This is a genomic window from Ochrobactrum sp. C6C9 (assembly GCF_022627935.1).
Taxonomy (GTDB): domain Bacteria; phylum Pseudomonadota; class Alphaproteobacteria; order Rhizobiales; family Rhizobiaceae; genus Brucella; species Brucella teleogrylli.
Genome location: NZ_JABXGB010000008.1, coordinates 115,344 through 173,014 on the forward strand (window position 1 = coordinate 115,344; position 57,671 = coordinate 173,014).

Here is a 57,671-nt window from a genome sequence, read left to right on the forward strand (position 1 = left end):
TTACGCTCGACATGCTCGGCCGCGCCAAGAAGGTGTCGATCTCCAAGGAAAACACCACGATCGTTGACGGTGCAGGCCAGAAGGCCGAAATCGATGCGCGCGTTGGCCAGATCAAGCAGCAGATCGACGAAACCTCTTCGGACTACGACCGTGAAAAGCTTCAGGAACGCCTTGCCAAGCTCGCTGGCGGCGTTGCCGTCATCCGCGTCGGCGGTGCAACGGAAGTTGAAGTGAAGGAAAAGAAGGACCGCGTTGACGACGCCCTGAACGCAACCCGCGCTGCGGTTGAAGAAGGTATCGTTGCTGGCGGCGGCACCGCTCTGCTCCGCGCTTCGGTTCAGATCAAGGCCAAGGGCATCAATGCTGACCAGGAAGCTGGCATCAACATCGTTCGTCGTGCGATCCAGGCTCCGGCCCGTCAGATCACGACCAACGCTGGTGAAGAAGCTTCGGTCATCGTCGGCAAGATCCTCGAAAACGGCTCCGACACCTTTGGCTACAACACTGCCAACGGCGAATATGGCGATCTGATCGCTCTCGGCATCGTTGACCCGGTCAAGGTTGTCCGTACGGCTCTGCAGAATGCAGCTTCGGTTGCTGGCCTGCTGATCACCACGGAAGCCATGATCGCTGAACTGCCGAAGAAGGATGCAGCTCCGGCTGGCATGCCTGGCGGCATGGGCGGCATGGGTGGTATGGATTTCTAAGAAATCCATAAAGCACTACTTTAAAGAGAACCTCCGGTTTCGACCGGAGGTTTTTTTATGCCTAAAGGACTGATGCAACGCCCAATTATGCACCCGCTCCGATGCGGGATCGCGACCACTGAGCGCCTTTCTGTTACGCAGCGTAACCATCTGTGATTTATAAAAAATTTACCCTTCGCCCCCTTTGCCCAAGATAAAATTCTATTTTAGAAAGTTCTCATTGACTTGAGGCAACCATTCGTGGTCAATCCGGTTGAAATGAGATGGACTTCCAGTTTGCCCCCGCACCCCGGAAGTCCTGTCTCAGGCGACAGGAAAGGCAGGCTTCGGCCTGCCTTTCCACTTTCATACGCTTCTTTCAAAAATTTCCGGCGACCACATTATTGTGCGTATTTGCGAATGCAGGCCCGTCCGTGCTCTTGCCCGACGCGCTTCAACTTGCCTCCCGCCGATTTTGCCCTATCGTTATCGCAACGGAAAGAGGACGGAAAATCTCATGCGCAAAGAATTGCCTATCGACACTGCACCCAAGGATGGTCGCAAGATTACGGTCGTCTGGACCGACGAAGACGACCAGCGCAATGAATCCATCGCGCAATATCGTTCGCTGGCGCAATTGAACGCTGGCGGGGGGCAGTGGGACGAGACCGACACCGGCTGGTGGACCTTCACGGACAGCAAGACCCAGCGCAAGATCGAACCGACCGCGTGGATCTCCGAAACCGAGGGCGGCGACGACGATAATGAAGACAACTGAAGAACGCGGAAATTTTCCGCTCAAATAAAGTTGAATTTCATAATCATATTTTGTCAAATAGCGACGTAAGGGAAATACGGAGCTACCAATCCCTCGGTAGTGCTATATTCATTGCCATGACGCCCGGTTGCGGGCTGAAAGCTAGCCGGAGACATGAAATGACCGCCACGCGTACCGAAACAGATACTTTCGGACCGATCGATGTTCCCGCCGACCGCTATTGGGGCGCGCAGACGCAGCGCTCCTTGCAGAATTTCAAGATCGGCGGCGAGCGCATGCCCCTGCCGCTCGTCCATGCTCTGGGCGTTGTGAAACGCGCCGCAGCGGAAACCAATATTGCGCTCGGCAAGCTTGATCCGGTTCTCGGTCAGGTCATCGCGGTTGCAGCTTCCGAAGTGATTGAAGGCAAGCTTGACGATCATTTTCCGCTCGTCGTCTGGCAGACCGGTTCCGGCACGCAGTCGAACATGAACGCCAATGAAGTGATCTCCAATCGCGCCATCGAACTGCTTGGCGGCGAAAAAGGTTCCAAGAAGCCGGTTCATCCGAACGACCACGTCAATATGAGCCAGTCGTCCAATGACAGCTTCCCGACAGCGATCCACATCGCCACGGCGGTTGAAGCCGTCAATCGCCTTTACCCGGCGCTGGAGCATCTGACCAAGGCGCTCAAGGTCAAGGAAGACGCCTTCCGGGACATCATCAAAATCGGACGCACCCATACGCAGGATGCAACGCCCGTCACGCTTGGGCAGGAATTTTCCGGCTATCGCGCAGCGCTTGAATATGCGCGTCATCGTATCGAGCAATCGCTGGCCGATGTTTTCCTGCTTGCGCAGGGCGGTACGGCGGTGGGCACCGGTCTCAATGCGCCGATTGGCTTCGACACCGGTTTTGCCGATGCGGTCAGCGAAATCACCGGCCTCTCCTTCAAGACCGCGCCGAACAAGTTTGAAGCGCTGGCGAGCCATGGCGCGGTTCTCAACTTCCATGGCAGCCTGAACGCGCTGGCGGCTGATCTGTTCAAGATCGCCAATGATATCCGCTTCCTGGGTTCCGGCCCGCGCTCCGGCCTTGGCGAATTGTCCTTGCCGGAAAACGAGCCGGGCTCGTCCATCATGCCCGGCAAGGTGAACCCGACACAGGCGGAGGCCATGACCATGGTGGCAACGCAGGTCTTTGGCAACCAGACCGCCGTGACTGTCGCCGCGAGCCAGGGCCATTTCGAACTGAACGTCTTCAAGCCGGTCATCGCCTATAACGTCCTGCAATCGATCCGCCTGCTCAGCGATGCGATGGTCTCTTTCGCCGATCATTGCGTGGACGGCATCGAAGCCAATGAAACCCGCATCAAGGAATTGCTGGACCGGTCGCTGATGCTGGTGACCGCGCTGGCGCCCGCCATCGGCTATGACGGTGCAGCGAAGATCGCCAAAACCGCACACAAGAACGGCACGACCCTGCGCGAGGAAGCGCTGGCGAGTGGGCTTGTGAGCGCCGAAGACTACGACCGGCTCGTCCGGGCGGAGCGCATGATTGCGCCTGAATAATCAGGGGCAAATGATCGTCTACATGCAGTGAACGAACTGTCGAGAATTATACGTCTTTTCTTGACAGTAGTTAGTCGATAATTGGTGGCTTAGTTCAACAGGAGATAGCTCCCCCATGTCCTCGATTACCCCACAGTCCAACGGCGCTGTAACACTCATCGCCCGCGTGTTTCTTTCGATCCTCTTCATCATTGCCGGTTTCGGCAAGCTGACGGCTATTTCCGGCACGGCTGGTTATTTCTCCAGCATCGGCCTCCCGCTTCCAACGGTTACGGCTGTGGTCGTCGGCCTCGTTGAGTTCGTGGGCGGCATCGCCATTCTCGTTGGCTTCCAGACCCGTATCGCAGCCGCCATCGTCGGCCTGTTCACCATTGGTGCAACGCTCGTTGCGCACATGGACTTTTCTCAAGGCATGAACGCCCTGATGGCGCAGAAGAACCTTGCCATCGCTGGCGGTCTCTTCCTGCTCGCTCTGCATGGCGCAGGCTCGCTGTCGATCGACGCCAAGCGCGGCTGATCAAAGCCTGAATCACAACGCACCGCCTTCGATACTATTGGGCGGTGCGCATGAAATGAATAAAGCCGCGTCCGCATGAAACATCGGGCGCGGCTTTTTTGTTCTGCTCTCGACCGCTTTCGCACCGCCAGCGCGAACACGCAATTTTTATCGAAACAACCTTTTCAGAATCTTCTTCCGATATAGTTTGTGCGGGCAGAGCACCCCGATAATTAAGCCTCCCATTTCAGCATTTAATGACCACCGCTCCGCAAACGATCCATTGCATGCCCAAATTCCTCCCCAAGCATAGATTGTAGAGAAAAATGTCTGTTTCCACCGCAACCCGCAGTCAGTCTCCCACTGGCTCAACCCCTGTTGGAAATTTCGGTTTCGCGCTGACCAGCCTGACCGTTCTGTTCTTCATGTGGGGCTTCATCACCAGCCTCAACGACATTCTGATCCCGCATCTGAAGAACGTCTTCCAGCTCAACTATACCCAGTCGATGCTGATCCAGTTCTGCTTCTTCGGCGCATACTTCATCGTATCCCTGCCCGCCGGAGCATTGGTCAAACGCATCTCCTATAAACGCGCCATCGTCGTCGGCCTTGTGGTCGCTGCGATTGGCTGCGCGCTGTTCATCCCGGCGGCGTCATACCGGGTCTATGGGCTGTTTCTCGGTGCGCTTTTCGTGCTGGCTTCCGGCGTGACGATCCTGCAAGTATCGGCAAACCCCTATGTGACGATCCTCGGCAAGCCGGAAACAGCCGCCAGCCGCCTGACGCTGACACAGGCGTTCAACTCGCTCGGCACTACGATTGCACCGCTTTTCGGCGCATTGCTGATCCTGTCTGCTGCAACCACCGACGCTACCGTCGCGTCCGAAGCGGATGCAGTCAAATTTCCCTATCTCCTGCTGGCACTGGCCTTCGTCGTCCTCGCCATCGTCTTCGCCATCCTGAAACTGCCGGATGTGGAAGCGGAAGAAAGCGCGGTCGCGGACGAAGGTTCTGCCTGGCAGTACCGGCATCTGGTGCTGGGCGCCATCGGCATTTTCGTCTATGTGGGCGCGGAAGTCAGCGTCGGCAGCTTCCTCGTCAATTTCCTGAGTGACCCGAGCGTGGTCGGACTGTCCGAAACCGAAGCTGCGCATCACGTCGCCTATTTCTGGGGTGGCGCCATGGTTGGCCGCTTCATCGGTTCGGCAGCCATGCGCTATATCGATGACGGCAAGGCGCTGGCCTTTAATGCCGTCGTGGCCATTCTGTTGCTGCTCCTCACGGTCGCGACAATCGGCAATGTCTCCATGTGGGCGGTTCTGGCCATTGGCCTGTTCAACTCGATCATGTTCCCGACCATCTTCAGCCTGGCGCTGCATGGACTTGGCAAACATACCAGCCAGGGTTCAGCAATTCTCAATCTCGCCATTGTCGGCGGCGCGATCATTCCGCTGATCCAGGGCGCGCTGGCGGATACGGTCGGCCTTCATTACGCCTTCCTGATGCCTATCATCTGCTATGTCTATATCGCCTTTTATGGCCTCGTTGGCAGCAGACCGAAACGCTAATCCAAAACACAAAAGCCGGTCTGAACTCAGACCGGCTTTTCATTGAACGTCATAGCATAACGAAAGCGTCAGGCCACGAGACCCTTGCGGATACGCTCGGCAATTTCCGCGACACGGGCATTGCCATGGCTGCGGCGCGCCGAGACGAGGCAGGCCTGCGAGCGCAGGATGATGCCATCTTCCAACACCTTGAGACGATTGGCGCGCAAGGTGGAGCCGGTGGACGTAATATCGACAATCATGTCGGCGGACCCTGCCGCCGGAGCGCCTTCGGTCGCGCCGAGGCTTTCCACGATGCGATAGACCTGAATGCCATGCTTTTGCGAGAAGAACTGCTGCGTCAGACGCCAATATTTAGTGGCGATGCGCAAACGGCGACCATGACGCTGGCGAAAATCGGCAGCCACGTCATCAAGGTCGGCCATGCTGGTCACATCGCGCCAGACTTCGGGCACGGCGACAACAACATCGGCGTGACCGAAACCCAGTTCCGCCTCGATGGCCACGCGCTCATCGGCATGGGCCAGTGTTTCGCGCACGAGGTCTTCGCCTGTCACGCCCATATCAACGCTGCCATAACCCAGCTCGCGGGCAATCTCGGAAGCCGACAGGAACAGGATATCGAGATCGTCTTCGCCTTCGACGCGCGCACGATAATTACGGTCGTCATCCGGCAGGATCACCTTGTAACCGGCCTTTTCGAGAACGGCGAGCGTCTGTTCCTTCAGCCGCCCCTTGGACGGCAATGCCAATGTGACGCTCATTTCGTTGCTCCCGCCAGCACTTGCAGCCGGTCCAGCCAGATCGAGAAGCCGACGCCGGGAATGTTTTCGGAAGCGCCGAGCATGGTCAAAAGCCGGTCGTAACGACCGCCGCCCGCCAGAACCGCATCCTTTTCTACGGCCGCGGCGCGGATTTCGTAAACGAGGCCGGTATAATAATCGAGCGGACGCCCGAACGACGCGTCATAGACGATATCGCTGGTCTTGATGCCAGCCGCGGCAATCGCTTCGGCACGGGCTTCGAATTTCTGAAGCACAGCGCCAAGATCGAGCGCATTTTCGGATGCGAAGGCCCGCAATGTCACCGCCGCGGAATCGAGCGTGACATGGGTTTCCAGAAACTGCTTGAGCAGATCGAGCGCCGAAGCGGGGAACCGCGTGGCGGCCAGATCTTCCTTTTCGATCAGGCGGCGGGCGATTTCCGCAGGCGAACGGCCAGCGCCCGGCGAAATGCCAGCTTCCAGCATTTCTGCTTCCAGCGTGCGCGCAAGGCCGGTTTCGTCACCTTCTGCAACGAGAACGGCCAGCGTTTCCGGCAGCGAATCGCGCAGCTTGTCGCCCGTCAGTTCGGCCAGAGCCAGTTGCATGGAATGCGCATCACCGAAGGAACGCAGCAGCTTCTTGCGCCAGCCCTGCGGCAAACCAAGCGCTTTCAGCATGCCTGCGAAAACCGACTGGTCACCCAGCACGATTTCGAGCTTGGCTTGAGGGACAACGGAACGCACACAGGACAGCGCATCGGCAATCGAGCGCGCATCCGAAGCCGCTTCATCGGCAGCACCCAGATCCTCGATGCCTGCCTGAAGAAACTCAGCCGCGCCGTCACGGCGCTGGCGAAACACTTCGCCGAGATAAGCGTAACGCTTCGGCGTTGCGGCATTGAGCGCAATATGGTTGCGGCAGACCGGAATGGTGAATTCCGGCCGCAGGCACAGGCTGTCGCCATTCTCGTTTTCGGTGAGGAAAATGCGACGGCGCAGATCCTCGCCCGCCATATCCAGAAATGGATCGGCAGGCTGGATCAGCGGTATTTCCACCAGATCGGCATCGCGCGCATCAAGCTCAGTGCGAAGCGCGTTGAAAACCGGCGATGTGCGCGTTGCAACCATGATTCCGATCACTTTGCGGCTTGAGCGCGGTCCTGCGCCTGACTGCTGAGAATTTCCCGAACCGCTTCGACCAGTCCGTCTTCCTTGACGGTGATCTGCGCCGGACGGCTCTCGCGCCAGGTCACATTGTCCTCAATCTCGGCGGAAAGGCGCTTGCCCTCGACCAGATCCTTGATCTGCACTTCACCGGCTTCGCGCTCCTGCGAGCCCTGAATGATCACGCATGGCGCATCGCGACGGTCGGCATATTTCATCTGCGCCTTCATGCCGGAACCGCCGACATACATTTCAGCGCGGATGCCCTGCTGCCGCAGATCGGAGACCATCTTCTGATAACGACCGAGGCTTTCCGTGTCCTTGTCCATCACCAGCACGACGACCGGGCCGACGACATCCGACACATCCAGCTTGCCGAGGTTTTTCAGCGCCGTCATCAGGCGCGAAACGCCGATGGAGAAGCCCGTCGCCGGAACCGGCTCGCCACGGAAACGCGACACGAGGCCGTCATAACGACCACCGCCGCCAACCGAACCGAACACGACCTTCTGGCCGTCTTCATTGGTCACGTCGAACAGAAGTTCGGCTTCGAAAACCGGGCCGGTGTAATATTCAAGACCGCGCACCACGGACGGGTCGATCTTCACGCGGCCATCATAGCCGCCTGCCGAGAACAGCGCCTGCATGTCGGAGAGTTCGGTGACACCTTCTTCGCCCTTGGCATTGCCTGCAACGACGGCGCGCAGATTGGCAATCGTATCGGCTCCGGTCGTACCACCGGCGGCGGTAAAGGCCAGCACCTTTTCAATTGCAGCAGGGCTAAGTTCAGCACCCTTGGTAAAATCGCCGCTTTCGTCGAGGCGACCCTTGCCGAGCAGAAGGCGCACGCCCTCCGGGCCGAACTTGTCGAGCTTGTCTATGGCGCGCAGCACGTTCAGGCGCTTGGCAGCATTGCCCTCGCCTTCAAGGCCGATGGCATCCAGCACACCGTCCAGAACCTTGCGGTTGTTGACGCGGATCGCATAGTCGCCACGACGAATGCCAAGGCGCTCCAGTGTGTCGGCCATCATCATGCACATTTCGGCATCGGCAGAGACGTTCGGCGCGCCAACCGTGTCGGCGTCGAACTGCATGAACTGACGGAAGCGGCCCGGGCCCGGCTTCTCATTGCGGAACACCCAGCCATTGCGATAGCTGCGATAAGGCTTCGGCAGCTGCTCGAAATTTTCGGCGACATAGCGCGCCAGCGGCGCGGTCAGATCGTAGCGCAGCGACAGCCACTGCTCATCGTCATCCTGAAAGGAAAACACACCTTCATTCGGACGGTCCTGATCCGGTAGGAACTTTCCGAGCGCGTCGGTATATTCCACCAGCGGCGTTTCCACCGGCTCAAAGCCATAGAGGTCATAGACTTCGCGGATCGTCGCCATCATCTTTTCGGCGGCGCGCAAGTCGTCCGGAACCCGATCGACAAACCCGCGCGGCAGCCGCGCCTTCATCTTGTCCGCTTTATCGGCCATTTTTCCTGCCTGATCGCTAAATATATACAATACATGCCGGAAAAACCGGCAGCAAACCCGTTGCCGGTTTCCTAACCGATCAAGTCCGTTGCGGCAAGTGCGGGAAGCGTGTTCAGCGTGCGGCAATGGCGACGGCAGCGCCCGCCATCACGCCAGCGCTGGTTCTATTGGCAATGCGCATCATGCGCGGGCTGCGCAAAACGCGCCGGGCCTGCGCGGCCAGCACCACCCATGCGGTGTCTACTGCCGCCAGCACGACAAACATGACAGCCAGCAGTTCTGCCCAGCCGACAAGCGAAACGTGGTTGATATTCACGACCGTCGGCAGAATGGCGATGTAAAAGACCATGATCTTCGGATTGCCGAGCGTGACGGCAAGTGCACTGAGAAAAAGCTTGCGCCCTTCACCCTCGCGCGGAATGGCGTTTTCATCCGCTTCTTCATTGACCGGGGCGGTCCACATTTTCCACGACAGATAGATCAGATAGGCCACGCCCGCATATTTCAGCACCAGAAACGCGGTGTGGAAGCTGTTGGCGAGAGCGGACAGGCCCCAGACGGCAAGCGACAGCCACACGGCATCGCCGAGCCAGAGGCCAAACATGAATGGAAAGACGCCCTTATGCCCACGGCTGATGACACGCGCAACCAATGCGCCGACATTCGGCCCCGGCGTGCCCGCAGCAACGACCAGAATACCCGCGAAAGCAATGAGCGATGTCAAATCCATAGCCAATCTCCGAACAAGCGCGTTTTTCTGGCAGAAAGACTGCTCCTTAGCAATCCCTGTTTCTTGGCGCGTAGCTTATTGGGGCCGCTTGAATGCCTGCCGCAGTTTTTCTATTTGGGCACGGCAGTGGCAGCCTTCGATGTGGTCGTTGACCAGACCCATGGCCTGCATGAAGGCATAAACCGTTGTCGGCCCGACGAAGGACCAGCCGCGCTTTTTCAAATCCTTGGAGATGCGGATGGATGTATCGGTTTTCGGATTGGCCACCAGCGTCGGATAATCGACCACGGCGGGGCGGTCCGCCGCACCCGGCTCGAACGACCAGAAATAGGCCGCTAGCGAGCCCTTTTCCGCGACCAGTTCAATGGCGCGGTTTGCATTGTTGATGGTCGATTCGATCTTGCCGCGATGGCGCACGATACCCTTGTCGGCGAGCAGGCGTTCCACGTCTTTTTCGTCATATTGTGCAACGCGGTGGAAATCGAAGCCGTCGAATGCCGTGCGGAAATTTTCGCGCTTGCGCAAAATCGTCAGCCACGACAGCCCCGACTGGAAACCTTCAAGGCATATCTTCTCGAACAACCGGAAATCGTCGGAGACCGGCACGCCCCATTCATTATCATGATAGGCGAGATAATCCGGCAAGACGCCCGGCCAGAAGCAGCGGGTCTTGCCATCCTCGCTGACGATCAAACCTGTCTTGACCTCGGCAACATCACTCATTTTCCCGCCTCCATTTTCTTAGCTCACGACACTATCCGAAAACTGTTTCCCACTTTTCGGGGACATGCGCACAGCTTCATCGATCATTAAACATGTGACGCAACCCGACGCTAACCACAACTCTACTTAGAGCTTCAGGCAGGCAGAACACGCGACCGAAATTTACCTTTACGATTCCATTGGGGCGCACAATCCCGTCATGAAATTGAACGTTGTTCTCCTGACAGGGCATGTCAGGAGGTGCAGCCAGGCAACCGCGCCAATGAACCCAGACAGGTGAAGAAACCCGGATGATGGCGCAAAGAGGGACGGATCTGGACCATGAAACCACGTCATCTTCTTTTGATCGGATCGCTCGCGGCGATTGCCGTTTCCGTCGTCAGCACCGGCATGGCCTTCGCCAGTGAACGTTATGCAACCCTGCCGCCGGTCGCAGTCAGTCCCGATCTGTCCGCGCCTTGGGTAGCGCAGCTGCACGGCCAGCCTGCTCGCGTGCGCCAGATGCCAGACGGCACCGTCCAGCAGCCCGTGCGCCGCACAACGGTCAAGCAACGCCAGAAGCAGAAATCGAGCTATCGTCAGGTTTCGTACCAGCGCCCGGCGCAAAACCCGGCCACGGCACCGGCCAAGCGCCAGATCGACCCGGCCTATCTGCCGCAGAGCGTTTCCTATTCCGGCAAGGAAAAGCCCGGCACCATCGTCATCGATACAGGCAAGCGCTTTCTCTATCTGGTCGAATCCGGCGGCACGGCGATGCGTTATGGCGTCGGCGTCGGCAAGCAGGGCTTTAGCTGGAAAGGTTCGCAGCGCATCAGCCGCAAGGCCGAATGGCCAAGCTGGACGCCGCCGAAGGAAATGATCGCCCGCGAGCGCAAGAAGGGCCGCATCCTGCCTGCGCGCATGGATGGCGGTGTCAACAATCCGCTTGGCGCACGCGCCCTTTATCTCGGTTCCACGCTTTACCGTATTCACGGCACCAACCAGCCATGGACCATCGGCAAGGCCATGTCTTCCGGCTGCATCCGCATGCGCAACGAGGATGTGACCGATCTCTACGAACGGGTTCCCATCGGCGCCCGCGTCGTGGTTCGCTGACCCGTTGCGGAACAGTTTTACAGTTGAACAAAGCCGCCCTGTCCGCAGGGCGGCTTTTTCCATTCATAATTCTGAAACGTTGGATTATTTGAGGAAAAGAGCCTGCAACAAGTCGCAAAACGACCTGAAAAGGCTTTTGCTTTTCCCGCGAACACCCATATGCTGCCAGTGATGATTTGAGAAAATATGGACGGAGCCGCCAGAGGGCGGCCAGAAATGCGGTTGTACCGGATATGAGCCGGTGCCGTATTTTGATGGAGGGAAAGGATAGTTCATGACCGTACCGACCGTAAAACTGAATGACGGCAACCATATTCCGCAGCTCGGTTACGGTGTCTGGCAGGTGGGCAATGATGAAGCGGTTACAGCGGTCAGCGAAGCACTGAAAGCGGGCTACCGGCACATCGACACTGCCGCGATCTATGGCAATGAAGAAGGCGTTGGCAAAGCCATCAACACTTCGGGCATTGCACGCGGCGACATCTTCCTGACGACCAAACTCTGGAACAGCGAGCAGGGCTATGAGTCGACGCTGAAAGCGTTTGCGACCAGCCTGAAAAAGCTCGGCACCGATTATGTGGATCTCTATCTGATCCATTGGCCGATGCCTTCCAAAGACCTGTTCATGGAAACATGGCGCGCCTTCATCAAGCTGAAGGAAGAGGGCCTCGTGAAGTCCATTGGCGTGTCGAACTTCCGCACCGCCGATCTTGAACGCATTCTCAAGGAAAGCGGCGTCACGCCGGTTCTCAACCAGATCGAGCTGCATCCGCAGTTCCAGCAGGACGAGCTGCGCCTGTTCCATGGCAAGCACAACATCGCCACGGAAGCCTGGAGCCCGCTTGGGCAGGGCAAGATTCTGGAGGACGAAAAGCTGAAGGCGATTGCCGCGAAACACGGCAAGTCTGTCGCGCAGGTTATCCTGCGCTGGCATATCGAGACCGGCAATATCGTCATTCCGAAGTCGGTCACGCCCGCGCGCATCAAGGAAAATTTCGAGGTCTTCGATTTCAGCCTCAATGGCACCGATCACGATGCCATCACCAAGCTGGACAAGACCGATGGCCGTATCGGCCCGAACCCGGCCACGTTCTCTGCGGGCTGATCCAAAGCATTCGAACAAAAAGCCGGGCACCTGCCCGGCTTTTTCTATCGCAATAATTTCAGACTACCGGTCAGTGAGCGGACCCATTTGGCGGGACCGGCGATCCCCACCCCATCAATGACCTCGGCGGCAAGATCGCGGTTCGGAAACGTGGTTTCATATTCTGCATAGACATGCATTGCCCGCGCGAAGGCTGGAAAGGCCACAACCGCTTCCCTGTCTTCATGTGCAGCCGCTTTCAACAGGATCGACCGGATCGTTTCCGCGTCCGCTTGCAGGATCGGCACAGGACGGTCGGAGCTGATGTCGATGGCGACGCCTGAGCGATCAACCAGTTGCCGCGCCGCAACTTGCGGCAGCTGCGCACCAAGTCCGATTGAGATGGCCGCGACCGTATTTGCTAAAAGGCCCTGCGCCAGATCAGGGTTGACGATAACGGCGAGACGCAGATCTTCCTGCATGATGGCTCCAGAATTTTGGTGTTTCTGTCTGAGAAATACACCGCATCTCCGGGGCGATCCTGCCTTTCTTACCTGATTATGATCATGATAAGGTAGCTTCTACCCAAACTTACTATAATTCAGGTAGATTTTATGAGCATGCTGGAACCGTCCGATATTCGCATTCTCGAAGCTTTGCAGGAAGACGGTCGCCTGACCAATCAGGCGCTGGCCGATCAGGTCGGCATGTCCACCTCCCCCAGTTGGCGCAAGATGCGCAAGCTGGAAGACGATGGCGTGATCGACGGCTATCGCGCCAATCTCAATCGCAAGGCAATCGGTCTTGGCGTCATGGCCTTCGTGCGGATCAAGATCGACAGTCACAGCGAGTTGGAGGCGGAACAGTTCGCCGCCGAGCTGATGGACCTCGACGACGTGATCACCTGCTACAGCATCGCTGGCGATGCCGACTTTCTGCTGCAGGTGGTCTCACGCGATCTCGACACCTATGCCGATTTCGCCATGTCCACACTCCGCCGCCTGCCGCGTATCAAGGAAATGCAGACGACCTTCGTTCTGAAAGAAACGAAAAGCTTCAAGGGCTTTCCGTTGCACTATGCCGCGTCAGTGAAGACGGGAGCCTGAGAGAGCGACCGGCTTCGGCCCGCCATAGGCCCAGTCGATCAGCTCCACCGTGTGGACAATCGGCAACTTGCTGCCGGTGGCGATCTGGGTCATGCAGCCGATATTGCCGGTTGCGATCAGAGCCGCACCCGTTGCCTCGATATTCTTCACCTTGCGGTCGCGCAGCTTGGCGGCAATCTCCGGCTGCATGATGTTGTAGGTGCCAGCCGATCCGCAGCACAGATGCCCTTCCAGCGGTTCCTTCACCGTAAAGCCCGCTTTTGAGAGCAGGTCTTTAGGCTGCCGCACAATTTTCTGCCCATGCTGCATCGAGCAGGCCGAGTGATAGGCGACCGTCAGTGGCTGCGGCGCATCGGGTTCCGGCAGGTCGATGACGGTCAGATATTCGGTGATATCCTTTGCCAGCGCCGAAACCCGCGCAGCCTTGTCCTGATAGGCCGGATCGAGCCGCAACATGTACCCATAATCCTTGATCGTCGTGCCGCAGCCGGACGCCGTGACGATGATCGCGTCGAGACCGCCCGCCTCGATCTCGCGCATCCAGACATCGACATTGTGCCGCGCCTGTTCCAGCGCCTGCTCCTCGCGGCCCATATGGTGAACCAGCGAACCGCAGCACCCTTCGCCCTTCGGTGTCACCACTTCGATGCCGAAGCGGTTGAGAAGTCGCAAGGTGGCGGCATTGATACCCGGATTGAGCACAGGCTGCGCACAGCCGTTGAGAATTGCCACCCGACCGCGCTTTTCGCCCTTGGCGGCGCTGATGGTTTCGACGGGAACCGCCGCTGGCAGGCTTTGCGGCGCGAGATCAAGCATCGCCGCCATGGGTTTCAGGGCGTCGCTCTTGCGCAAAAGCGGCGCAAACGGCTTGCCGAGCTTTGCCAGTTTCAGCGCTGCGCGGAACCGGCCCGGATAAGGCAGAACCTGCGCCAGAACACCACGCAGAAAGCGGTTCATGAACGGGCGCTTGAAGGTTTTCTCGATATGCGCGCGGGCATGATCGACCAGATGCATATAATTGACGCCTGAAGGACAGGTCGTCATGCAGGAAAGGCACGACAGGCAGCGGTCGACATGGCGCACGACTTCCTCATCCGCAGGACGCCCGTTTTCCAGCATGTCCTTGATCAGATAAATGCGCCCTCGTGGGCTGTCGAGTTCATTGCCCAGCGTCACATAGGTCGGGCATGTGGCCGTGCAGAAGCCGCAATGCACGCATTTGCGCAGGATTTTTTCCGATTCCTGAACGCTCGCGTCGAGCAGCTGGTCGGGGCTGAAATGGGTTTGCATCGTGTCACGCTCCAACCTGATGAGAATGCATGCGGCCCGGATTGAGAATATTTTCCGGATCGAATTGCTGCTTCAACCGCTGCGACAAGGCCGCAAGTGCTGTTGGCTGCGGTTCGAAAACGTCAACACCGGCGCGGATCGCCTCCGGCGCGCGCACCAGCGTCGCATGCCCGCCGCCATGTCTGGCGATCAGCTTGCGCAAGATCTGCGCTTCCGGGTCGGCCTCCATCCGCATCCAGATCAAGCCGCCTTGCCAGTCATAATAGGCATCGACGCCTGCATGACGACGGAACTCGTCCACCATCTGCCAGCCCTGCATCGGCGTCATCGAAACACGCCATACAGCACGATTGTCGCCCGCATTGGCATAAGGCAGGACATCGCGCACTTCGCGCCAGAGCTGCTGCGATTGCGCCCCGTCGAGCGCTTCCACCATGCCGGACTGGCGGAGCAATGCCTGCAATTGGCGGCTGCGATGCTCGACCGAAGGCGCAAAGCCCTCAAGCCGCAACACGGTCGCCGCTTCCCAGCCGAGCTTTCCATCAAGGAAGCGATTGGCAACCGTCGGCGGCAAATGTGCTGCCGAAGCGACCTCCTCGCGCGATCCCATAGCCATGGCCATGACACGCGCCGCCTGTTCGTCGGTCAGCCCGCGCACGACAAGCGTGGCCGCCGTTTCCGGCTTCGGCAGAACCTTGAACGTCACCTCGGTGGCGACGCCCAGCGTGCCCCAGGAATTGGCCATGCCCTTGGACAGATCATAACCCGTCACATTCTTGACCACGCGACCGCCGGACTTGAACAATTCGCCCCGTCCCGACACAACGCGCACGCCAAGCACATGATCGCGCGCAGCACCCGCCTTGAGACGGCGCGGACCAGACAGATTGGCAGCCAGCGCGCCGCCGATCGTGCCGCGACCGCGCTCGCCCGACAGCAAAGGACCGTAATCCATCGGTTCAAAATGGAAGCACTGATTGTTGTCGGCCAGAAGCTTTTCAATCTCGACCATCGGCGTTCCGGCCTTTGCCGAGAGCACCAGTTCGTCCGGCTCGTACAGGGTCACGCCCGTAAGCTGCGACACGTCGAGCACGCGGCCCGCATCGACCCTGTGTCCAATGCCGCGCTTGGAGCCATGGCCGATAATTTCCAGCGGGGTGGAGCTGGCCAGCGCGTCCTGCACCGCATCCAGAACGCCCGCCTCATCCTGCGGCTTTAGAATATTTGCATCGCTCATGATCAAAACCACAACTCAGAATCGGGGAACATCCGGGAAGGCCAGCTCGCCGCGATGCACATGCATGCGACCAAGCTCGGCGCAGCGGCGCAATTGCGGAAACACCTTGCCCGGATTGAGCAGATGCTTGGCGTCGAAAGCACATTTGACGCGCATCTGCTGGTCGAGATCGATGTCATTGAACATTTCCGGCATCAGATCGCGTTTTTCAATGCCGACGCCATGTTCGCCGGTGAGAACACCGCCAACTTTCACGCAGAGCCGCAAAATATCTGCGCCGAAATTTTCGGCTGCTTCCAGTTCACCGGGGATATTCGCATCATAGAGGATCAGCGGATGCAGATTGCCGTCGCCTGCGTGGAACACATTGGCCACCCGCAATCCGTATTTCTCGGACAAGTCGCGCATGCCCGACAGGACACGCGGCAGTTCCTTGCGCGGAATGGTTCCATCCATGCATAGATAGTCGGGCGAAATGCGCCCCACCGCCGGGAAAGCTGCCTTGCGCCCGGCCCAGAAAGCCAGACGCTGCTCTTCCGACTGCGACAGAATGCAGGTCGTGGAACCATTGCGCAGTGCGAGCGCCTCAACCCGTCCGATCAGGTGATCGACCTCGACCGGCGGGCCGTCGAGTTCGACGATCAACAGCGCTTCCACGTCGAGCGGATAGCCAACGCGCACAAAATCCTCCGCCGCCTTGATGGCGGGTCGGTCCATCATTTCCATGCCGCCGGGAATTATGCCTGCGCCGATAATATCGGCCACACACTGGCCGGCCTGCTCGCTGGATGGAAAGCCGACCATGACGGCGCGCGCCGTTTCCGGCTTTTGCAGGATACGCACGGTGATTTCCGTCACCACGCCCAGCAGTCCTTCCGAGCCGGTCATCAGACCCAAAAGATCATAGCCCTCGCTGTCGAGATGCTTGCCGCCGAGGCGCAACACCTCGCCGGTGATCAGCACCATCTCGATGCCCAGAACATTATTCGCTGTCAGGCCATATTTCAGGCAATGCACGCCACCGGCGTTTTCCGCCACGTTGCCGCCAATCGAGCAGGCAATCTGCGACGACGGATCGGGCGCATAATAAAAGCCCTCATGCTCAACGGCTTTGGTAATGCCGAGATTGGTCACGCCCGGCTGCACCACGGCGACACGGTTGGGATAATCGATTTCGAGAATGCGGTTGAAGCGCGACATGCCGAGCAGCACCGCATCCTGCAAGGGCATGGAACCGCCCGACAGCGATGTGCCCGCACCGCGCGGCACGACGCGAATGCCATTCTCGTGGCAATAACGCAGAACTTGTGAGACCTGATCGACCGTTTCCGGCAGCACAACCACCAGCGGCAGCGAACGATGCGCCGTCAGGCCGTCGCTCTCGAACACACGCATCGCATTGACCGTATCGACCACGCCCTCGCCCGGTACGATATCGCGCAGATCATCCACGATCTGCCCGCGCCGCTGCATGACGGACGCATCCGGCTCCGGCATAATCAATCCGCTCATTTGCTCCTCCGCCGCTGGGCAGACCCTCTTCGTCAAGGTGCCGCCAGCCTTCAAATGCCGCCCCGGTTTTCATCCTCGCTTGAGAACCGGAACGGTCGTAACGCGCTGTTTTAACGCCACGCCAACCGAGATGGACAGACCCGATCTTTTCTGGAATAGCTCTAACATGCACAGTGCACCCTGCGCCGCATTCGTCAAGTGGTAAATCATTTTTACCACTTGCACCTTTCGCATAACAGTTTTCACGCTGTGGCATAATTGCTTGCGGAGCCTTGCAACGCTGGGCTAGATGCAATTGAAGCGCAGGGCAATTCGGGGGATCAGACGATCATGATGAGCAGCAGTCTGGCCGATATGGAAATCTTTGCCCGCGTGGTCGCAACCGGCAGCATGTCGGCGGCGGCTCGCGATCTCGGCCTGTCGCCTGCCGTGGTTTCCAAGCGTCTCGGTCGTCTGGAAGAGCGCCTCGGCACCCGGCTCCTGCAACGCACCACGCGGCAAATCGCGCTGACCGAGGCTGGTCAGGGCTATCATGAGCGCGTGCTGGCCATTCTTTCCAATATCGAGGAAGCGGAAGCTTTCGTCGCGCGCCGCTCGGCGGATGCGCGCGGCACGCTGAAAATCTCGGCTCCCACGACCTTCGGGCGCATGCATATCGCCCCCTATCTGGTGCCTTTCATGCGCGCCAATGCCGACCTGACCGTCAATATGCAATTGACCGACGAAATGGTCGATATTGTCGGCGACGGTTATGATCTCGCCATCCGCATCGGTGAATTGTCGGATTCGACCCTTGTGGCCCGCAGGCTGGCGCCGGTCCGCCGATTGCTTGTCGCATCGCCCGGTTATATCGCGGAACGCGGCACGCCTGAGACCATCGAAGATTTGCAGGCCCATATCTGCCTTGCGCCGCACAACAATGATCCTTGGCGGCTGGAAGGGCCGAAAGGCCCGATTGTCATTCGCCCGGTCGGACCACTCCAGACCAATTCCAGCGAAATGGTGCGCGAGGCCGTGCTGGCCGGTCTCGGCATTGCCCAGCGCTCCACCTGGGATATCGGCCCTGAACTGGCCGCGGGCAAGCTTGTGCAGGTGCTGCCCGACTATACCGCATCGCGCAACGTGGCCATTCACGCGGTCTATCCGTCGAAACAGTTCCTGCCTGCCAAGGTGCGCCTGTTCATCGACTATCTTGCCGACCTTTACGGGCCCGTTCCCTATTGGGAGAGCGGCAGTTCTCCACAGGGCGCATCTCAAAAATAGACATCAAGTCTTTTGCCGACTATGAAACGCTGCGCATTAGAAAGCGTGCATATAAATACGGTGCGGCATGAACTCCCATCATGCTGGCCGTATCGTTCCGACTTTTGAGGAAAGATAATGAACACTCCGATCCGCTTCATTCTCGCTATCATCGTTGCCGTTGTCGTCGGCTGCGGCTTCATGTTCTACGACAAGTCCCGCGGTGCGGAATGGGTCGTGTCCCCGCAACAGATCGAACAGGCCAAGGCCGAAGGTAAATCCGGCGTCGAAAGCCGCCCCGGCACTGTGACCGTGCTGCCGATCCGCAGCGAAACGGCTGATGCGTTGCCGTTCAAATGGGCGATGTATGGCGTTGTCGCCGGTCTGTTTGTGCTGGTTGCGACGCGCAAGCGCAAAAAGGCTTAAAACCCCTTTTTTCCAGCATCATAAAGCCCGGCTGGATCACCAGTCGGGCTTTATTTTCAATAGAGCGGTTCCTGTTTTGACGGAATCGTCGGAACCGCTCTAAGTATTTATTTTTACGCATTTCCAGACGCAAACCGCTTCGCACTTTTGCTGGAAAAGCTCTATATTCCGTTGCCGGGTCCGTCCCTTGCGGCTACCTTGCCGCCGATACGCAGAGGGCTTGAACGGCATGGCCGAAACGATTTTTTCCCGCATACAGGCGAGCCGCACAGCGGACGACGTCGTATACCAGATCGAGACGCTCATTCTGGAGGGCGTTCTGCGCGGCGGCGACCGTCTGCCAGGCGAACGCGAACTGGCACGCCAGTTCGACATTTCCCGGCCCATCCTGCGCGATGCCTTGAAGCGCCTTGAAACGGCTGGCCTTTTGACCTCCCGCCATGGTGGCGGAACATTTGTCGCCGATGTGATCGGGCAGGTCTTCAGCGCGCCCGTAGTCAAGCTTTTTGCCGACCACCGCAAGGCGACCGCAGACTATCTCGAATATCGCCGCGAGATCGAAAGCATCGCCGCCGAATATGCGGCGTTGCGTGCCACACCCGCCGACAAGGCGCTTTTGACGGAAATCATGCATGCGATGGAGACGGCCCATGGCGCGAGCGATTTCGACACCGAAGCGCGGCTTGATGTCGAGCTGCACAATGCGGTCGGCGAAGCCGCGCACAACATCGTGCTGTTGCACACTTTGCGCTCCTGCTACCAGCTGTTGAAGGATGGCGTGTTTTACAACCGCAGCCTCATCTACAGCTATCCGGGCGTCGCCGACATGTTCCTTTCGCAGCATCGCGCTATCTATGACGCGGTGATGGCTGGCAACCCGCAGGCCGCCCGTGAAGCGGTGCAGAAGCATATCCGCTTCGTCGAGCAGGCCACCCATGACCGCGAACTGAACGAAGAACGCGAGCGCGTGTCGCAGCTGCGCTTCCGCCAGCGGGCGGGCACCAATGCGGTGAAGGAAGTGAAGGACGACGGCGAATGACTGGTGTGGTTTTCAAGGATGCATGCGGCCCGCAGAACATTCGCCTTTATGCCATTGGCGACGTGCATGGGCGCTTCGATCTGTTGCAGGATATGCACGGATTAATCCGCGCCGATCTCGACCATCGCCCCGTCCATGACTGGCGCATCATCCATCTCGGCGATTACATCGACCGGGGACCGCAATCCAAGGAAGTGCTCGATTTTCTCATCGAGGCGGCTGCGCACGATCCGCGCATCCTGTCTCTTCTCGGCAATCACGACGAAGGCTTTCTCAATTATCTCGCCACCGGCGACACGGCAGGCATCTTCGCTCTGCATGGCGGCGTGGAGACCGGGCGCTCCTATGGCGTGGAACTCGATTTTTCCGATCCGGACAAAGCCCGGCGCGGACACGAGGCTCTGGTGAAAGCCGTACCGCAAGCGCATGTCGATTTCATACGCTCGATGCCGCGCTGGCTGTCGTTCGGGGACTTCTTTTTCTGCCACGCAGGCGTCAACCCCGTTGTCCCGCTTGAAGAGCAGGACCCGGACGACCTCATCTGGATACGCACTTTGTTTTTGAAATGGACCGGTCCCCTCGCAAAGGTGATCATCCATGGGCATACGCCGCAAGGCGCGGTCGATGTTCAGCCCAACCGCGTCAATCTCGACACCTATGCCTGGAAGAGCGGCCTGCTCTCGGCAATCGCAATCGATGGCGCGGAAAAGCGCTTCATCGAAGCGAATTAATGAGCGCTGGAAATTCCGTAACCATCGCTCGAAACCATGGTGTTACCGGCATCGACGGTGAAGATGCCGACAGCCATGAACACGATCGCGGAGACCATCAGGACGGTAAGAAGGGCGGCATGCTTGGCGGTCATATTCGGGAACTCTTTCGACGGTTGCCGGATGAAATTCGATAAAACGAGCCGCCGTTGCGAGCATGGCGTGAAGCCCTGCCCGACCGATCATTGCCCGGGAGACGGCGTTCAGTTACACCCGATAAAAGTTACCTGCAACTGAACGGCGGCGTCGTTCACCGCGCTTTTTTCACAAAACAACGCATTGCTCACAGCATGTGGCAAAGCAGCAACGCGAAGTCTATCCGCAAGGTTAATGTTGGGTTTAAATCTGGTCGATCCAGGCTTTGGCGAGTGCCGCGCCCGCTCTGTCTGAGGAGCGGCCAACGCTCTCGGCAAGTTGCGCAAACGCCTTGTCCCAGCCCGGCGCAAAATCTTCGATTTCGTGGGCGAGTTGGGCATTCCACTGTTTGACGAGCGCGGTATCGGCTTCGAAATGGAACTGGGTTCCATAGACCGCCCGTCCGATCCGGTAGGCCTGATTCTGCGTCATGTCGCTTTGCGCCATATGCACGGCACCTTTTGGCAGCGTGAACGTATCGCGGTGCCAATGGAAGATCGGAAACGCTCTGCCTGCCGTCGATAAGACCTCATCGTTCAGGCCCTCTTCGGTCAGGCGCACTTCCTGCCAGCCGAACTCCATCGGACGGTCGAGGATATTGTCGCCGCCATAGGCGCGCGCCACAAGCTGGCTGCCGAGGCAGATGCCAAGCACCGCCTTGTCCCTGTCACCAAAGCCACGAATGAGATCGAGCAGATGCGGGAAATAGGCAAATTCGGCATCGGCCAGCGCATTCTGCTCGCCGCCCAGCACAATAAGCGCCTTGTGGTCGGTATCATCAGCGGGCAGCGCATCGCCATTGTAGGGAAGGCGCAAATCAATCGCATAACCGGCTTCTTTCAGGACGGGCTCAATCTGTCCGAGCCCCGCACCATCATAATTCTGGACGACCAATACCCGCATAACCAAGCCTCGAAAATTCTTTGCCATTGGCTAACACGAAAAAGGCCCGGACAACAGCCGGGCCTTTGATCGATTGGACGTCGATTATTCGACGACCGACACGCTGACGGTCCGGCCCGCCACGAGGTGCACGCCATCCGGCACGTCCTCAAGCTTGACGCGCACCGGCACACGCTGCGCAAGACGCACCCAGTTGAAAGTCGGCGTGACATTGGCAAGCAGGCTTGTCGTTGCGGTGCGCTCGCGATCCTCGATGCCACCGGCAATGCCTTCGACCTTGCCCTTGAGCTGCACGTGGCTGCCCATGATATCGACCACCACCGGATCGCCGAGCTTGATACGCTCAAGCTTGTTTTCTTCGAAATAGCCCGAGACATAATAGGAATCCGTATCCACCAGCGCCGTTACGGCAGAACCTGCGGTGACATAGTCGCCCGGCTGCAGCGAAAAGTTGGTGATGACGCCATTGACCGTCGCCTTGACCGAAGACCGATCCAGATTGAGCGCGGCCAGATCACGGTCCAGACCGGCCTGACGGTAAGCCGCCTCGGCCTGCATGGCTGTCGTTTCAACCTGTTCCAGCTTCTGGCGGGTCACAGTCGTGTCGTTGAGCTGGCGATAACGGACGAGATCGCGATTGGCCATGTCGAGCGCAGCCTTGCTGCTGTCGACCTTGGCCTCCGCCGTTTGCAGCGCCAGCTTGTAACGCGCCTGATCGATGCGGAAAATCACATCGCCTTTTTTGACGGTCTGGTTGTCGCGAACGAGAACTTCGCTCACCAGACCCGACACGTCCGGTGCAACGCGCACCACATCGGCAAGGATCTTGCCATCGCGTGTCCACGGCGCATTCATGTAATAATCCCAGAGATGCCAGCCCAGCAGCCCCGCCATTGTGACCATGACGAGGGTGAGAAAAACCCGGCCAGTATGTGCGAAGAGCTTTTTCATCAGTCTATTCCGTTCAAGATAATGGCGGCAGCGCCAAGAATGCAGAAATACATGGCGGCATCGAACAAGGGCCGGTGCCACACAAAACGGTAGAAACGCACGCGCGCCAAAAGGCGTTGCATGATCGTATTGAGGACATAGGCGCCAAGCGCCAGCACGCCCAGGGTCGGGATATAAATCCCGTATATATCGAGTTCAGGTCTCATGATCGTTCACATTCAGTCTTCAAGCTGCTGTTGGTCAGGCGGCTTGCGGCAGCTCCAATTGCGGGCGCGGTGGCAAAGCAAAAGGCGGCGCCTTGGGAAACAGGTTGAAACGCAGCGCCACCAGTGCGAGCCGCGGACGGCGGGCAACGGCTGGCGAGCCGCTTTCGATGATCACCGCTATCGCCTTGTCGATGGCGGTGAGCAATTGTTCGTCGATGCCCTGACGCGACAGGCCGTTCGGCCCGCCTTTGGACAAAGCCCGATAATGCGCGCCGACACCGTCCAGCACCGCATCCACCGCCTCGCGGCAGGGCTCGGGCAACTTGGCGCGATATTGTTGCAGGTCGATGGTATTCATCCCGTTGCGCAGGTCGCGCAGCAGATCGACCTTGGCGACATCCGCCGATGGGATCAGCGCCAGACGCGGCGTCATCATGCCGATGCGGTCAATCATGCGCAGCAACAGGCGGTTCATATGCTGGCGGCGATGACGGCTTGGTCCGCGTTCGGTTGCCGCCACAATATCGCGCCAGCCAGCCTCGACCAGACGCCGCACGCTCCATTCGGCACCGACCGAGCGCACGATAGACGTGATCACCGCAGCAATGACGATACCGACAACCGTTGCCAGATTGGCATTGGCAAAAGTGACGAAATCCGACGTGGCGTGGCTTTGCAGCATGAGCATGTTGGGCAGGTTCACACAGAGCACCATGCCCAGCAGAAACTGCGACGGAATTGCCAGAAGCACACCGGCAGGCACCAGAAACAGACCCAGCACCAAAGCCAGCGGGAAGAAACCGTCCACCAGCGGCAGCAGCGCGAATTCGAAGATGAAAGCGGCTGCGATCACGATCATCAACAGCCAGTTGAACTTTCGCATCACCGGCACGGGGTCGTCCATCGTCGCAAAGATACAGCAGAAGATGCCTGCCATCATTGCGGCTGCACTGCCCTGTGACCAGCCGGTGGCGATCCAGAAAGCCGTTGCAACACTGGTTGCGAGAAAGGCCGAGAAGCCCGACAGAAACGCCATGCCATAATCGCGGTGCGCGGGACGCCCTTTTAGATGGGCGTCGTAACGGCGCCAGCGCAGCGCATGGCCGCGCTTCGCACCGGATACGATATCCTGACGCAGCGTTATGCAATCGCTCCAGATCTGGACCAGATCGCGGACACGCGCAGCCACGTTGAACGGCAGAAGCTCACCCCAGCTGGAGGCGTCCTTGCCGTGACGCTCGATCTCGTCGATCAGCTTCAACAGAACGGCGCGGCGCTCTTCGCTGAGATTTTCGCCGCTTTCGAGCCAGTTGCAAGCTTCATCAAGAAGCTGCTGGACAGCCGGATGCCAAGGCTTTTCGCCTTCACCCGGCTTCAGCACGATGACATCGTGCAGGCTGGATATGATCGGCAGCACGGCCACCATGCGCTGTTGCAGCACATGCAGCATGGTTCCAACGCCACGAATGGACGAGGTGTCATAGGCCACATGGGTGGTCAGGTTGCGCAGTTCCAGCGCGTCGGATGCCAGACGCTGACGGTCGCGCAGAAATTGCGGGCTGGCGCCCTCGCCGCGCATGGTGGCGACGGCAAGCCGTGACCCCTCACGCAGCCAGTTGTCGATGCGACCGACCAGAACCGGCCCGCTGTGGCGCGGAAAGACGAGGCGATTGACCAGCGCCGCGCAGACAATGCCAATGGCAATTTCCTCGACGCGGCCAAGCGCATAATCAAAGGTGGTTTCAGGAACGGAAACCACGGCAAAACTTGCAATCGCCACCGTATAACCGGCGAGCATGAAGAGATAGCTGCGCGGCGTGCCGTCAAGCAGGCTGATCGCCAGACAGACGCCCATCCACACGCCGATGGCGACGGTCAGGATTTCCGGCGAATTGATCAGATGTGGCACGAAAAGAATCGTCACCGCACCGCCGATGATCGTGCCGATCAGACGATAGATGCCCTTGGATGTGGTGGCCCCCGAAAGCGGATGCGCGACGATATAAACGGCGGCAATCGACCAGTATGGATTTGGCAGATTGGCCATCAGCGCAATCCACAAGGCAAGCATACCGGCGGCGAACGTCTTTAGGGAAAAGACGACGTCCCAGAATTTCGGGGTTGTTTCGGCAAGCTTGGTCATTGTTTTTCGAAGGCAGTGTGGTTGGTTCAGATGTTCAGGAATTTCTCGTTCAGCCTGCGCAACACTTCCATGGCGACATCGACCTGTTCGGCGTCGAAATCGCTTAAGAACTGCGTCCGAAGACGGGCCGCAGACTTTTCCACTTTGGTGGCAAGGGCGCGGCCGTCTTCGGTCAACTGGATGAGTTTGACGCGACGGTCGGCATCGTCGGCGACGCGCAGGATCAGGCCATCCTTCTCCAGCTCATCGACGACACGAACGATCGTCGCCCCCTCGATGCCGACCCGTTCGGCCAGCACCCCCTGGGGGATCAGATCGCCATGCCGCAAGAGGGTCATCAGAGGAACAGCTTTCGCATCGGAAAGTCCATGCTCCGCCATGGCCGCATCAAAGGCTTTCCGCCATCCTCTGGCGGTGCTTGCAAGAAGCGGCGCGAATTCGACCCAAGCTTGTTTCATCACTTCAATTCCATTCAAATAGATAGCTTCATACCTATATGGATACAATCTAATTAGATTCAACCGCCAGCCATTTCCCATCAATTGTTTGTGTAAGCCATTTGTTATGTGAGAGCGGTTTTCAATCGGCAGGCTGGCAGAACTGCCACACAAAGCGCTTGACCGGCAGGCTTGCCCTCTGCCATCGATGCGATCATGCGCGCAAATTACAGAATGCAACGACTTTACATCGAGGACGACCTCGCCCCGGAAACGCCGGTGGAGGCTGCGCCGCAGGCTGCCCATTATCTCATTCACGTGCTGCGCCTGAAAGAAGGCGATGAAGTTCTCGTCTTCAACGGGCGCGACGGTGAATGGAAGGCCTGGCTAAAGCCGGAAGGCAAGAAGCGTGTTCTGCTCGTACCTGTTGAGGAGACCCGCCCGCAGCCAGCGCCAAGCGATCTCGTCTATTGTTTCGCGCCGCTGAAACAGGGCCGCCTTGATTATATGGTGCAGAAGGCCGTTGAAATGGGCGCTGGCGTCTTGCAGCCGGTCGTCACCCAGCACACGCAAGTGCCGAAACTCAGCACCGACAAGATAAAGGCCAATGCCATTGAGGCTGCCGAGCAATGCGGTGTGCTTGCCATACCCGAATGCCGCGACGCGGTGCGCTTCGACCGCTTTATCGACCAGTGGGACCCGTCGCGCCGTCTGATCTTTTGTGATGAGGGTCACGAATCGGACGATCCGTTGAGCATTCTGCAAGGTTTGAAGACCGGACCAACGGGGCTTCTGATCGGCCCGGAAGGCGGATTTTCGGAAGAAGAGCGGCAAGTGCTGCACCGTCTGCCCTTCGTGACGGCCATTCCGCTCGGCCCTCGCATTTTGCGGGCGGATACCGCAGCCGTTGCCGCCATGGCTCTGGTACAGGCCGTTCTCGGCGACTGGAGAAATGCGGCATGATGTTCTCTAAATCGATCGTTCAATGAAATTGACTTGCGTGATTTGACAAATTTGTCCAATCACGCTGACAAGCTGAAATACGACCAGGGATAGACTGTATGGCGCGCGATACGACTGACGAAACGGCACTGACGGGCGTTGAAGAACTCGCGATCTATCTTGCCGGGGGCAACAAACCCAAGGATGCCTGGCGCATCGGCACCGAGCACGAAAAATTCCCTTTCTATACCGCTGACAACAGCCCTGTTCCCTATGCGGGACCGCGCGGCATCAAGGCCATTCTGGAAGGCATGCAGGCCATGCTCGGCTGGGAGCCGATCATGGACGAAGGCAACATTATCGGCCTTGTCGAGCCGACCGGACAGGGCGCAATTTCGCTGGAGCCGGGCGGCCAGTTCGAGCTTTCCGGCGCACCGCTTACGACCATTCACCAGACCTGCCGCGAAATGAACGCGCATCTGAGCCAGGTGGGTGAAATCGCCGAGCCTCTGGGCATTCGTTTTCTCGGCGTCGGCGGCAGCCCGAAATGGACGCTGGCCGAAACGCCGGTCATGCCGAAGTCGCGCTACAAGATCATGACCAACTACATGCCGAAGGTTGGCAAGGAAGGTCTGGACATGATGTACCGGACCTCAACCATTCAGGTTAATCTCGATTTCAGCTCCGAACGCGACATGCGCCGCAAGATGCAGGTTTCGATGAAACTGCAATCGGTCGCCACGGCGCTGTTTTCCAGTTCGCCCTTCACCGAGGGCAAACCGAACGGTCTCCTGTCATGGCGCTCGAACATCTGGCGTGATACCGACAACCAGCGCGCCGGTGTGCTACCCTTTGTCTTCTCGGAAAATTTCGGCTTTGCCGATTATGTCGACTGGGCGCTCGATATTCCGATGTATTTCATCCTGCGCGATGGCCGTTATCACGATTGCACCCATGTCACGTTCCGCCAGTTCATGAACGGCGCGTTGAAGGGTGAAGTCAGCGATCCGGTGCCGAATATGGGCGACTGGACCAACCATCTCTCGACGCTGTTCCCGGAAGTTCGCCTCAAGCGCTTCCTCGAAATGCGCGGTGCGGACGGCGGCCCATGGCGACGTATCTGCGCCCTGCCCGCCTATTGGGTCGGCCTGCTCTATGACGAAGAAGCGCTGACGGCAGCGGAAATGCTGACCAAGGACTGGACCTATGAAGAGGTTCTGGCGCTGCGCAACGAAGTGCCCACCAAGGCGCTCACCGCAACATTCCGTGGCAAGCCGCTGGAAGGCATCGCCCGCGAAACGCTGAAGATTTCGCGTCTTGGCCTGAAGAACCGCAACAAGCTCAACTCGGACGGTTTTGACGAAACCCACTTCCTGGCGCCACTGGAAGAAATCGTCGCCGCTGGCATTACCGATGCCGAGCGTATGCTGAAAGCCTATAACAGCATCTGGGCCGGTTCCGTCGAGCCGATCTTCCTGGAATATGCTTATTGAGCTTCAGTCCGGCAGAAAACCACACATGAAAAAGAGCGCGTTTTTCGCGCCCTTTTCATTTTCGGGATGTGCTCCGAGGTTAGCTCGTGACCTGCTGACCCTTTGTCGGATCGGGGATCACGACAATCGTGCTGCCATCGCGCACATTGTTATAAAGGTCGATTACATCCTGATTGAGCATACGGATACAGCCGGAAGAGACGGCCTTGCCGATGCTCCATGCTTCGGGCGACCCGTGGATACGATATAGTGTATCGCGGCCATCCTTATGGATATACATGGCGCGCGCGCCCAGCGGGTTCTTGAGGCCGGGGGGCATACCGCCATTGGCAATGCTGTAGGGCTGGAGTGCTGGCTGGCGGGCAACCATCTCATCCGGCGGCGTCCAGCGCGGCCACTGGCGCTTGTAAGCGATGACGGCACGGCCCGCCCAGGCAAAGCCGTCACGACCGACGCCGATGCCATAGCGCATCGCCCGCCCATTGCCGAGCACGTGATAGAGATATTTGTTCGGCGTATCGACGATGACGGTGCCCTTAGTCTCGCTCGTCGGATAATCAACTTCCTGCCGCCAGAATTTCTGATCGACCTTACTGATATCGACGGCAGGCAGTGGAAACTGCTCTTCCGGCATGGCCTGATACATGAGCGGCACGGGCTGCGACGGCGCAACGGGCTTATTGACCGGCTTTGCCGGCAGCGGCGGCTGGGCAGTCGAAACACAGCCTGACAGCGCAACAGCGCTTGCACCAATCAGAAAGCTTCGGCGGTTGAACACCGCCGCCTTCAAGCCGGAAAATGCGGCGTCCTGGGAGTTTTTACGCGACATCCTTGAACTCTTCGTTTGACACGCATCACGGCAGAAACGCGGTTCGCCCTGCCCGAATTGTGCTCATCATTTCGGATGTGCGAGAAAGAAAAGGCCAAGCTTAAGCCAGCCTTAAGAGAACAGCGGAGCTTGCACTCGGCTTCCCAATTCGGCGTTCAAGACATTGCGAGTGTTGCTAAAATAGCGATCCCTGCCCGCCGGAGCGAGCCGATGCAGGCTTTTTCGGTGCGCCCGGTTTGGCTGCCGATTCGTCCTCTGCACCGCCATCAGCAACCACCGCCACTTCACCGTCACGGAAACGAACCGACAGCGCATCGCCCGCCGCCACGCCTGCCGCCTGCTTGACCGGATGACCGTCCGCATCGAACACGATGGCAAAGCCACGGTCCAGCACACTTTCGTAAGACAGGGTGCGCATCAGGCGTTCCAGTTCCTGTCCGCGCCGTTTGGCGCGCTCGATCAAAAGGCGCACCGCCTGATCGCGCCTGCGATCCAGTTGCTCGACGGTCGATGTGGCAAGGCGGGTGCGCCGCAAGATCGGTTCCGGGACCAGCCGGTCGCCACGATGCGAGAGCGCCGTGCGGCGTTCCCGCAAAAAGGCTTCCAGCGCACGCGGCAGTCGCTGACCGAGCAGCGACATGGTGCGTTGCTGTTCCACGAAACGGCGCTGCAACAGGCGCGGCGACAATTGACGGGCGCGCCCTTCGAAATGCACCCTCTTCTTCTGCGTGTTGACGAACAGCGCCCGCGTCAGGCGCGAGGCGGATTCGTCAAAACGCCGGCGGGGCAAGGCCAGCAACTGATCGGCGGAAGGCAGAGCGCGCGCAGCCGCGCGATGCGCCTGCCGCTTGAGGTCGATGAAGCGCGACATGGCCGAGGCCAACCGCGCCGATTGTCCGGCAAGCGTTGCCTGCAAATCGGCCCTGACCGGCACGGCCATTTCGGCAGCGCCTGTCGGGGTCGGTGCGCGCACATCAGCGGCAAGATCGATCAGCGTCCAGTCGGTTTCGTGGCCGACCGCAGAAATCACCGGAATATGCGACGCCGCCACGGCGCGCACGACAACTTCGTCATTGAAGCCCCAGAGATCTTCCAGACTACCGCCGCCACGCGCCACGATCAGCACATCGGGACGCGGAATCGCGCCATCTTCCGGCAAGGCATTGAAGCCGTCCACGGCAGTGGCCACTTCCAGACCGCTCGTCTCGCCCTGCACGCGCACCGGCCAGACGATGACATGCAGCGGGTAGCGATCTGAAATGCGGTGAATAATATCGCGGATGACGGCGCCTGTCGGCGATGTCACCACGCCGATCACACGCGGCATGAAGGGCAGGAGCTGCTTGACCGCCGGATCGAACAGGCCTTCCGCCGCAAGGCGGCGCTTGCGTTCTTCCAGAAGCGCCATCAGCGCACCGGCGCCCGCCGGTTCCATCTGCTCGATGACGATCTGATATTTTGACGATCCCGGATAGGTGGTCAGCTTGCCGGTGGCGATAACCTCCATGCCTTCTTCGGGACGAAAACGCAGGCGGCCCATGGAACCGCGCCAGATCACGGCTTCCAGCCGCGAGCGGTCGTCCTTCAAGGCGAAATAGGCATGACCGGACGAATGCGGTCCGCGATAACCGGAGATTTCTCCCCGCACGCGCACATGGCCGAACACATCCTCGACCGTGCGCTTCAAAGCGCCGGAAATCTCGGAAACGCTATACTCGGCGACATTCGACGATGCGCCGGTAAAACTCGAATCGGAACCCATGCTCATCCCATCATAGGCCATCAGCCGATACGGCTGGTCAAGAAGTCGCGTAGAAAATCATCTCATGCTTATCAACGGGCCTCACCAGCCCGGCAACAACTCATTGGCCCGCACCCTGCGCGTGCGGACCGCCGGAAAAGGCGAGATTTCCGGCGAACTCATCGCGCCAACAATGCCTCCCGGCTGGGGCGATGAAATATTGTCAAGACTTTCGATGATGTGCTGCGCCAGCGCATCCACCACCGCATTCTGCTTGTTGTGGCCGCGCATGATGCCAATGCCAAATTCCGGCAACCGCCCGAAACCATCGGCCTCACCCAGCACCCGCATGCCAGGGCGCAACGCACATTCCGGCAGCACCGAAACGGCAAGCCCGGAGAGAACCGCAGCGGCAGAAACCGTCGCCGACCAGCTCGTGATGATGATGCGATAATCGCGTTTCGCCGCTTCCAGCACTTCGATTGCCGCATGACGCCAGATGCAAGTCGGTCGCCCCACCGCAAGCGGCAGCACGGCTTCCTCATGCACAGCATGATTGGCCGACGTGACCCAGAGAAGCGGCTCGGTGCGCACCACTTCCGAGCGGCGCTTGTCGTCGCACTGGGTGACCAGCGCAATATCCAGCGTGCCGCGACGAATCATTTCGTCCAGATTGACGGTCGGCTCGCAGACGACGGAAAGCTCAACACGCGGATTGGAGCGCGCAAAACGCGCCATGATTTCCGGCAGGAAGCGGTCGGCATAATCATCAGGCGTCCCGATACGCACATGGCCCTCCAGTTGCGTATCGTCAAAGGCCGCAATGGTCTCCCCATTCAGCTGCATCATCCGCCGCGCATAGAGAAGCAGCCGGTCGCCATCCTCGGTCAGGCGATTGGAGCGCCCGTCCCGCTCGAAGAGCGGCTTTCCGATCCGTTCCTCAAGCCGCCGCATCTGCATGGAAACCGCCGATTGCGTCTTGAAAATCGCATCGGCAGCGCGTGTGAAACTGCCCGTATCGGCTATCGCGATGAAGGTTTGTAACTGATCGAGATCCAGAGGCGTGCTCATGGGCGCTATCCATCACTATTTTTGAAGAATGACATTAGAAACATTCGTTGGAACAATCAATTTGATTGTTGGATAAAGCAGCCGTCGTAAAGGAAAGGAGCTGCGAAAGCGCATGACCCTGACGATGAGAACCCCTTAGCACCGCTGATTTAAAGGAGAGCGGACATGACAGCGATAAGCAAGACAACGACGACCTATTTACCGGCAACGCGCGCAGAGACCTCCACGTTCGCGCAAACGGTGAAAGCTGTGTTTATGTCGGCTCTGCGTCGCTGGATGATGTCCCGCAATCGACGGCAGCTGATGCGAATTTCCGAGCTTGACGATTATCTCCTGCGTGACATCGGCCTGCATCGTGGTGACGTCTATACGGCGACCCACTATCGCGGCCGCGAAAATCCGACACGTGTTCTGCGCTCGCTGGCTGATGCGCAGCGCCGTATCGAGGCGACACGCCACATCTGCTGAGGCCACGGCCTCAGCAGCCTTTTGAATCTCAAGCAGTTCGCACGAAACCCCTTCGCCGAACTGCCCACGGAACATCTGGCAGGCGCCACCTTCACAAGCCGGGTCCCCTCTCGGCCAGCCTGCCCTTTGCCCGGCCCGCTCCTCCGCTGGCCGGGCCTTTTTATTCCGGCGTCGCGCAAACAACCCGCCTTCTGGCAAAAGACCATGCTTGGCGGTTGTTTGCGGCGATTGCGGCGCGACAAATTGGGGATGGCGAAATTTGCTATTCTTTTTTCAAAGAAAGGGGTTGCGTTCGGGGTTTGAGTTCGCTAGATGGAAGCCGTCGCGAACGAGCTTCACGCTTCTGTCGCAATTGCAAACGCTCGATAAGAGCATGATTTGCAATCCTTGCTGGGGAATAGTTTAAGGGTAGAACAACGGACTCTGACTCCGTTAGTCTTGGTTCGAATCCAGGTTCCCCAGCCATTATTTTCTTCAAAGAAATCAAACTGATAAATATCAAGACGGTACTTCCACAGGCTGGTCTTTTTGCATTCTTCCTAAGCGGATTCCCGATAGATTCAGTCGTTTAACCAGACTAGCGGAAAATCCACACCGCATGAAACGCAACATGCTTGACTCTTAAATAAGCAGCGAACAAAATAGGAACATCGACGGCGAAAAGCCGATGGAATCCGAAATGGCTGGAAATGTGATGTCTGCTTATGAGGAGCACGGCAAATGAATGCGCTTGTGCAAAAAGAAGGTTATGAGGACGAGATTGATCTGGTTCTCGCTTACCACGATGGCGATGTGCGAGCTGCTATCGAAGCCTTGCTGAAAGATCGCGATTTTCTGGTGAAGGAAATCGAATATGCGAGCCTCGCAATGTCCATGGGCTTTGCCCGCGGATGGAAGCCAACCGTCTTTACAAAATGATCCATCACCGGTGCACAGCGCACACGTGACCGATCACACCATGGGGAACCATCCAACATCCCGTATTGTTAAGCAGGTGCTTGGATTTGATCGCGATCAATGCTGGGTCCGGCGGGCTCTGCGAAGCTCAGCCAAAGCAAAGGAAGGAAACGTCATGTCGAACACACCGCACACGCTTGGAGAAGAATTCCCCGGCCAGATCGAAGCTATTCACGCCCTCAAGGCGAAAGATGCCCGCTTTGCGCGTATTCTGGAAGAATATGACGCAATCAATGATCGCATTCATCTGGCGGAAACAAAGATCACGCCCTTAAGTCAGGAAGAAGAGACGCTTTTGCGCAAGCAGCGTCTGGCGATAAAAGATACAATCGCTGAGGCGCTTGCCTCGGCATAATAGCGCGCAACCAAGGCGCCGCAATAAAACCGGCGAGTGAAAGAGACAGCACGTTCCCTCACCCGCCGGACGCCCCCGCGTCAACTGGCAAACCGCGCAAAGGTGGGTCTGCTTATCCACCGAAAGTGTTGCGCCCGCCCAACAAGACGCGCCCATTGGTGCGCTTGCCTCCGACTGCGATGATAGTCGAGTTTGTATGGGGCTTTGAGGCCGACGTCTCGACAGGTTCCTTGATCGTCACCGGCACCGATGCTGCGGCACCGGTTACGAAAGCAGCCGATGCTGCCGCTGCAATGAGAATGAGCTTCATTTTATCCTCCAATTGGCTGGCATCCCAGCATACCAACCCAATATTATGTCATCAGGATAGTTATCCTTTGCGTCCGACCGGAAACAATACGGCAGATGTCGTATATCGTAACGTAAGAACACCTGCCTGAAACCGTCGGATATCTCCTGTCGAAGCACAGCTGAACCAGCCAAGGGTCCGGATTATTGCCGTCTTCTAAGCGGGTTCGACACCTCGCAACGGGCCAAGCGTATCGATACTATAAGCTTCCATATTGTTGGCCAGCCAAGACTGCACACCGTGTGCGGCCTCGACAATCATAAGTTGTTTTATTCTGCGATCTACCCAACGATCCGCAGTTCGCATTATTCATTACTTAACAATGCCGTTTTTCCGCCGCACAGGTGGTATAAGAAAGCTGAAAAACTGGAAATAATGAAAATATTATACGCGACATGGTGCTCGGCACTTGACGAATTCCATGGGCAAGCGTCTACTATGCTATTGTTTTCATTTGTTATAAGCGCAGACGAAAGATCACAGGCGTGAATCCGATTAAATCCGCATATGTTCCTTGTATTCACGCCGATTTAGGTAATTTGCTTTATTGACCGGCTATATCAGGGAGAAATGCAATGAACCTCGGTCGTCTTTTTGTCTGTCTGGCCGTTTGTGTGACAGCGATTTCCGGCGCATTTGCCGCTTCGCTGCCCAAACCGCAGGACAAGCCCATTCTCACAATATCGGGCAATATCCAGAATAAGAACAACGGGGACACCGCGCAGTTCGACCGCGCGGGTCTGGAAGCCCTTGGCCTCAAAACCGTGGAAACCGCCAATCCATGGTATGACGGCAAGGTCCGCTTCGAAGGCGTGTCCATCGACCAGCTGATGAAACTGGTCGGCGCCGAAGGCAAAACCGTCACGGCGGTGGCGCTGAACGACTATGTAACCACCATTCCGCTTGAGGATTTCAAGAAGTTCAACGTAATTCTTGCTTTAAAGCGGGACGGAAAGTACATGGCGGTGCGGGACAAAGGACCGTTGTTTATTATCTACCCGTATGACAGCGACCCTCAACTCCAGAATCAAACATATTACACGCGCTCCGCCTGGCAGGTTGCCAAGCTGATCGTTGAATAGAGGCGCGCTTGAGACGCATACTGGGTGTCATTATCTGCTGCTTTGTGGTGGCAACGGGCTATATCGCCTATGTCATCGCAGAGCGTCAGACGGCTTTGCAAAAATTTTCCCGGTATAATGACTCCTGGTCCATCGGGCAGACTGTTTCTGAATATTTGCGGCTTGAACATCGGCTGAGCGCGCTGGCGCTTGGCCTGCCTGATGTTGATCGCGATGAAGTGCGGCTGCGGCTGGACTTCATGGTCGGACGCCTTGAAATGTTCCAGCAGGGCAATCTGCGCGCCTTCATTCAGGACGATCCGGGACGCCGCCAGCTCTATATGAAGTTGAGCAACATCATCCACGAGATGGATATGAAGCTCGACACGATGAGCACGGACGACATGAAAGCCATGCTCGTCGCGATGAGCGAGCTGGATGCACCGCTGACCTCACTCGCATCCACATCAGTCGAACACGATGTCGATCTGATTGACGCCGCCCAGAGTGACGTCAAGCAGCTCCATTTCATCTATACGGCGCTTGCCGCAGGCCTTATTCTCTGCGGCGTCGTTCTGGTTATCCTGCTTATTCGCCATAACAATCTTCTGGATCGCGCCCATGGCCGCATGCAGCGCCTTACCGCGGATCTGCGCGAGGCCACGGCAGAACTGCAATCGCAAAACTTTCGTCTCGAACATGACGCGCATCACGATGCGCTGACCGGCCTCCCGAACCGGGTCCTGTTCCGGCAGGATCTGGAAACGCGGCTAACGGCGGCGCTGTCCGGCGGGCCGTCTGCCGTCATTCTTCTGCTCGACCTCGACGGCTTCAAGGATGTGAACGATACGCTCGGACACGATGTCGGCGATATATTGCTGCAGGGCGTTTCGCGGCGGCTGACGCGGCTGAGTCGGAAGGGTGATATTGTCTGCCGCCTTGGCGGCGACGAATTTGCCGTGCTGTCAACCGGCATGACCGAGGAAGAGTCGCTCGAATTCGCCGCGCGTTTGATGGATGAGATCAGCCGCCCCTACCGGGTGGGCGAATTGGAAATCAAGATCGGAACCTGCGTCGGCGTTGCCATTTCGGAAGGCGAGCCCGACACGGAAGAAATGTTCAAACATGCCGATCTGGCGCTTTATGAAGCCAAGGCTGTTGGCCATGGCCATGTCAGCGTCTTCAAATCGGACATGCTGACGCGGCTGCGCGAGAAGAAATCCTTCGAAGCGGATTTGCAAACCGCGCTTCAGAACAACGAAATGGAAGTCTATTACCAGCCGCAGGCAACGACTGAAACGCGGGAAATCTGCGGTTACGAAGCGCTGCTGCGCTGGACCCATCCGGTGCGTGGACCAGTCTCGCCGATGGAATTCATTCCGGTGGCCGAGAAGATCGGCACGATCATGCCGCTTGGCGAATGGGTGCTGAAGACGGCCTGTCAGGAAGCCGTGCGCTGGAACAAGCCGCTGCGAATTGCAGTCAATCTTTCACCGGTGCAGTTCCGCGACAAAGACCTCGTCCAGTCAGTGATGGCGGCGCTGGAAGAATCCGGACTTGACCCTCGCAGGCTGGAGCTTGAAATCACCGAATCCGTGCTGCTCGACAAGAACGAGCAGACGCTGGAAACACTGCGCGGCCTGAAAGCGCTCGGCATCCAGATCGCCATGGATGATTTCGGCACGGGCTATTCGTCGCTCGGCAGCCTGAGCGGCTTTCCGTTCGACAAGATCAAGATCGACCGTTCCTTTGTCAGTGATGTCACGACGCGCAGCGATGCGCTTGCCATTGTCGAGCTGGTCACCGGCGTTGGCCGCAGCCTGCGCATGACCACCATCGCCGAAGGCATCGAGACGGAAGAGCAATATGAATGCCTTAAGGGGCTGGGCTGCGATCAGGTGCAGGGCTATCTGATCGGCAGGCCGATGCCTGCAACAGAGCTCGCTTATCTGCATACCAAAAAAGGGCGGGGAAGGACTGTTTCCGGTCGGAGCTAACTGATACGAATACACCCGTGGTAGCAATCAATTGGGTGTGGAAGTGTTGAATGTGCATGGGGTCGTCGTACCCATCGAGCCGGGAGAGGTTTCGCCCGTCATCTGGCAGGCGCTGAGCAGCGGCAGCTATGAAGCCAAGGAAGCGCGTACGATCAAAAAGGCCGTAAAGGCCAGCGACCGGGTTCTGGAACTGGGGTCCGGCATCGGCATTATTACCTCGCTGATCGCTCGAATCAGCGACGTGGCCGTCTGGGCCTTCGAAGCCAATCCGGCAACCGCCTCGCTGGCGCGGCGTGTGCTTGACGCCAACGGCCATGACAATGTGGTTCTGTCACAGGGCATTTTGAGCGCCGGTGAAACCGGCACCTTCCGTTTTTATGTGCGCAAGGATCTCTGGATGTCGTCCATGGACGAAAATCAGGGGCCTTATGAAAGCACCATTTCGATCACCTCGACCAATATCGACCAGTTCATCGCCGACCACGGCATCAATGTGCTGGTGATGGATATCGAAGGCGCGGAGCGCGATCTGCTCAAGCAGGCCGAGCTGCCGGGTGTGGAACGTATTTTCCTCGAGCTGCACGACCATCTTTATGGTCTGGCCGGCATTCGTGACATTACCCATGCGCTGGCCGAAAAGGGCTTTGCCTACGACCCGCGCGGCTCGCACGGTCCGTGTGTGCTGTTCGCCAAGGACGACGGCGCCCGCGAATATGAACCGGAACCCGATGCGCCGGTGATGTAAGACCATCGCTAGAGCGGTCCCTGTTTTGACGGAATCGTCGGAACCGCTCTATCTATTTGTTTTTACGCATTATCCCACGCAAAACCGCTTCGCACTTTTGCTGGAAATGCTCTATCGATAAAAACAGCCCCGGTTCGGTGACGAGTCGGGGCTGTTTTTATTTTCATCGCTGCTGATCGCGATCAGAAATCGCGCAGCTTGCGCGCCGTGTCCTGCAACAGCGTGAATGCCTCAAAACGGCGATCATGCCATTTTGCCCGGTCGGGATCAGGCTGATTGACCTCGCCAAGCTCCGACATGGCAGCCATCGCCATTGCGAGGTCCGGATAAGCTCCGCCCGCAACCGCGCCGAGCATAGCCGAGCCGAGCAGAACCGGTTCCGGCGATGTGGAGGCCGCAATAACGAGACCCGTCGTATCGGCCAGCACCTGACGCACGAGATGCGAACGGGCCGCACCGCCGCTGACGACGATGGTATCCGTCGTTATACCCTTTGCTTTCTGCGCTTCGACGATCTGGCGCGCGCCATAGCCAAGCCCGCAAAGACCGGCCAGATAAAGCGCTGTCAGGCTGTCGATACCTGCATCGAGATCAAGCCCGGCAATGATCGCCCGGGCGTCGGGGTCTGCGAAAGGTGCGCGATTGCCGAGAAACTCCGGCACGACGTGAATGTCGCCGATGATCTCAGCTGTCTTTGCAGCGCCGCCGCGTGCGTCCACTTCCAATGCAAGACGGTCCGCGAGGCCCTTGCCCTCAGCCGCCGCCTGCTTTTCCGCCTCGGCGGCAAAGGGGTGCATGTGGATGAGATGATCGATGGCGGCACCTGCCGCCGACTGACCGCCCTCATTCAACCACAGCCCCGGCACCATGGCCGAATAATACGGGCCCCAGACGCCATCCACGAAAACCGGCTGTTCCGTGGTGGTCATTGTGCAGGCGGATGTGCCGAACACATAGGCCATGCGCGACAAAACCTTGCCCGCCTCGCCACGCGCGCCCACCGTGCCAATACCGCCTGCGTGCGCGTCGATCAGACCGGCGGCAATCGCGATGCCCGGCTTGAGGCCAAGTTCCGCTGCGGCTTCCTCGCTCAGAACACCGAGCTTCTCGCCACCCGCACGAACCTCCGTGCCGATGCGCACAAAACCCTCATCGGCTAGTTCGCCGAGGCCAACTTCGCGGAAATAGGCATCGTCCCAGCGATTTTCATGGCTGAGATAGGTCCATTTGCAGGTGACCGTGCAGGCCGAGCGCGCAAGGCTACCGCAAGATTTCCAGGTGAGAAAATCGGTAAGGTCGAAAAACTGCCACGCAGACGCAAAACTTTCCGGCTTGTTTTCTTTCAGCCAGAGGAGCTTCGGCGTTTCCATTTCCGGCGAAATGGTGCCACCGACATAATCCAGCACCTTGGCCTTGGTGGCATTGATACGCTCAGCCTGTTCGACCGCGCGATGATCCATCCAGACGATGATGTCACGCGCCGGATCATTCGACGGGCCAACGGCGAGCGGCTTGCCCCCCTCGCCCAGCACCACCAGCGAACAGGTGGCGTCATATCCGATACCGGCAACGCTGGCTGGATCGATCCCGGCGATCTTCACCGCCTCGCGCACGCTTTCGCAGACGGCCTGCCAGATATTGGCGCTCGACTGTTCAACAATGCTGCCAGCCTCGCGCCAAATGGTAATGTCGCGCTTGGCGGAAGCAAGCATTGAACCTCTGGTGTCGAACACACCGGCGCGTGCGCTTCCGGTGCCGACATCGACGCCCAAATAATAGTGAATCATGGTCTCCGACCCGTTCTTGAAGGGATTACAGATCGAGGCTCTGCGGCACGATCACCAGATCCCGAATGGTGATGTTGCGCGGACGTGTCAGCATGAACATCACCGATTCCGCCACTTCCTTCGGCTCCATCAAGCTGCCATTGGCCAGCGCTTCCTCTAGCTTGGCCTTTGGCCAGTCGCTGATGAGCGCAGTCACGACCGGGCCGGGCAGAACACCGCCGACGCGAATGCCATGCGGCGCAACCTGACGGCGAACCGTATGCACGAAAGCCTGCACGGCATGTTTGGACGCCGTATAGATCGGCTCCCAGATCACCGGCACAACGCCCGCCACCGAGCTGGTCATGATGATGTCGCCTGTCTTGCGTTCCATCATATGCGGCAGCACGGCATGAACCGTGCGGAACGCTGCATTGATGTTGAGGTTCAACATGCGATCCCAGGCATCCGGATTACCTTCCCAGAGCGGACCGCCGATATAAGCGCCCGCATTGGCATGAAACACGTCGAGCTGACCGGCCTGTTCGAGAATCTGCGGCACCATGGTGGCAACCGATTCCGGGCTGAGCAGGTCGATGACCAGCGGCTTTGCCTTGTCGCCAAGTTCGGCGCATTTTTCGGCCAGCGCGTTCTCGTCGCGATCAACGAGAAACACCGTCATACCTGCTTCGACCATGTGCTTTGCACATTCGAAGCCGATGCCGGAGGCAGCACCAGTGACCGCTGCAACTTGTCCTTTGAGATCCTGAGCCATTTGGAGAATCCTTTTATGTTAAGCGCGACCGTGCGACTGGCGCGAGCGGCGTGCAAGAGAATCGACAATCACGGCAATTGCCAGCACGGCACCGGTGATCATGTAGCGAAGCGACGACGACAGATCGAGCAAGGTCAGACCGCTGGCAATCGACTGGATGACGATAATGCCAAGCAAGGCGGACCAGGCGCTGCCGCGACCGCCGAACAGACTTGTGCCACCGATGACCGCTGCCGCAATGGCGTTGAGGTTGACGTCGCCCGTACCGGCTTGCTGGCTGGACGATGCCAGACGCGAAGCGGCCAGAATACCGCCCGCCGCAGCCAATACCGAACAGGTGACGAAGGCGGAAATATAGATGAAGGTGACGTTGATACCGGCACGGCGCGCAGCTTCACGATTGCCGCCGACAGCCTGCATGGCGCGGCCCCAGCGGGTGCGGGTCAGCGCATAGTTCATGGCAACCACCAGCGCCACAAACAAGCCGAACATCCACGGCACGCCACGCGACTGGTTGAGATAGAACACGGCACCGCCGACGATCAGCGTGATGACAATGGCCTTCAGCGCGATACCAGCGACGGAAGGTGCCGAAAGCCCAGCCTCGCGACGACGCTGCGCCGAGCGGAAACCCGTGAAGAAGATCGCAAGACCGGCAATCAGCGCCAGCGCATAAGAAAGCGGACGCGGCATCACCAGAAGCTGGCCGAAGCTGACAAGCCACGAGCCATAGGGCAGGTTGATCGAGCCGGTATTGCCGAGGAGATAAAGCTGGAGACCAAGTGCCGCGAGCAGGCCCGCCAGCGTCGAAACGAAGCTTGGCATGCTGAAGCGGTTATAAAGGAAGGCGTAGAGCAGGCCGATCAGCGCTCCCGCGCAAAGGGCTGCGACAATCGCCAACGCCACCGGCCAGCCATTGTTGACCCACAGCACGCCGACGATGGCGGAGGCCAGACCGCTGACGGAGCCGACTGAAAGATCGATTTCGCCAAGCATCAAAATGCAGACGATGCCAAGCGAAATGACGCCGATGGTCGAGCAATCGAACAACAGGTTCACGAGGTTGTTGCTCGACAGGAAAACCGGGTTCAGCGTCTGGAACACGGTCCAGATGATGACGAGGCCGACAATAACCGGCAGCGAGCCAAGATCGCCCGAGCGAACGCGGTCGAAGAAACCACGCAGCGCGCCCGAAACGCCTTCATCATGGCGCACGCGGGCATCCTGCCGGTCGAGCGGGGTATTTCCGGTTGTCTGGTTCATCGTGCTTCTCCCCGGTCATGAGCGTCATCGTGCTGTGCCTGACGTCGTTCGGCACGGCGGGAAACGGAATTGCTGGTTGCGCCAGTGATGGCGGCGACCAGTTCCTCATTCGATGAATCCGGATAGAAAACACCGTTATTGCGACCAAGACGCAGCACAACGATGCGGTCTGCGACAGCGCGCACATCTTCCATATTATGGCTGATCATCAGCACGCCCAGACCGCGATCACGCACGCGCTCGATCAGATCGAGCACTTCCGCCGTTTGCGCGACACCAAGCGCTGCGGTCGGTTCATCGAGCATGATGAGCTTTGGATCGAGCAGCAGCGAGCGCGAAATCGCAACAGTCTGCCGCTGGCCGCCGGACAGCGAGGCGACCGGCTCGCGGACGCTGGGGATACGGGCGGAAAGCTCGTTCAAAAGCTTCCATGCCTTGATTTCCATCGACACTTCATCGAGGCGATAGGGGCTAAGCTCCCGACCAAGGAAAATATTGGCGACGACATCGAGATTTTCGCACAGCGCCAGATCCTGAAAGACCGTCGCTATGCCAAGGTCGAGCGCATCGCCCGGCGAGGACAGCACAACCTTCTCGCCATTGAATTCCATCGTACCCGAACTCGGCTGATGCACACCGGCGAGTGTCTTGATGAGCGTCGATTTTCCGGCGCCATTGTCGCCAACCAGCGCCACGACTTCACCCGGATAGACTTCCAGATCGATATCGGTCAGCGCGGACACCGCGCCGAAATTCTTGGAAATGCCGCTGAGACGCAGCACGGGCTGCGACGATGACGTCGCCGCTTTGTTTTCCTGGGACATTTTTCACTTTCCCCGGCACATCTCACGATATGCCTTTGCGCACGAAACACAGCACATCCCGAAAAATGTGAAATGGCTTTCGGATTGGATGTGCGTAAACAGGACGCCCGACCGGAAAAACCGGCCGGGCGCATCGTTGATTTACTGCGTGATGCCAAGCTTCTTGCAGCCATCGGCATAGCGATCGACGCACAGCGTTGCTGCGGGCACGATGTTCTTGTCGATGATTTCAGCCTTGAGGTTTTCGGCCGTCACAACCGCCGGGACGAAGAGCTTCGATGGCGTGTTGTAAAGCGTGGTTTCAGCCTTCGGCGTTTCGCCGTTCAGCAGCTGGGCGGCAACGCGCGCAGCTTCCGAAGCAACGATTTCCGATGGCTTGTTGATGGTGTTGTACTGATCGCCGGAAATGATGAGCTGAAGCGCCGCAATGGTCGCGTCATTGCCGGTAATCGGCGGCAGCGGATCGATACCGGCAGCCTTCATGGCAGCAATCGCACCGCCTGCGGTGCCGTCATTGGCAGCCACGATGCCGACGATCTGGTCGTTGAAGCGGGTAATCTGACCGCTCGCCCATTGCTGCGCCTTGCTTGGCGCCCATTCCGGCGTGTCATATTCGGCCAGCGTCTTGTAGCCGCTGTCCTTCAGACCGGCATGAATACCGTTCTTGATGAGACCAGCAGCCGCATCGGTCGGCGAACCGTTGATCTGGAGAACGCCGCCCTTGTCGGCCGGAACGTTCTTGGCCTTCAGCTGCTTGACGAGCGATTCGGCAATCGACTTGCCGATGGCTTCATTGTCGAACGAGACATAGAAATCCGACGTCGCATCCGGGATCGGGCGGTCATAGGCGATGACTTTGATGTCCTGCGACTGGGCGAGCTTCACCAGCGAGGCTGCGGCTGCAGTATCCACGGCATCGAGAACGATCACCTTGGCGCCCTGCGAAATGACCGAATTGAACTGCTGCTGCTGCTTGGTCGCATCGCCATCGGCGTTGAGATAGAGCACCTTGCAGCTTTCGCAGAGCTTCTTCATTTCTGCTGCAAAACCTGGGAAATCGCGCTCTTCATAGCGCGTGGATGCCTGATCCGGCATCAAAAATCCGACCACCGCGTCCTTGACTTCCGCATGCGCCGTCGTAGCGGCCATCATCAGCACGCCAGCCAGCGCGCCTGTCATCTTCGATACCTTCATGACACTCTCCTCCTGATTGTCTGTTCTTCTGGCATTCGACCGGGAATTTGCCCGCAAGAGACGGCTTTACATGCGCTGAAGCCAAGGGCTCACCTCCAAGGTTACATGCCGAAAGCGTGAAACGCCTTTCGGACGAAGTATCCTCGCATGACCAACTAGAGCGCCGATCCGATTCAAACAGATCGGAACACACGCCAACCAGCCATTTTCAGAAACGCGCTTCGTATTGCCTCCACCTGCCAGCGCCGCCATCTCCCATCAGGCGGCGGCATCTCGTCCCGGGCCTCTTCCCGGTTGGAGATGCTGTAACTCTGCACAACAATTTGCACAATCGATTGTGCAAAGTGATAATGCGCCAGCCCCTGAAATCTGTCAACACGATTCAGCGAGGGATGGGTTGCTGGCGTCTGTAAGACTTCGACAAATCGGGAACAAAGTCCCCGGACATCGCTCCGGTTAGTGCAGAGCCGAGATCGCTCAATTATTTGATATCTTTAAGACTATCCACCGGCAGCGGGATCGCTGAACGCGGCGCGATTAATCTGGGCATAACGAGGTGTAGTTCCGGCGCCGTGACGTGCTTTTCCATCAGTTCGAAGGCTTTGGCGATCATGCCTTCCACATCCTGCTGGATTGAAATCACCGGAAACGACAGGAAAGAGGCAAAGGGGTCATAGTCGTAACAGCCGACCACAAGATCATCGAGCTGCTCGTGCGGGTGCTCGACCATATAGCGCAGCAGGCCCTCAAGATTGATCGACGAATTGACGAACAGACCGCGCGGCAACCGACCGTGACGCTCGCGATATTCATCCAGCGCCCGCACAGTATTTGACGGCGAATAGCCGGTGCGGAAGACGCAATCTTCCGGATCAGACCCGAGAACCGCCTGCTTGGCGTCATGAAAGCCGCGAATACGCTGGCGCGTGGATTCGTCATTGCGACCACCAAACAGACAAAGCTCCATCGGCTGCAACGGTTCACGATCGGCAAAATGCGCGATGATTGCTTCCGTCAACATGCGGCCACCGGCGAAATTATCGGTAGTCACCGATGGAGCCTTCGCTCCCGGCAGATCGATATTCACATGCGGGAGTGCTGCCTGTTCGCAGAGTTCATGCAGGCTGTCCGGGTCTGTCGCACCGCAGATGAACAACTCATCGATGGAATAGGAAATCAGCGTTTCCGCCGTTTCGCGTTCCTCAGCCGGATCGCGCCCCGCACTGACCACGACCGGGCAAAGACCACGTGCGCGCACATGCGCTTCGAATGTCTGCGCCATGGACGAGAAAAAGCGGTTGTCATGCAAAGGCAAAAGCAACCCGACAAGGCCGGAGCGGGAATGGCGCAGCCCCTGCGCCTGACGGTTGGCAGTATATTGGTGCTGTTCTGCCAGACCCAGAATGGATTCCGCAGTCGCCTGACTGATCCTGCGCTTGCGCCACGTGCCATTCAGCACTGCGCTGACCGTGGAAGGCGAGCTGCCCGACAGAACGGAAAGGTCGTATATCGTCGCCTTCTTCTTGTCGCGGCGCATTCTGGCTCCTTCTTTTGACTGTATAGAAATAGCGCTCAGAAGCAGAAACTGGAACACGTTTCTCCGATTGCTGGCGCAACACCCACAGAGTTGACGCTTTGCTGTTTATCCCAGCCCACCGGAGACAACAGCAATCAAGTTTCGCAATAAAGCGGTCAAGCGCACCGATAAACTTCACGCAGGGCGCAGTTTTTAGCATCGCATTCCTTAAGCGGGCGATCTGCTCAGGTACAATATTCCCCGAACACGCTCCGCTGCTGCAAGCGCCCGATGGCATCAATCGGGCAATGCGCGGGCATACGGAACACAGGAAGAAAGGTCTCTCATGTCCGCCAATGGAAAGCCGCTCGATTTTCTCTGGTTCATCCCGTCTTCGGGTGACGGCACCTATCTGGGAACCGAAGCGCTGAGCCGCCCTTCCGATCCCGCCTATTTCCGGGAAATCGCGCAGGCGGCAGACCGCCTCGGCTATTCCGGCGTTCTGATCCCGACAGGGGTCGCTTGCGAGGAATCCTTCGTTCTGGCCGCCAATCTTGCCGCTTACACGGAAAAGCTGAAATTCCTTGTCGCAATCCGGCCCGGCGTGGCTTCGCCCGCCTATTATGCCCGCCTTGCCTCGACGCTCGACCGCGTGTCTCAGGGCAGGCTGCTTCTCAATATCGTCGTTGGCGGCAGTCAGCAGGAACTGGCTGGCGATGGCATTTTCCTGCCGCATGACGAACGCTACGACCATGCCGACGAATTCTTCCAGGTGTTCAACGATCTGATCGAAACGGGCCATGGCAATCTCGACGGCAAATACATCAAAGCCCATGACGCTGCCCTTGGCCTGCCGCCCGTGCAGGCCCGCCCGCCGATCTATTTCGGCGGTTCGTCGCAGGCAGGCATCGATTTTTCTGTCGGTCTCGTCGATAAATACCTGACCTGGGGCGAACCCCCGGCACAAGTCGGCGAAAAGATCGCCGCCGTTCGCAAGGCCGCAAGAGCCAAGGGCCGCGACGACCAGATTTCGTTCGGCATCCGCCTGCACTTCATCGTGCGCGAAACCGACGAGGAAGCGTGGGAAGCCGCCGACCGCCTCATTGCGCATCTCGACGACGAAACCATCGCCGCCGCCCAGCAGGTTTTCCTGAAGAATTCCGATTCTGTCGGTCAGGCTCGTATGGTCGCCTTGCACAATGGTCGCCGCGACAAGCTGGAAGTCTCGCCCAATCTCTGGGCGGGCATCGGCCTTGTGCGCTCCGGCGCCGGGACCGCGCTGGTCGGTTCGCCCAAGACCGTTGCCGCCCGCCTGCGCGAATATCAGGAACTGGGCATCGATACGGTGATCGCCTCCGGCTATCCGCACCTGGAAGAAGCCTATCGCGTTTCCGAGCTGCTGTTCCCCGAATTGGGGCTGGAAGGACCGCGCAACCAGATCCGCTCGTCCTTCGGCAAAAAACAGGTCTTTGGCGGCGGCGGACATGGGGGTAATGTAAAGGTCGCTTCCGGCTCGTGAGATTTGAAATGCCGATGAACGCCCAAAGCAGCACCGTCGCCATTATCGGCGGCGGTTTTACAGGCGCGGCTGTTGCGCTGCATCTGATGCGCCAGCTGTCCCAACAAGGGCATGACGCCAACTGGCGGATCGTGGTGATTGAACCGCGCGAAAAGCTTGGGCGCGGTCTGGCCTATGATACGCTCGAACCCGTGCACCGCATCAACGTGCCTGCCGACCGGATGTCCATCCTGCCCGACGAACCACAAGATTTCAGCAACTGGCTTGCGGAAACCGGAATATTGGAAGGCGACCCGGATGCGTTCAGCATAGACGGTGCGCCCTTCCCCGCCCGCACGGTTTTCGGGCTTTATGCCTCATCGAGACTGGCGCCGCTGATTGAAGCCGGACGTGTGGAACACCGCCGCACCCGCGCCGTGAAGGCAACGAAAAACAGTGGCCTCTGGACCATCGACACCGAAGATGGTGAGCCGGTCATTGCCGATATCGCCGTCCTGGCGGTCAGCCATCCCGCCCCTTCGCTGCCCGGCGTACTCGCGCCGATCAGGGACCATGCCGGTCTGATTGCCGACGCAACCAGCCCCGGCGCGTTGGATAATGTCCAGCCGGACGACCGCGTGCTGGTGGTCGGCAACGGACTGACCGCCGCCGACGTCATCGCCACGCTGAAAGCGCATGGCCACAGGGGGCAGATTGTTTCGATTTCGCGCCGTGGTCTCCGCTCGCGCGGGCATCCCCATGTCACCCACGAGCCTTATGGCGATTTTCTCAACCCGCCCTCGCTCAGCGCTTCACAATTGCTGCAACGGGTCCGTGAAACCGTCAAAGCCGCAGTCGCAGAGGGGTTGAGCTGGCATCCGGTTCTTGATGCGGTCCGCCTTCAGGGGCAGAACATCTGGCGGGCTTTGCCTGTTTCGGAGCGCAGACGCATGGCGCGGCATGTGCGTCCATTCTGGGACGTGCATCGTTTCCGCATCGCGCCTCAGGTGGAAAATGCGCTGGACCGCGCCATCGCCGAGGGCACCCTTTCGGTGCGCGCTGCCTCCGTCCGTAGCGCGGAATCCTCCGGCGACACTTTGCGCATCAGCCTCAAGGATCGCCGGACAGGCCAACTCGATATCCTCGACGTGGACAAGGTGGTTGTCACCACCGGTCCCGGCCATGGCGGCATTCTCGGATCGCAACCCTTGCTGGCGGCGCTTGCCGAAGCAGGCCATCTGGCGCTTTGCCCGACGGGGCTTGGCCTTCTCTGCGACTGGCAAAGTCATGCAATCTCCACGTCGGGCTTCGCCGACGAGACATTGCTGATTGCCGGACCGCTGGCGCGTGGGACGTTCGGCGAACTGATGGGATTGCCGCAGGTCAGCGACCACGCCGTTCTCGTGGCTGGCATCATTACCGTGCTGATCGCGGAACAAGATCGTGCCCACCAAAAGGCTGTGGTCTGATCCTTCACGGTTTGGCGGGCTGTATGCGCGTCAGGTGATCCTCAATATGCTGGTGCAGATTGGAAGCCGACATCGGATCGTGCCCCGGCAATCGCTTCAATTCGCGTAAATCCTGCGGTGAAACATCGTACCGTTCCTTGAACAACCGGGTAAACTGCGCGCGATCTGAAAAGCCGCATTTATAGGCGACCTCTTTCAGCGTTTCCGCCTTACCTTTGCTATGGATCAGATAGCGATAGGCCAAATCCAGACGCTTTTGCCGAATCAATTTGGTGATGCCGTCATCCTGCTCGAACTGCCGGTACAGATGCGAGTGGGAGAGTTTGAAATGCGCCATGATCGTCTTGGGGCTCAAACGCCGGTCGCGAATATTCAGATCGATATAGTCGATCACCCTTTGCCGCATCGTCTGGTCAATGGCGCTCGATTGTGCCGGCGAGAGCGCAACGCCATTCACCGCCGCCACCAGCAACAGCACAAGCGCCTCCTTGATCGCCGGTATTTCACTCTCCTGAATGAAATCCAGCGCGCCATCCAGACTCAAGATGAAATCGAACAACACCTGATTGATGTTCACATTCCGCGGCAGAACCAACCCATGCAGGTCATTCGCAGGAAACCACTTATTGATCTCGAACCGCGGGATCGCCAGGGTCACTCGCGCACCGGCTTCCTTGTGGCTGTCCAGAACTTTCGTCAGGTCCACGAAAAACATATCACCCGGCTGCACCTGAACATAGGTGCCATCGAAGTCACCGGTATATTCCCCCGACAGGACAAGCTGCAGCAGGCAGATATCCAAATTCGAGCGCGCAATGATCTCCGGCGTTCGCCGGCAAATCTGCTCGTTGAATGTTGTGTCGCCCAGCACCATGCTGTCAAAAATCCGTGAGCGAATGGTGCCGATCAGTTCAGCATGACCATCCTCGTCCACCGGAGAGACTTCGTATATAAGCTTCGATACTTCCTGCCAGAAGGCAGTGCGATATTTTTCATCCACCATGTCGGTTGAGAGAAAAAATTCCGACACTATTTACCAGCCTTTCGTCTAGCCACGCAGAATATTGTGGGCAAAAATTATTTCCTGAGACTATCTGGAGATCGACCCGTATTCTTCCTGAACCTCGCCAACCCAGCAGGCTTTAAGGTTTTTATGCAAAACAACTGCCACAATTTAAGTAGTGACCCGCTCACAAGCAGACCATCTTTTTATATTTCTTTTTAAATATAGACCGACATTTTTATATTTCCAAATAAAATCTAATATCTATCGATATTTATTAGCTTGAGATAATATTGCACTGAATATGGGATAAAAGCGTATTGCTCGACTTTGATTTTTACATATAGCTCATTCCGAGGAGAATAAAACACTCTGTTTCATTATGAAACAGGTCCGCCCCCATAGTTATGCATAAGATCAAGTTCTTCTAAGGCCAGTTATCGCAACAACGGGAAAGTTCGTTCTTTCCGAGACGGCAGATATTTGCCTCTTGAGAACTGGTCACTCAATCCTTTCAAACACAGGATCTCGCGAATGGACCACGAACTGACAAGCCGGCTTAGCTTCTCACGACGTTCGTTTCTTAAGGTGGCGGCAGCTTCGGCGGCAACTGCCCTTGCGCCAGAAATTGCCTTCGCTGAAGACAAGACTTTTCCAGCCGGTTTCAAGTGGGGCGTCGCTTCCGCCGCCGCGCAGGCAGAGAGCCGCGCCGGGCGCGGGCGCAGCAACTGGGACGTTTTTGCCGATATTTCAGGTCGAATTCGCGACGGCTCAACCAACGTGAAAAACACGCAATTCGAGACGCGTTACGGCGAAGAGTTTGCCCTGTTGTCTCAAGCCGGTTTGAACACTTTTCGCTTTTCTTTCTACTGGTCACGCATCCAGCCCGAAGGACCGGGTGCGCCAAGCGCCGCTGCGTTGGACTTATATGACCGTATGATCGACGAGATGCTTCGGCTCGGTCTTGATCCCATGGCCACCATCCTGCATTTCGAAAACCCCATTTGGGCCGGTGATTTCCGCAATCGTGAAATCATCCAATATGCAACCGACTATACCGAAATTATAACGCGCAGGTTTGGCGACCGTATCAAGCTTTGGATTGCCATGAACGAGCCTGGCACCGTTTCCACCTTCGGCTATGGTTCGGGACGCTTCGCGCCAGGTTACATATCCTTGAGGGCAATGGGGGATGCGATCCATCATCAAAATGTCGCGCAGGGCCTTATCATCGCGGCCGCCCGGGCGAATCTGCCGAAAGACGCGAAGGTCGGCACCACGCTCAATCTCCAGACTGTCCGATCCAAATCCAACTACCCGGAAGATGAAAAAATCGTCCGAACCATGGATGCTTACTGGAACACGGCCTATCTCGATCCGCTGTTCGGGCAGGAATATCCAGCAGAGGTGCACGCACTGGTCGCTCCAGTCGTCCAGCCCGGCGACATGGAAATCATCGCCGCGAAACCTGATTTTCTCGGCGTGAATTATTACTCACGCTTTTACGTCAAGGCCGAGCCGCACACGCCACTCGGCTTCGTGCAGGACACGCCTCCAGATAATCTCGAGCTCACCAAATATCTGCCCTACGAACCGGATGGGTTTTCTGAAACCCTGCTGCGGGTCCACAATGGTTATGGCGCACCCGACATTTACGTTACTGAATTTGGCTTCCCGGTTGACGAACCCAATACAGTCGTCAATGGCGTCGTCGAGGACACAACGCGAATTCATTTTATCAAGGGCTATGTTGAGGAAGCCTATAAGGCGATGCAGAAGGGCGTCAACCTGAAGGGGCTGGTCTACTGGTCTTCCACGGACAATTGGGAATGGAACGAAGGATTTGCAAAGAACTTCGGCCTGATAAAGGTTGACCCCACAACAGAGAAGAGATGGCCGAAGCGTAGCCTCGAATATTTCGGAAAATGCTGCAAAACCAATAGCATTGTTTAAGCGCCCTCCCTTTGAGAGCGGTCCCGACACTCGCCCACAACAATGTTGTTGAACAGCGAATGCCGGGATCAAACTACCGGCTTTCTTCGAAAGAATAGTGTTGCGTTTTCATCCAGCATAACGCTGTCGGCCAGCCTAAAATCAAACAACGAATTCAATCTGCGGGCACAAGCGTTAGCGTTCCGACCTTTATACATTGGAGGGCAAATGGCTCGCGTGGGGTATTTTCTGGTTGCCGTAGCAATCCTTGCTTCGTCTTTGACTTTCGAAGCGTGCGCCGAAGCTACCAGCGGCAAAATCGAGCTGCAGCATGGATGGCGTCTCATCCGGGACGACGACGCGAATGCAGCACAGATCGACGTGCCGAATGCGCCGCTTGGCGACGCAGGCTATGCTATCCAGACGATGCCCTCCACCGTTTTGAACGCGCTCAGCAAGGCAGGGGTCTATAAAGACATCTACTATGGGGACAATCTTACCAAGGTAGACAACACCCTGTGGAAACACCAATGGTGGTATCAGACCAAGCTCGATGTTCCAGAAGGGCACGACCGTTACACGCTCATCTTCAACGGGCTAAACTATCGTGGTGAAATCTGGCTGAACGGCCAAAAGATCGCAGGACCCGACACCGTTGTCGGCATGAGCCGCAAGTACGAGTTTGACGTCACGAAGCTGGTCCATCCCGGCGCAAATAATTTGCTGGCGGTTAAAATCACCCCGGAGCAGCGCACCCCAAGCCTGACATTGGGTGACAGCCTTAATCCGGGGAAAGGCGAAGGTGTCGATCTGACCGACACATGGATGGACTGGATCAACTTGAAATATCTGGGCGACTACGCGACAAAAACCTCCTTTATCCCCGATAAGGGCGCAGGTATCTGGCGCAAGGTCTATCTCACCTATGGCGGCGATGTTGCCTTGCGCAATCCTTATGTCAAAGCCGACCTGTCGGTGCCAGATCTGAAGACGGCGAAGCTCGATGTCTATGCCAATCTGATCAACCGCTCTTCAGAGCCCGTTACGGGGGTGCTGCGCGGCGAGATCACCCGGGAGGATAAGCCCAGCATTCACCTTGAAAAGCCCGTTACGCTCAAAGCCAACGAAACTCGCGAAGAAAGCTTTACCCCGGAACAGGTCAAGACGCTGACGGTGAATAAGCCTGATGTCTGGTGGCCCTATATCTGGGGCAAGCCAAACCTCTACAATCTGAAACTCACCTTTAGCATCGGCGACAAGGTTTCCGATACAGCAACGACGGATTTCGGGATACGCAAGATCACGCAGCACATCGACAACTCCAAGCTGTTTCCGAAGTTCAAGAACCCCGGCAGCTTCTATATCAAGGTCAATGGCCGTGATTATCTGATCCGTGGCGCGGCCTATACGCCCGACCTGTTGTTCGACAACAATCCGCAGCGCGATCGCGACATCATTCGTTATGCGAAAGACCTTGGCGTCAACATGCTGCGCTGGGAGGGCAAGTTCGCCGATGATGACATGCTGGAGCTGGCCGACAAGGAAGGCATCCCGGTCATGCGCGGCCTCATGTGTTGCGGATCGTGGGAACTGTGGAGCCATTGGGACAAGGAAGACTACGCCGTCGCTTATGCCACAGTTCAGGACATGATCGCGGATTTTCGCTCGCATGCCTCGGCCTTCATCTGGGCGAATGGCAGCGATGGACTGCCCCCGGCTCCCGTCCTTCAGGAATACCACGCCATTCTGAAAAAGATGCATTGGCAAAATGCGGTGGTCGATACGGTGTCCGCCCGCAACAGCGACTGGAGCGGTATCCATATGGCGGCGCCCTATTCATGGCGCGCGCCCGCCTTCTGGTTCAAGGGCGACATCATCGGCGCGATGGGCTCCATCGCTGAATCGGGCAATGACGAGACTATTCTGCCGCTGGAGAGCTTGAAAAAATTCCTGCCAGCGGACAAGCTCTGGCCCATCAATGATTTCTGGTATATGCGCGCCGGTTCCGCACCCGGCAACAGCACGCTTGAAAGCGCCAAGGCGGCCATTGCCAATCGATATGGGCCTGCAGACAGCGTTGAAGATCTTGCGCGCAAGGCTCAGCTCACGACCTATGAAAATGTCCGCGCGCAGAACGAAGCCTATGGCGCGCTGGGTGGGGACGCCCACAAGATGACGATTTTCTGGATGCTTAACAGCCATTGGCCATCCTTCTTCGGTCATCTCTTCGATTACTATATGAAACAGGGCGGCGGCTATTTCGGAGCCAAGAAAGCCCTGCAGCCTTTAAGCGTTGTTTTTGACGGCTATGCGACCGGCAACCATTCCAAAGCCAAAATTTATCTCGTCAACCAGACTCTGGGGGGCTTGAAAAACCTAACAGTCAACGCCCGGCTCTACGACATAAACGGCAAGCTCAAGCACGAGAAGAATGTGACCGTCAAAACCACCAGTCCTACCACCTCGACAGTCGCCATGACGCTTCCGCGTTATGGCGACATGGGCAAGGTTTATTTCGTCCGCCTGCAACTCCGCGATGCCAAGAACGAAGTGCTTGCGGAGAACACATATTGGCAATCGGCAAAGGACGACATTCCTGAAAACATGAGTCCAGACTCCATGATGGACGCCATGATACTCAAACAAAAGCAATGGGCTGACTTCACCCCGCTCAACACGATGCCGAAGGTGGAACTCAAAACCACACTTGAAGAAATCGCCTCCCAAGACGACTTCCGCCGCTTCAAGATTTCGCTGAACAACCCGACCGACCACATCGCTTTCTTTGTCCGGGCGGAGCTTCGGCAAGACGATAGTTCCGGTGAAATTCTGCCCATCACCTATGACGACAATTACGTCACGGTCTATCCCCGCGAGACGCGCGAAATCACCGCGGCAGTCTCAAAGGCACAGATCAACGGGCAGAAGCCGGTTGTCGCTATCGAAGGTTACAACACCCACTGATTGCCACTGTAAAACCAACATCACTGAACCTCTGGATCAGAGCAGGCTCATGAAACCACTAGTCCAAACCCTAAAGCCTATCCTCTGGTCCGTTCCGGCGACGCTCCTCTGCTTTGGCGCACAGGCCGCAGAAAACGGTCTCGGCTTCTACCTGCTGGGGTCCAAGGGGCCGATGGCTGCGATCCTACCCGCGCCCGGGCTCTATCTGCAGAACGACACCTATTTCTATCGCGCAAGTGCCGGTGCGTCCGCGCCGCTGCCGCTGGGCGGCGTGGTTGGTTTCGGTGTCGATGCCAAGGCCGTTGTCGACCTCCCAACCTTCATATGGTCCACGCCCTATGAACTTCTGGGAGGGCGGCTGGCCTTTGGCTTGACCACACCCTTCGGCCATCAGAGTGTCGATGCTGATCTGGTCTATGGACCCTATTCGGGCGATATCGACAACAGCGTTACCAGGATCGGTGATCCGGTTGTCACCACCACAATCGGCTGGAACAGCGGCGACTTCCATTGGAGCCTCAATGGTATGGTCAATGTTCCCATTGGGGACTACCAGAAGGACTCGCTCGCCAATATTGCCTTCCACCGTTGGGGTGGCGATCTTTCCGCTGCGGGAACCTGGTTCGACCCGGCGCGCGGCCTCGACATATCCGGCGTGATCGGTTTCACCTTCAACGGAAAAAACCACGAAACCGATTACCGCACCGGAACCGAATTCCATGTGGAAGGCGCGGTTTCGCAATATTTCTCGAAACAGTTCTCGCTCGGTGCCATCGGCTATTATTACCAGCAGATCAGCGACGACAGCGGCAGCGGAGCCGTGCTCGGCGGCTATCGCGGGCGCGTGGCGGCACTCGGTGTAACCGCGAGCTACAATTTCGAATTCGATAAAACACCGGTTCAGGCGCGGGTGAAATTGCTGCGCGAGTTTCACACCGAAAACCGGGTCGAGGGCACCGCAGCGTTTCTTACGCTTTCGGTTCCGCTTTACGTGAGCAAATGACCCGGCAATTTGGTCACGTCGAAAGCCCAGCGTGAATGGATCAGGATGTTAAAATGTTGTTAATATTTACTATTCGATTATATTAGCAATATATAATTTGATGACGACTTAATTAAAGAAAACACTTTCGGAAACTTCTTTTACTGTTTCAAATATAATTTATATAATTTATCCTAATAAGCGATTCTATACCTACCGAAAGAACCGCTATGCCTTTATCCGCCTCAGCGCAACTTACGATTGTGCGGCCATGACACATTTAAACATGCAGTCTTGCGCAAGGCACTTCACCCCATAGCACCCTGCGTCGCAGGATCAGCGTTGAAGCCCCAGCACGACGCAAGCTCCCAAACAATCTGAACAGACACAGCCGACCGTGCCCCCACGAAAGTCGGCGGGCCAAGACAACCGACGTTGGTTGTCCCTTGAACTATGCAGGATAATTTGATGCGGACCTACCCATTGCACAAACTGGCAGCCGTCCTTTCTGCGAGCACGGCGCTGCTTGCATTTCCTCTTACCGCAAATGCAGCGGACGTCGAATACATAGGCCCATCAGCTGGCGGCCTTTGGAGCACAGCAGGCAACTGGAGCAACAATGCTGTTCCAACAGCCGCTGACACTGTGATCATCAACCCGGGCACCCAAAGCATATCAATCAGCTCCGGACAAACCTATGCCGTTGGCAGGATCGACGTTCTTGACGGCTCCACTCTAAATGGCAACGGTATTGGAGGCTCGAACTCTGGCGGTACGTTAGTTATTTACGGCGTCGACGGGATTGGCTTCCATTCCTCCGCCAGCGGGTCGGGTGGTCAAGGCCCCAGAAGATTTCAACTTGTCAATGATGTAGCGTTCGTTGTCGACAATCCGAATGGCAGCACTGTCACACTTGCATATTTCGGCGCTATTGGCTTGACCGACAAGACACTCACTATCAACGCAACCCATGCCAATAATACGGTCGTCATCAGTGGGGCGATTTCCGGAACGGGCGGCATAGTCAAAACGGGCGACGGTCTGCTATGGACGGGCGCAGGAACCCACAGCTATACCGGCATCACGGATATTCAATCGGGCACGATTGAGCTCCGTGCCGCAGGAAGCTTGAAAACATCCAGCCTCATCAACGTAGATGGATTGTTTGACGTTACGGCCATCAACGCCGCTTCTACATCGATCCAGACCTTGACTGGCACGGGCGAGGTTCGGCTTGGAACCAAGACACTCGAGATCACAAACGCAAGCACAACATATGCCGGCGATATCAGCGGCACGGGCGGCGTCACGATCAGCAGCGGTGTTCTCACTCTGGCTGGCGCGACCAGCTATAGCGGCGCAACGTCGATTGCAGCCAGTGCGCGCCTTCAGCTCGGTGCGGGCGGCGCGACGGGCAGTCTGGCCAGCCAGCAAATCTCCAATGAGGGCGAACTGGCATTCAACCGCAACAATGCGTTTGATTTCAGCGCGGACATTTCTGGAAACGGTGCCGTGTTCCAGAGCGGAACGGGCACCACCACCCTGACGGGCAATAACACCTATAGCGGCGACACCAATATCGAAGCCGGAACCCTGAAAGCGGGTGCGACCAACGCCTTCAGCACGTCATCGGCTTTTACAGTTTCGTCCGGCGCGACGCTCGATCTCAACGACATGGATCAGACACTGGTGACGCTCGCCAATGCGGGTAATGTCAATTTCGGCACATCGACCAGCAACAATCTCCACATTACCGGCGATTATGTCGGCAATAACGGCATGCTGACGATCAATGCCGTTCTTGGCGACGACACGTCGAACACGAACACGATCGTGATTGATGGCAATACGTCGGGCACCAGCTTCCTCCATGTCAATAATCGCGGTGGAACGGGCGACAGCACGACGCTGGGCATCGAAGTCATCAAGGTCAACGGCAGTTCTGACGGTGATTTCATACTGGACGCGCAATATCGTGCAGGCGGCAGCCCCGCTGTGGTGATCGGCGCGTATGAGTACGGCCTTTATAAAGGCAATGCTGAAGGTCAGAACACCAATGACTGGTATCTGATTTCCAAGAAGACGCCAGTGATCCCCACGCCAGATCCAGACCCAAATCCGGAAAACCCCAACACCGAAAACCCAGTTCCAGAGAAGCCGGAACCACAACCGGAAGGCAAGCTGCAAGCCGGTGCGCCGGTCTATGAGGCCTATTCGCAGCATCTGCTTGGGATGAACGGCGTCTCTTCGCTGCGCCAGCGCACGGGCAACCGCGTGTGGGTGGGGCAAACCACGTCTTCCGACAAGGAAACCGCAACCTCCATGGGCAATGGCGTCTGGGGCCGCATTGAAGGCGCGCATAATCGTCTTGAAGCCGACTACAGCACCACCGGAACCCAAATCCGTCAGAACATCTTGAAGATGCAGGCGGGTATTGACGGCGCGTTTCTGGAAAATGAGCAGGGTCGCCTCGTTGGCGGCATCTTCGGCCAATATATGCATGGCAAAACCAGAACATCGTCCAGCGAATTCGTGTCCGGCGATATTTTCACGGATGGTTATGGCCTCGGTGGAACCCTGACCTGGTATGGCGAGAACGGCTTTTATGCAGACGGGCTGGCGCAGGCGACATGGTATGACAGCGACCTGACCACATCGGCAGAAGGCGCATCGGCGCTCGCCACCGGAAGCCATGCTTTCGGCTATGCGCTGTCGCTGGAAAGCGGGCAGAAACTCGCCATCGACAACGATTGGTCGGTCACGCCACAAGGCCAGCTGGTCTATTCCTCGGTGGACGCCGACAACTTCATCGACGGTTTCGGCAGCGCCGCGCGGTTTGATCGTGGCGAGAGCCTGCAAGGCCGTCTTGGCCTCAATCTCGATTACGCATCTTCCTGGCAGAACACCAGGGGCACAACCGACCGCGCCAGCCTCTACGGCATCGCCAACCTTTATTACGAAT

52 protein-coding genes and 1 tRNA gene (2 of these 53 cut by a window edge) are annotated in these 57,671 nt (G+C 57.8%); 27 read left to right on the top strand and 26 right to left on the bottom strand.

Going from position 1 to position 57,671, the window contains the following annotated elements:
* The 5 genes from groL to HWD97_RS08635 form a co-directional block, all read left to right on the top strand.
* On the top strand, window positions 1–707 hold the final stretch of the coding sequence (gene groL, locus HWD97_RS08615; RefSeq protein WP_109367802.1) for a chaperonin GroEL. It extends 934 nt beyond the left edge of the window; the window shows 707 of its 1,641 coding nt (coding positions 935–1,641); its start codon lies beyond the left edge, outside the window; the stop codon is at window positions 705–707.
* A gap of 496 nt (window positions 708–1,203) precedes the next feature.
* Complete coding sequence (locus HWD97_RS08620) at window positions 1,204–1,464, top strand: hypothetical protein (protein ID WP_109367803.1); 261 nt, start codon at window positions 1,204–1,206, stop codon at window positions 1,462–1,464.
* A 158-nt stretch (window positions 1,465–1,622) separates the two neighbouring features.
* Window positions 1,623–3,014, top strand: coding sequence for a class II fumarate hydratase (gene fumC, locus HWD97_RS08625; protein ID WP_109367804.1), 1,392 nt, complete (start codon window positions 1,623–1,625; stop codon window positions 3,012–3,014).
* 115 nt (window positions 3,015–3,129) lie between these two features.
* On the top strand, window positions 3,130–3,531 hold the full coding sequence (locus HWD97_RS08630; protein ID WP_109367805.1) for a DoxX family protein: 402 nt from the start codon (window positions 3,130–3,132) through the stop codon (window positions 3,529–3,531).
* 305 nt (window positions 3,532–3,836) lie between these two features.
* Window positions 3,837–5,078: a sugar MFS transporter gene (locus HWD97_RS08635; protein ID WP_109367806.1), complete on the top strand. Its 1,242-nt coding sequence runs from the start codon at window positions 3,837–3,839 to the stop codon at window positions 5,076–5,078.
* 68 nt (window positions 5,079–5,146) lie between these two features.
* Here HWD97_RS08635 and hisG read toward each other — a convergent pair whose 3' ends face one another.
* The 5 genes from hisG to HWD97_RS08660 all read right to left on the bottom strand — a co-directional run bounded on the left by hisG (window position 5,147) and on the right by HWD97_RS08660 (window position 9,939).
* Window positions 5,147–5,842: an ATP phosphoribosyltransferase gene (gene hisG, locus HWD97_RS08640; RefSeq protein WP_109367807.1), complete on the bottom strand. Its 696-nt coding sequence runs from the start codon at window positions 5,840–5,842 to the stop codon at window positions 5,147–5,149.
* Window positions 5,839–6,969 (bottom strand): ATP phosphoribosyltransferase regulatory subunit, encoded by a 1,131-nt coding sequence (locus HWD97_RS08645; protein ID WP_109368037.1) that lies wholly within the window; start codon window positions 6,967–6,969, stop codon window positions 5,839–5,841. Before HWD97_RS08645 ends, hisG begins: the two co-directional genes overlap by 4 nt.
* 8 nt (window positions 6,970–6,977) lie before the next feature.
* Window positions 6,978–8,486: a histidine--tRNA ligase gene (gene hisS / locus HWD97_RS08650; protein ID WP_109367808.1), complete on the bottom strand. Its 1,509-nt coding sequence runs from the start codon at window positions 8,484–8,486 to the stop codon at window positions 6,978–6,980.
* 112 nt (window positions 8,487–8,598) lie between these two features.
* On the bottom strand, window positions 8,599–9,216 hold the full coding sequence (locus HWD97_RS08655; RefSeq protein WP_109367809.1) for a LysE family translocator: 618 nt from the start codon (window positions 9,214–9,216) through the stop codon (window positions 8,599–8,601).
* Between the two features lie 75 nt (window positions 9,217–9,291).
* Window positions 9,292–9,939 carry a DNA-3-methyladenine glycosylase I gene (locus HWD97_RS08660; protein ID WP_109367810.1) on the bottom strand — a complete coding sequence of 216 codons (648 nt, stop codon included), beginning with the start codon at window positions 9,937–9,939 and terminating at the stop codon, window positions 9,292–9,294.
* A 321-nt stretch (window positions 9,940–10,260) separates the two neighbouring features.
* Here HWD97_RS08660 and HWD97_RS08665 point away from each other — a divergent pair, with 321 nt between their 5' ends.
* Window positions 10,261–11,034: a L,D-transpeptidase gene (locus tag HWD97_RS08665; RefSeq protein WP_121538905.1), complete on the top strand. Its 774-nt coding sequence runs from the start codon at window positions 10,261–10,263 to the stop codon at window positions 11,032–11,034.
* 274 nt (window positions 11,035–11,308) lie between these two features.
* Entirely contained in the window at window positions 11,309–12,139 is an 831-nt protein-coding gene (locus HWD97_RS08670) for an aldo/keto reductase (protein ID WP_109367812.1), read from the top strand.
* 44 nt (window positions 12,140–12,183) lie between these two features.
* On the opposite strand, the gene HWD97_RS08675 is transcribed toward HWD97_RS08670, so the two are convergent.
* Window positions 12,184–12,600, bottom strand: coding sequence for a DUF2000 domain-containing protein (locus HWD97_RS08675; RefSeq protein ID WP_109367813.1), 417 nt, complete (start codon window positions 12,598–12,600; stop codon window positions 12,184–12,186).
* Between the two features lie 132 nt (window positions 12,601–12,732).
* On the opposite strand from HWD97_RS08675, the gene HWD97_RS08680 reads away from it, so the two are divergent.
* On the top strand, window positions 12,733–13,224 hold the full coding sequence (locus HWD97_RS08680) for an Lrp/AsnC family transcriptional regulator (protein WP_109367814.1): 492 nt from the start codon (window positions 12,733–12,735) through the stop codon (window positions 13,222–13,224).
* Here the strand turns inward: HWD97_RS08680 and glcF are convergent.
* From glcF to HWD97_RS08695, 3 genes are read right to left on the bottom strand one after another with little or no spacing between them, the layout of a single operon-like run.
* Window positions 13,204–14,514: a glycolate oxidase subunit GlcF gene (gene glcF, locus HWD97_RS08685; RefSeq protein ID WP_109367815.1), complete on the bottom strand. Its 1,311-nt coding sequence runs from the start codon at window positions 14,512–14,514 to the stop codon at window positions 13,204–13,206. The two genes, HWD97_RS08680 and glcF, sit on opposite strands and share 21 nt — an antisense overlap.
* Window positions 14,515–14,518: 4 nt before the next feature.
* Complete coding sequence (gene glcE / locus HWD97_RS08690) at window positions 14,519–15,751, bottom strand: glycolate oxidase subunit GlcE (RefSeq protein WP_109367816.1); 1,233 nt, start codon at window positions 15,749–15,751, stop codon at window positions 14,519–14,521.
* Window positions 15,752–15,766: 15 nt separating this feature from the next.
* Complete coding sequence (locus HWD97_RS08695; RefSeq protein WP_109367817.1) at window positions 15,767–17,263, bottom strand: FAD-linked oxidase C-terminal domain-containing protein; 1,497 nt, start codon at window positions 17,261–17,263, stop codon at window positions 15,767–15,769.
* Window positions 17,264–17,596: 333 nt separating this feature from the next.
* Here HWD97_RS08695 and HWD97_RS08700 point away from each other — a divergent pair, with 333 nt between their 5' ends.
* From HWD97_RS08700 to HWD97_RS08715, 4 genes are all read left to right on the top strand, one after another.
* Window positions 17,597–18,526 carry a LysR family transcriptional regulator gene (locus HWD97_RS08700; RefSeq protein ID WP_109368038.1) on the top strand — a complete coding sequence of 310 codons (930 nt, stop codon included), beginning with the start codon at window positions 17,597–17,599 and terminating at the stop codon, window positions 18,524–18,526.
* 117 nt (window positions 18,527–18,643) lie between these two features.
* Entirely contained in the window at window positions 18,644–18,931 is a 288-nt protein-coding gene (locus HWD97_RS08705; protein ID WP_109367818.1) for a hypothetical protein, read from the top strand.
* Window positions 18,932–19,160: 229 nt separating this feature from the next.
* Entirely contained in the window at window positions 19,161–19,970 is an 810-nt protein-coding gene (locus HWD97_RS08710; RefSeq protein WP_109367819.1) for an FCD domain-containing protein, read from the top strand.
* Complete coding sequence (locus HWD97_RS08715) at window positions 19,967–20,701, top strand: metallophosphoesterase (RefSeq protein ID WP_109367820.1); 735 nt, start codon at window positions 19,967–19,969, stop codon at window positions 20,699–20,701. The genes HWD97_RS08710 and HWD97_RS08715 overlap by 4 nt, the downstream gene beginning before the upstream one ends.
* Here HWD97_RS08715 and HWD97_RS08720 read toward each other — a convergent pair.
* From HWD97_RS08720 to HWD97_RS08745, 6 genes are all read right to left on the bottom strand, one after another.
* Window positions 20,698–20,835, bottom strand: coding sequence for a hypothetical protein (locus HWD97_RS08720; RefSeq protein ID WP_167836115.1), 138 nt, complete (start codon window positions 20,833–20,835; stop codon window positions 20,698–20,700). The genes HWD97_RS08715 and HWD97_RS08720 overlap by 4 nt on opposite strands.
* Window positions 20,836–21,079: 244 nt before the next feature.
* The gene (locus tag HWD97_RS08725) at window positions 21,080–21,778 is read right to left on the bottom strand and encodes a type 1 glutamine amidotransferase (RefSeq protein WP_371834943.1); all 699 of its coding nucleotides are present in this window, start codon (window positions 21,776–21,778) and stop codon (window positions 21,080–21,082) included.
* 84 nt (window positions 21,779–21,862) lie between these two features.
* The gene (locus HWD97_RS08730; protein WP_109367822.1) at window positions 21,863–22,729 is read right to left on the bottom strand and encodes an HlyD family secretion protein; all 867 of its coding nucleotides are present in this window, start codon (window positions 22,727–22,729) and stop codon (window positions 21,863–21,865) included.
* The gene (locus HWD97_RS08735; protein ID WP_078338977.1) at window positions 22,729–22,935 is read right to left on the bottom strand and encodes a DUF1656 domain-containing protein; all 207 of its coding nucleotides are present in this window, start codon (window positions 22,933–22,935) and stop codon (window positions 22,729–22,731) included. The genes HWD97_RS08730 and HWD97_RS08735 overlap by 1 nt, the downstream gene beginning before the upstream one ends.
* 34 nt (window positions 22,936–22,969) lie before the next feature.
* Window positions 22,970–25,078, bottom strand: a complete 2,109-nt coding sequence (locus HWD97_RS08740; RefSeq protein ID WP_121538904.1) for an FUSC family protein — start codon at window positions 25,076–25,078, stop codon at window positions 22,970–22,972.
* Between the two features lie 26 nt (window positions 25,079–25,104).
* Window positions 25,105–25,536: a MarR family winged helix-turn-helix transcriptional regulator gene (locus tag HWD97_RS08745; RefSeq protein ID WP_109367824.1), complete on the bottom strand. Its 432-nt coding sequence runs from the start codon at window positions 25,534–25,536 to the stop codon at window positions 25,105–25,107.
* Window positions 25,537–25,731: 195 nt separating this feature from the next.
* On the opposite strand from HWD97_RS08745, the gene HWD97_RS08750 reads away from it, so the two are divergent.
* Together HWD97_RS08750 and HWD97_RS08755 are read left to right on the top strand one after the other, a co-directional pair.
* Window positions 25,732–26,478, top strand: a complete 747-nt coding sequence (locus HWD97_RS08750) for a 16S rRNA (uracil(1498)-N(3))-methyltransferase (protein ID WP_121538911.1) — start codon at window positions 25,732–25,734, stop codon at window positions 26,476–26,478.
* Between the two features lie 98 nt (window positions 26,479–26,576).
* On the top strand, window positions 26,577–27,950 hold the full coding sequence (locus tag HWD97_RS08755) for a glutamate--cysteine ligase (RefSeq protein ID WP_371834944.1): 1,374 nt from the start codon (window positions 26,577–26,579) through the stop codon (window positions 27,948–27,950).
* A 79-nt stretch (window positions 27,951–28,029) separates the two neighbouring features.
* Here the strand turns inward: HWD97_RS08755 and HWD97_RS08760 are convergent, their stop codons facing one another.
* The 3 genes from HWD97_RS08760 to HWD97_RS08770 form a co-directional block, all read right to left on the bottom strand.
* Complete coding sequence (locus HWD97_RS08760; RefSeq protein WP_109367826.1) at window positions 28,030–28,779, bottom strand: L,D-transpeptidase; 750 nt, start codon at window positions 28,777–28,779, stop codon at window positions 28,030–28,032.
* A gap of 175 nt (window positions 28,780–28,954) precedes the next feature.
* Window positions 28,955–30,541 (bottom strand): exodeoxyribonuclease VII large subunit, encoded by a 1,587-nt coding sequence (xseA, locus tag HWD97_RS08765; RefSeq protein WP_121538903.1) that lies wholly within the window; start codon window positions 30,539–30,541, stop codon window positions 28,955–28,957.
* Window positions 30,542–30,622: 81 nt separating this feature from the next.
* Window positions 30,623–31,591 carry a LysR substrate-binding domain-containing protein gene (locus HWD97_RS08770; protein ID WP_109367828.1) on the bottom strand — a complete coding sequence of 323 codons (969 nt, stop codon included), beginning with the start codon at window positions 31,589–31,591 and terminating at the stop codon, window positions 30,623–30,625.
* Between the two features lie 165 nt (window positions 31,592–31,756).
* Here HWD97_RS08770 and HWD97_RS08775 point away from each other — a divergent pair, with 165 nt between their 5' ends.
* The 4 genes from HWD97_RS08775 to HWD97_RS08790 all read left to right on the top strand — a co-directional run bounded on the left by HWD97_RS08775 (window position 31,757) and on the right by HWD97_RS08790 (window position 33,371).
* A complete protein-coding gene (locus tag HWD97_RS08775; RefSeq protein WP_121538902.1) occupies window positions 31,757–32,059 on the top strand; it encodes a DUF1127 domain-containing protein in 303 nt (100 codons plus the stop codon).
* 391 nt (window positions 32,060–32,450) lie between these two features.
* A tRNA-Gln gene (locus HWD97_RS08780) sits at window positions 32,451–32,524 on the top strand.
* A gap of 255 nt (window positions 32,525–32,779) precedes the next feature.
* The gene (locus tag HWD97_RS08785; RefSeq protein WP_109367830.1) at window positions 32,780–32,977 is read left to right on the top strand and encodes a CUE domain-containing protein; all 198 of its coding nucleotides are present in this window, start codon (window positions 32,780–32,782) and stop codon (window positions 32,975–32,977) included.
* Window positions 32,978–33,131: 154 nt separating this feature from the next.
* Window positions 33,132–33,371, top strand: a complete 240-nt coding sequence (locus tag HWD97_RS08790) for a YdcH family protein (protein ID WP_109367831.1) — start codon at window positions 33,132–33,134, stop codon at window positions 33,369–33,371.
* 112 nt (window positions 33,372–33,483) lie between these two features.
* On the opposite strand, the gene HWD97_RS08795 is transcribed toward HWD97_RS08790, so the two are convergent.
* Entirely contained in the window at window positions 33,484–33,681 is a 198-nt protein-coding gene (locus tag HWD97_RS08795; protein ID WP_109367832.1) for a hypothetical protein, read from the bottom strand.
* 614 nt (window positions 33,682–34,295) lie between these two features.
* On the opposite strand from HWD97_RS08795, the gene HWD97_RS08800 reads away from it, so the two are divergent.
* The 3 genes from HWD97_RS08800 to HWD97_RS08810 are packed head-to-tail and all read left to right on the top strand — an operon-like array spanning window position 34,296 to window position 37,523.
* A complete protein-coding gene (locus HWD97_RS08800; protein WP_109367833.1) occupies window positions 34,296–34,802 on the top strand; it encodes an oxidoreductase in 507 nt (168 codons plus the stop codon).
* Window positions 34,803–34,810: 8 nt separating this feature from the next.
* Window positions 34,811–36,778, top strand: a complete 1,968-nt coding sequence (locus HWD97_RS08805; protein WP_121538901.1) for a bifunctional diguanylate cyclase/phosphodiesterase — start codon at window positions 34,811–34,813, stop codon at window positions 36,776–36,778.
* A 37-nt stretch (window positions 36,779–36,815) separates the two neighbouring features.
* Window positions 36,816–37,523, top strand: a complete 708-nt coding sequence (locus HWD97_RS08810; protein ID WP_109368040.1) for an FkbM family methyltransferase — start codon at window positions 36,816–36,818, stop codon at window positions 37,521–37,523.
* A 182-nt stretch (window positions 37,524–37,705) separates the two neighbouring features.
* On the opposite strand, the gene HWD97_RS08815 is transcribed toward HWD97_RS08810, so the two are convergent.
* The 6 genes from HWD97_RS08815 to HWD97_RS08840 form a co-directional block, all read right to left on the bottom strand.
* Window positions 37,706–39,310 (bottom strand): FGGY-family carbohydrate kinase, encoded by a 1,605-nt coding sequence (locus HWD97_RS08815; RefSeq protein ID WP_109367834.1) that lies wholly within the window; start codon window positions 39,308–39,310, stop codon window positions 37,706–37,708.
* A 25-nt stretch (window positions 39,311–39,335) separates the two neighbouring features.
* A complete protein-coding gene (locus HWD97_RS08820) occupies window positions 39,336–40,064 on the bottom strand; it encodes an SDR family oxidoreductase (RefSeq protein WP_109367835.1) in 729 nt (242 codons plus the stop codon).
* An 18-nt stretch (window positions 40,065–40,082) separates the two neighbouring features.
* Entirely contained in the window at window positions 40,083–41,327 is a 1,245-nt protein-coding gene (locus HWD97_RS08825) for a sugar ABC transporter permease (protein ID WP_121538900.1), read from the bottom strand.
* A complete protein-coding gene (locus HWD97_RS08830) occupies window positions 41,324–42,151 on the bottom strand; it encodes an ATP-binding cassette domain-containing protein (protein ID WP_109367837.1) in 828 nt (275 codons plus the stop codon). Before HWD97_RS08830 ends, HWD97_RS08825 begins: the two co-directional genes overlap by 4 nt.
* A 141-nt stretch (window positions 42,152–42,292) precedes the next feature.
* Window positions 42,293–43,345 carry a sugar ABC transporter substrate-binding protein gene (locus HWD97_RS08835; protein ID WP_109367838.1) on the bottom strand — a complete coding sequence of 351 codons (1,053 nt, stop codon included), beginning with the start codon at window positions 43,343–43,345 and terminating at the stop codon, window positions 42,293–42,295.
* Window positions 43,346–43,826: 481 nt separating this feature from the next.
* On the bottom strand, window positions 43,827–44,882 hold the full coding sequence (locus HWD97_RS08840; RefSeq protein WP_109367839.1) for a LacI family DNA-binding transcriptional regulator: 1,056 nt from the start codon (window positions 44,880–44,882) through the stop codon (window positions 43,827–43,829).
* A 325-nt stretch (window positions 44,883–45,207) separates the two neighbouring features.
* On the opposite strand from HWD97_RS08840, the gene ssuD reads away from it, so the two are divergent.
* The gene (ssuD, locus tag HWD97_RS08845; protein WP_109367840.1) at window positions 45,208–46,380 is read left to right on the top strand and encodes an FMNH2-dependent alkanesulfonate monooxygenase; all 1,173 of its coding nucleotides are present in this window, start codon (window positions 45,208–45,210) and stop codon (window positions 46,378–46,380) included.
* A gap of 8 nt (window positions 46,381–46,388) precedes the next feature.
* On the top strand, window positions 46,389–47,828 hold the full coding sequence (locus tag HWD97_RS08850) for an FAD/NAD(P)-binding protein (protein ID WP_371834945.1): 1,440 nt from the start codon (window positions 46,389–46,391) through the stop codon (window positions 47,826–47,828).
* A gap of 4 nt (window positions 47,829–47,832) precedes the next feature.
* On the opposite strand, the gene HWD97_RS08855 is transcribed toward HWD97_RS08850, so the two are convergent.
* On the bottom strand, window positions 47,833–48,858 hold the full coding sequence (locus HWD97_RS08855; RefSeq protein WP_124915913.1) for a helix-turn-helix domain-containing protein: 1,026 nt from the start codon (window positions 48,856–48,858) through the stop codon (window positions 47,833–47,835).
* A gap of 507 nt (window positions 48,859–49,365) precedes the next feature.
* Here HWD97_RS08855 and HWD97_RS08860 point away from each other — a divergent pair.
* From HWD97_RS08860 to HWD97_RS08875, 4 genes are all read left to right on the top strand, one after another.
* Entirely contained in the window at window positions 49,366–50,784 is a 1,419-nt protein-coding gene (locus HWD97_RS08860) for a glycoside hydrolase family 1 protein (protein WP_109367842.1), read from the top strand.
* 207 nt (window positions 50,785–50,991) lie between these two features.
* Window positions 50,992–53,727, top strand: a complete 2,736-nt coding sequence (locus tag HWD97_RS08865; protein WP_371834946.1) for a sugar-binding domain-containing protein — start codon at window positions 50,992–50,994, stop codon at window positions 53,725–53,727.
* 49 nt (window positions 53,728–53,776) lie between these two features.
* Window positions 53,777–54,730, top strand: coding sequence for a transporter (locus tag HWD97_RS08870; protein WP_109367844.1), 954 nt, complete (start codon window positions 53,777–53,779; stop codon window positions 54,728–54,730).
* A 447-nt stretch (window positions 54,731–55,177) separates the two neighbouring features.
* Window positions 55,178–57,671, top strand: the 5' portion of a protein-coding gene (locus HWD97_RS08875) for an autotransporter outer membrane beta-barrel domain-containing protein (protein WP_371834947.1). The gene runs 209 nt beyond the window's last position; only the first 2,494 of its 2,703 coding nucleotides appear in the window; its start codon is at window positions 55,178–55,180; the stop codon falls past the right edge of the window.

What these genes read in the sequence shown, in the direction of transcription:
- HWD97_RS08620 (WP_109367803.1), top strand. Translation starts at nt 1,204, where the DNA reads ATGCGCAAAGAATTGCCTATCGACACTGCACCCAAGGATGGTCGCAAG.
- fumC (WP_109367804.1), top strand. Translation starts at nt 1,623, where the DNA reads ATGACCGCCACGCGTACCGAAACAGATACTTTCGGACCGATCGATGTT.
- HWD97_RS08630 (WP_109367805.1), top strand. Translation starts at nt 3,130, where the DNA reads ATGTCCTCGATTACCCCACAGTCCAACGGCGCTGTAACACTCATCGCC.
- HWD97_RS08635 (WP_109367806.1), top strand. Translation starts at nt 3,837, where the DNA reads ATGTCTGTTTCCACCGCAACCCGCAGTCAGTCTCCCACTGGCTCAACC.
- hisG (WP_109367807.1), bottom strand. Translation starts at nt 5,842, where the DNA reads ATGAGCGTCACATTGGCATTGCCGTCCAAGGGGCGGCTGAAGGAACAG.
- HWD97_RS08645 (WP_109368037.1), bottom strand. Translation starts at nt 6,969, where the DNA reads ATGGTTGCAACGCGCACATCGCCGGTTTTCAACGCGCTTCGCACTGAG.
- hisS (WP_109367808.1), bottom strand. Translation starts at nt 8,486, where the DNA reads ATGGCCGATAAAGCGGACAAGATGAAGGCGCGGCTGCCGCGCGGGTTT.
- HWD97_RS08655 (WP_109367809.1), bottom strand. Translation starts at nt 9,216, where the DNA reads ATGGATTTGACATCGCTCATTGCTTTCGCGGGTATTCTGGTCGTTGCT.
- HWD97_RS08660 (WP_109367810.1), bottom strand. Translation starts at nt 9,939, where the DNA reads ATGAGTGATGTTGCCGAGGTCAAGACAGGTTTGATCGTCAGCGAGGAT.
- HWD97_RS08665 (WP_121538905.1), top strand. Translation starts at nt 10,261, where the DNA reads ATGAAACCACGTCATCTTCTTTTGATCGGATCGCTCGCGGCGATTGCC.
- HWD97_RS08670 (WP_109367812.1), top strand. Translation starts at nt 11,309, where the DNA reads ATGACCGTACCGACCGTAAAACTGAATGACGGCAACCATATTCCGCAG.
- HWD97_RS08675 (WP_109367813.1), bottom strand. Translation starts at nt 12,600, where the DNA reads ATGCAGGAAGATCTGCGTCTCGCCGTTATCGTCAACCCTGATCTGGCG.
- HWD97_RS08680 (WP_109367814.1), top strand. Translation starts at nt 12,733, where the DNA reads ATGAGCATGCTGGAACCGTCCGATATTCGCATTCTCGAAGCTTTGCAG.
- glcF (WP_109367815.1), bottom strand. Translation starts at nt 14,514, where the DNA reads ATGCAAACCCATTTCAGCCCCGACCAGCTGCTCGACGCGAGCGTTCAG.
- glcE (WP_109367816.1), bottom strand. Translation starts at nt 15,751, where the DNA reads ATGAGCGATGCAAATATTCTAAAGCCGCAGGATGAGGCGGGCGTTCTG.
- HWD97_RS08695 (WP_109367817.1), bottom strand. Translation starts at nt 17,263, where the DNA reads ATGAGCGGATTGATTATGCCGGAGCCGGATGCGTCCGTCATGCAGCGG.
- HWD97_RS08700 (WP_109368038.1), top strand. Translation starts at nt 17,597, where the DNA reads ATGAGCAGCAGTCTGGCCGATATGGAAATCTTTGCCCGCGTGGTCGCA.
- HWD97_RS08705 (WP_109367818.1), top strand. Translation starts at nt 18,644, where the DNA reads ATGAACACTCCGATCCGCTTCATTCTCGCTATCATCGTTGCCGTTGTC.
- HWD97_RS08710 (WP_109367819.1), top strand. Translation starts at nt 19,161, where the DNA reads ATGGCCGAAACGATTTTTTCCCGCATACAGGCGAGCCGCACAGCGGAC.
- HWD97_RS08715 (WP_109367820.1), top strand. Translation starts at nt 19,967, where the DNA reads ATGACTGGTGTGGTTTTCAAGGATGCATGCGGCCCGCAGAACATTCGC.
- HWD97_RS08720 (WP_167836115.1), bottom strand. Translation starts at nt 20,835, where the DNA reads ATGACCGCCAAGCATGCCGCCCTTCTTACCGTCCTGATGGTCTCCGCG.
- HWD97_RS08725 (WP_371834943.1), bottom strand. Translation starts at nt 21,778, where the DNA reads ATGCGGGTATTGGTCGTCCAGAATTATGATGGTGCGGGGCTCGGACAG.
- HWD97_RS08730 (WP_109367822.1), bottom strand. Translation starts at nt 22,729, where the DNA reads ATGAAAAAGCTCTTCGCACATACTGGCCGGGTTTTTCTCACCCTCGTC.
- HWD97_RS08735 (WP_078338977.1), bottom strand. Translation starts at nt 22,935, where the DNA reads ATGAGACCTGAACTCGATATATACGGGATTTATATCCCGACCCTGGGC.
- HWD97_RS08740 (WP_121538904.1), bottom strand. Translation starts at nt 25,078, where the DNA reads ATGACCAAGCTTGCCGAAACAACCCCGAAATTCTGGGACGTCGTCTTT.
- HWD97_RS08745 (WP_109367824.1), bottom strand. Translation starts at nt 25,536, where the DNA reads ATGAAACAAGCTTGGGTCGAATTCGCGCCGCTTCTTGCAAGCACCGCC.
- HWD97_RS08750 (WP_121538911.1), top strand. Translation starts at nt 25,732, where the DNA reads ATGCGCGCAAATTACAGAATGCAACGACTTTACATCGAGGACGACCTC.
- HWD97_RS08755 (WP_371834944.1), top strand. Translation starts at nt 26,577, where the DNA reads ATGGCGCGCGATACGACTGACGAAACGGCACTGACGGGCGTTGAAGAA.
- HWD97_RS08760 (WP_109367826.1), bottom strand. Translation starts at nt 28,779, where the DNA reads ATGTCGCGTAAAAACTCCCAGGACGCCGCATTTTCCGGCTTGAAGGCG.
- xseA (WP_121538903.1), bottom strand. Translation starts at nt 30,541, where the DNA reads ATGGGTTCCGATTCGAGTTTTACCGGCGCATCGTCGAATGTCGCCGAG.
- HWD97_RS08770 (WP_109367828.1), bottom strand. Translation starts at nt 31,591, where the DNA reads ATGAGCACGCCTCTGGATCTCGATCAGTTACAAACCTTCATCGCGATA.
- HWD97_RS08775 (WP_121538902.1), top strand. Translation starts at nt 31,757, where the DNA reads ATGACAGCGATAAGCAAGACAACGACGACCTATTTACCGGCAACGCGC.
- HWD97_RS08785 (WP_109367830.1), top strand. Translation starts at nt 32,780, where the DNA reads ATGAATGCGCTTGTGCAAAAAGAAGGTTATGAGGACGAGATTGATCTG.
- HWD97_RS08790 (WP_109367831.1), top strand. Translation starts at nt 33,132, where the DNA reads ATGTCGAACACACCGCACACGCTTGGAGAAGAATTCCCCGGCCAGATC.
- HWD97_RS08795 (WP_109367832.1), bottom strand. Translation starts at nt 33,681, where the DNA reads ATGAAGCTCATTCTCATTGCAGCGGCAGCATCGGCTGCTTTCGTAACC.
- HWD97_RS08800 (WP_109367833.1), top strand. Translation starts at nt 34,296, where the DNA reads ATGAACCTCGGTCGTCTTTTTGTCTGTCTGGCCGTTTGTGTGACAGCG.
- HWD97_RS08815 (WP_109367834.1), bottom strand. Translation starts at nt 39,310, where the DNA reads ATGATTCACTATTATTTGGGCGTCGATGTCGGCACCGGAAGCGCACGC.
- HWD97_RS08820 (WP_109367835.1), bottom strand. Translation starts at nt 40,064, where the DNA reads ATGGCTCAGGATCTCAAAGGACAAGTTGCAGCGGTCACTGGTGCTGCC.
- HWD97_RS08825 (WP_121538900.1), bottom strand. Translation starts at nt 41,327, where the DNA reads ATGAACCAGACAACCGGAAATACCCCGCTCGACCGGCAGGATGCCCGC.
- HWD97_RS08830 (WP_109367837.1), bottom strand. Translation starts at nt 42,151, where the DNA reads ATGTCCCAGGAAAACAAAGCGGCGACGTCATCGTCGCAGCCCGTGCTG.
- HWD97_RS08835 (WP_109367838.1), bottom strand. Translation starts at nt 43,345, where the DNA reads ATGAAGGTATCGAAGATGACAGGCGCGCTGGCTGGCGTGCTGATGATG.
- HWD97_RS08840 (WP_109367839.1), bottom strand. Translation starts at nt 44,882, where the DNA reads ATGCGCCGCGACAAGAAGAAGGCGACGATATACGACCTTTCCGTTCTG.
- ssuD (WP_109367840.1), top strand. Translation starts at nt 45,208, where the DNA reads ATGTCCGCCAATGGAAAGCCGCTCGATTTTCTCTGGTTCATCCCGTCT.
- HWD97_RS08850 (WP_371834945.1), top strand. Translation starts at nt 46,389, where the DNA reads ATGCCGATGAACGCCCAAAGCAGCACCGTCGCCATTATCGGCGGCGGT.
- HWD97_RS08860 (WP_109367842.1), top strand. Translation starts at nt 49,366, where the DNA reads ATGGACCACGAACTGACAAGCCGGCTTAGCTTCTCACGACGTTCGTTT.
- HWD97_RS08865 (WP_371834946.1), top strand. Translation starts at nt 50,992, where the DNA reads ATGGCTCGCGTGGGGTATTTTCTGGTTGCCGTAGCAATCCTTGCTTCG.
- HWD97_RS08870 (WP_109367844.1), top strand. Translation starts at nt 53,777, where the DNA reads ATGAAACCACTAGTCCAAACCCTAAAGCCTATCCTCTGGTCCGTTCCG.